This window comes from Burkholderia sp. NLJ2, from assembly GCF_049487195.1.
GTDB classification, from domain to species: Bacteria; Pseudomonadota; Gammaproteobacteria; order Burkholderiales; family Burkholderiaceae; genus Burkholderia; species Burkholderia pyrrocinia.
Genome location: NZ_CP137808.1, coordinates 1,989,318 through 2,045,738, shown reverse-complemented (window position 1 = coordinate 2,045,738; position 56,421 = coordinate 1,989,318). Strand labels below are relative to the sequence as shown.

52 protein-coding genes (2 of these 52 running past the window's edge) are annotated in these 56,421 nt (G+C 67.8%); 32 read left to right on the top strand and 20 right to left on the bottom strand.

Translation table 11 applies throughout. From position 1 onward, the window contains the following. The 7 genes from R9B84_RS09365 to R9B84_RS09335 all read left to right on the top strand — a co-directional run. Positions 1-180, top strand: partial view of a PAAR domain-containing protein gene (locus R9B84_RS09365; RefSeq protein WP_423757772.1) — the 3' portion only. 78 nt of this gene lie to the left of the window's left edge; 180 of the gene's 258 nt are visible here — the last part of the coding sequence; its start codon lies beyond the left edge, outside the window; the stop codon is at positions 178-180. A 93-nt stretch (positions 181-273) separates the two neighbouring features. Further along, positions 274-726 carry a hypothetical protein gene (locus tag R9B84_RS09360; RefSeq protein ID WP_423757771.1) on the top strand — a complete coding sequence of 151 codons (453 nt, stop codon included), beginning with the start codon at positions 274-276 and terminating at the stop codon, positions 724-726. 432 nt (positions 727-1,158) lie between these two features. Beyond that, positions 1,159-2,520, top strand: coding sequence for a 30S ribosomal protein S12 methylthiotransferase RimO (gene rimO, locus R9B84_RS09355; RefSeq protein ID WP_065499868.1), 1,362 nt, complete (start codon positions 1,159-1,161; stop codon positions 2,518-2,520). A 3-nt stretch (positions 2,521-2,523) separates the two neighbouring features. Continuing rightward, positions 2,524-3,450: a sugar kinase gene (locus R9B84_RS09350; protein WP_423757770.1), complete on the top strand. Its 927-nt coding sequence runs from the start codon at positions 2,524-2,526 to the stop codon at positions 3,448-3,450. Positions 3,451-3,518: 68 nt separating this feature from the next. Continuing rightward, positions 3,519-4,709, top strand: coding sequence for a beta-ketothiolase BktB (gene bktB / locus R9B84_RS09345; protein ID WP_423757769.1), 1,191 nt, complete (start codon positions 3,519-3,521; stop codon positions 4,707-4,709). A gap of 18 nt (positions 4,710-4,727) precedes the next feature. Beyond that, on the top strand, positions 4,728-5,270 hold the full coding sequence (locus R9B84_RS09340) for a hypothetical protein (protein WP_423757768.1): 543 nt from the start codon (positions 4,728-4,730) through the stop codon (positions 5,268-5,270). 113 nt (positions 5,271-5,383) lie between these two features. Further along, complete coding sequence (locus R9B84_RS09335) at positions 5,384-6,565, top strand: cystathionine beta-lyase (protein WP_423757767.1); 1,182 nt, start codon at positions 5,384-5,386, stop codon at positions 6,563-6,565. An 87-nt stretch (positions 6,566-6,652) separates the two neighbouring features. Here R9B84_RS09335 and serB read toward each other — a convergent pair whose 3' ends face one another. After that, positions 6,653-7,498: a phosphoserine phosphatase SerB gene (serB, locus tag R9B84_RS09330; protein ID WP_423757766.1), complete on the bottom strand. Its 846-nt coding sequence runs from the start codon at positions 7,496-7,498 to the stop codon at positions 6,653-6,655. A 201-nt stretch (positions 7,499-7,699) separates the two neighbouring features. Beyond that, positions 7,700-8,641 carry a LysR family transcriptional regulator gene (locus tag R9B84_RS09325; RefSeq protein WP_423757765.1) on the bottom strand — a complete coding sequence of 314 codons (942 nt, stop codon included), beginning with the start codon at positions 8,639-8,641 and terminating at the stop codon, positions 7,700-7,702. 124 nt (positions 8,642-8,765) lie between these two features. On the opposite strand from R9B84_RS09325, the gene R9B84_RS09320 reads away from it, so the two are divergent. From R9B84_RS09320 to R9B84_RS09310, 3 genes are all read left to right on the top strand, one after another. Continuing rightward, positions 8,766-9,782, top strand: a complete 1,017-nt coding sequence (locus R9B84_RS09320) for a zinc-binding alcohol dehydrogenase family protein (RefSeq protein WP_423757764.1) — start codon at positions 8,766-8,768, stop codon at positions 9,780-9,782. 159 nt (positions 9,783-9,941) lie between these two features. Then, positions 9,942-10,493: a DUF6013 family protein gene (locus R9B84_RS09315; protein ID WP_423757763.1), complete on the top strand. Its 552-nt coding sequence runs from the start codon at positions 9,942-9,944 to the stop codon at positions 10,491-10,493. Positions 10,494-10,732: 239 nt separating this feature from the next. After that, a complete protein-coding gene (locus R9B84_RS09310; protein WP_423757762.1) occupies positions 10,733-11,206 on the top strand; it encodes a PliI family lysozyme inhibitor of I-type lysozyme in 474 nt (157 codons plus the stop codon). Between the two features lie 40 nt (positions 11,207-11,246). On the opposite strand, the gene R9B84_RS09305 is transcribed toward R9B84_RS09310, so the two are convergent. Continuing rightward, positions 11,247-12,050, bottom strand: coding sequence for an ABC transporter permease (locus tag R9B84_RS09305; RefSeq protein ID WP_423757761.1), 804 nt, complete (start codon positions 12,048-12,050; stop codon positions 11,247-11,249). Further along, positions 12,047-12,748, bottom strand: a complete 702-nt coding sequence (locus R9B84_RS09300) for an ABC transporter ATP-binding protein (protein WP_423757760.1) — start codon at positions 12,746-12,748, stop codon at positions 12,047-12,049. Before R9B84_RS09300 ends, R9B84_RS09305 begins: the two co-directional genes overlap by 4 nt. 152 nt (positions 12,749-12,900) lie before the next feature. On the opposite strand from R9B84_RS09300, the gene R9B84_RS09295 reads away from it, so the two are divergent. Then, a complete protein-coding gene (locus R9B84_RS09295) occupies positions 12,901-15,183 on the top strand; it encodes an AsmA family protein (protein ID WP_423757759.1) in 2,283 nt (760 codons plus the stop codon). Between the two features lie 117 nt (positions 15,184-15,300). Here the strand turns inward: R9B84_RS09295 and R9B84_RS09290 are convergent, their stop codons facing one another. Then, the gene (locus R9B84_RS09290) at positions 15,301-15,753 is read right to left on the bottom strand and encodes a lipocalin-like domain-containing protein (RefSeq protein WP_423757758.1); all 453 of its coding nucleotides are present in this window, start codon (positions 15,751-15,753) and stop codon (positions 15,301-15,303) included. Positions 15,754-15,921: 168 nt separating this feature from the next. On the opposite strand from R9B84_RS09290, the gene R9B84_RS09285 reads away from it, so the two are divergent. The 6 genes from R9B84_RS09285 to R9B84_RS09260 all read left to right on the top strand — a co-directional run bounded on the left by R9B84_RS09285 (position 15,922) and on the right by R9B84_RS09260 (position 22,660). Further along, positions 15,922-17,514 carry an ABC-F family ATPase gene (locus R9B84_RS09285; RefSeq protein WP_423757757.1) on the top strand — a complete coding sequence of 531 codons (1,593 nt, stop codon included), beginning with the start codon at positions 15,922-15,924 and terminating at the stop codon, positions 17,512-17,514. Between the two features lie 243 nt (positions 17,515-17,757). After that, positions 17,758-18,507, top strand: coding sequence for an FkbM family methyltransferase (locus R9B84_RS09280; protein ID WP_423757756.1), 750 nt, complete (start codon positions 17,758-17,760; stop codon positions 18,505-18,507). Further along, positions 18,508-19,503, top strand: a complete 996-nt coding sequence (locus tag R9B84_RS09275) for a phosphotransferase enzyme family protein (RefSeq protein WP_423757755.1) — start codon at positions 18,508-18,510, stop codon at positions 19,501-19,503. A 1-nt stretch (position 19,504) separates the two neighbouring features. Next, entirely contained in the window at positions 19,505-20,383 is an 879-nt protein-coding gene (locus tag R9B84_RS09270) for a 4Fe-4S cluster-binding domain-containing protein (RefSeq protein WP_423757754.1), read from the top strand. Then, positions 20,380-21,447, top strand: a complete 1,068-nt coding sequence (locus tag R9B84_RS09265) for an asparagine synthase-related protein (protein ID WP_423757753.1) — start codon at positions 20,380-20,382, stop codon at positions 21,445-21,447. The genes R9B84_RS09270 and R9B84_RS09265 overlap by 4 nt, the downstream gene beginning before the upstream one ends. A gap of 7 nt (positions 21,448-21,454) precedes the next feature. Continuing rightward, a complete protein-coding gene (locus R9B84_RS09260) occupies positions 21,455-22,660 on the top strand; it encodes a glycosyltransferase (protein WP_047900800.1) in 1,206 nt (401 codons plus the stop codon). Here R9B84_RS09260 and R9B84_RS09255 read toward each other — a convergent pair. Then, positions 22,617-23,306, bottom strand: coding sequence for a cephalosporin hydroxylase family protein (locus R9B84_RS09255; protein ID WP_423757752.1), 690 nt, complete (start codon positions 23,304-23,306; stop codon positions 22,617-22,619). The genes R9B84_RS09260 and R9B84_RS09255 overlap by 44 nt on opposite strands. Between R9B84_RS09255 and R9B84_RS09250 the strand changes: the two genes are divergently transcribed. Beyond that, complete coding sequence (locus tag R9B84_RS09250) at positions 23,305-24,291, top strand: phosphotransferase (RefSeq protein ID WP_423757751.1); 987 nt, start codon at positions 23,305-23,307, stop codon at positions 24,289-24,291. The genes R9B84_RS09255 and R9B84_RS09250 overlap by 2 nt on opposite strands. An 18-nt stretch (positions 24,292-24,309) precedes the next feature. Here the strand turns inward: R9B84_RS09250 and R9B84_RS09245 are convergent, their stop codons facing one another. The 3 genes from R9B84_RS09245 to R9B84_RS09235 all read right to left on the bottom strand — a co-directional run bounded on the left by R9B84_RS09245 (position 24,310) and on the right by R9B84_RS09235 (position 26,107). Next, positions 24,310-24,885 carry a polysaccharide deacetylase family protein gene (locus R9B84_RS09245; RefSeq protein WP_423757750.1) on the bottom strand — a complete coding sequence of 192 codons (576 nt, stop codon included), beginning with the start codon at positions 24,883-24,885 and terminating at the stop codon, positions 24,310-24,312. 91 nt (positions 24,886-24,976) lie between these two features. Beyond that, entirely contained in the window at positions 24,977-25,534 is a 558-nt protein-coding gene (locus R9B84_RS09240) for a hypothetical protein (protein WP_423757749.1), read from the bottom strand. A 207-nt stretch (positions 25,535-25,741) separates the two neighbouring features. Continuing rightward, a complete protein-coding gene (locus R9B84_RS09235; RefSeq protein WP_047900785.1) occupies positions 25,742-26,107 on the bottom strand; it encodes a hypothetical protein in 366 nt (121 codons plus the stop codon). A 347-nt stretch (positions 26,108-26,454) separates the two neighbouring features. Between R9B84_RS09235 and R9B84_RS09230 the strand changes: the two genes are divergently transcribed. The 3 genes from R9B84_RS09230 to R9B84_RS09220 all read left to right on the top strand — a co-directional run bounded on the left by R9B84_RS09230 (position 26,455) and on the right by R9B84_RS09220 (position 29,912). Next, positions 26,455-27,891 (top strand): aldehyde dehydrogenase family protein, encoded by a 1,437-nt coding sequence (locus tag R9B84_RS09230; protein ID WP_423757748.1) that lies wholly within the window; start codon positions 26,455-26,457, stop codon positions 27,889-27,891. 123 nt (positions 27,892-28,014) lie between these two features. Continuing rightward, on the top strand, positions 28,015-29,205 hold the full coding sequence (locus R9B84_RS09225) for an NAD(P)H-dependent flavin oxidoreductase (RefSeq protein WP_065499908.1): 1,191 nt from the start codon (positions 28,015-28,017) through the stop codon (positions 29,203-29,205). A 65-nt stretch (positions 29,206-29,270) separates the two neighbouring features. Further along, the gene (locus tag R9B84_RS09220; RefSeq protein WP_423757747.1) at positions 29,271-29,912 is read left to right on the top strand and encodes an OmpW/AlkL family protein; all 642 of its coding nucleotides are present in this window, start codon (positions 29,271-29,273) and stop codon (positions 29,910-29,912) included. A gap of 75 nt (positions 29,913-29,987) precedes the next feature. Here R9B84_RS09220 and R9B84_RS09215 read toward each other — a convergent pair whose 3' ends face one another. Next, positions 29,988-30,191 (bottom strand): DUF1289 domain-containing protein, encoded by a 204-nt coding sequence (locus tag R9B84_RS09215; RefSeq protein ID WP_021159754.1) that lies wholly within the window; start codon positions 30,189-30,191, stop codon positions 29,988-29,990. Between the two features lie 517 nt (positions 30,192-30,708). Between R9B84_RS09215 and R9B84_RS09210 the strand changes: the two genes are divergently transcribed. The 4 genes from R9B84_RS09210 (at position 30,709) to R9B84_RS09195 (ending at position 34,792) form a co-directional block, all read left to right on the top strand. After that, the gene (locus tag R9B84_RS09210) at positions 30,709-31,803 is read left to right on the top strand and encodes a polyamine ABC transporter substrate-binding protein (RefSeq protein WP_423757746.1); all 1,095 of its coding nucleotides are present in this window, start codon (positions 30,709-30,711) and stop codon (positions 31,801-31,803) included. An 87-nt stretch (positions 31,804-31,890) separates the two neighbouring features. Next, on the top strand, positions 31,891-33,051 hold the full coding sequence (locus R9B84_RS09205; RefSeq protein WP_423757745.1) for an ABC transporter ATP-binding protein: 1,161 nt from the start codon (positions 31,891-31,893) through the stop codon (positions 33,049-33,051). Next, entirely contained in the window at positions 33,048-33,974 is a 927-nt protein-coding gene (locus R9B84_RS09200) for an ABC transporter permease subunit (RefSeq protein WP_262531875.1), read from the top strand. Before R9B84_RS09205 ends, R9B84_RS09200 begins: the two co-directional genes overlap by 4 nt. Further along, positions 33,971-34,792 (top strand): ABC transporter permease subunit, encoded by an 822-nt coding sequence (locus R9B84_RS09195; RefSeq protein WP_423757744.1) that lies wholly within the window; start codon positions 33,971-33,973, stop codon positions 34,790-34,792. Before R9B84_RS09200 ends, R9B84_RS09195 begins: the two co-directional genes overlap by 4 nt. Before the next feature lie 95 nt (positions 34,793-34,887). Here the strand turns inward: R9B84_RS09195 and R9B84_RS09190 are convergent, their stop codons facing one another. From R9B84_RS09190 to R9B84_RS09175, 4 genes are all read right to left on the bottom strand, one after another. Then, positions 34,888-36,501, bottom strand: coding sequence for a DUF3472 domain-containing protein (locus R9B84_RS09190; protein WP_423757743.1), 1,614 nt, complete (start codon positions 36,499-36,501; stop codon positions 34,888-34,890). A 154-nt stretch (positions 36,502-36,655) separates the two neighbouring features. After that, positions 36,656-37,462, bottom strand: a complete 807-nt coding sequence (locus tag R9B84_RS09185) for a sulfite exporter TauE/SafE family protein (RefSeq protein ID WP_423757742.1) — start codon at positions 37,460-37,462, stop codon at positions 36,656-36,658. 18 nt (positions 37,463-37,480) lie between these two features. Further along, a complete protein-coding gene (locus R9B84_RS09180; RefSeq protein WP_423757741.1) occupies positions 37,481-39,151 on the bottom strand; it encodes a TIGR01244 family sulfur transferase in 1,671 nt (556 codons plus the stop codon). 30 nt (positions 39,152-39,181) lie between these two features. Beyond that, positions 39,182-40,066, bottom strand: a complete 885-nt coding sequence (locus R9B84_RS09175; RefSeq protein WP_423757740.1) for an MBL fold metallo-hydrolase — start codon at positions 40,064-40,066, stop codon at positions 39,182-39,184. A 249-nt stretch (positions 40,067-40,315) separates the two neighbouring features. Between R9B84_RS09175 and R9B84_RS09170 the strand changes: the two genes are divergently transcribed. Both R9B84_RS09170 and R9B84_RS09165 read left to right on the top strand, forming a co-directional pair. Continuing rightward, positions 40,316-41,713, top strand: a complete 1,398-nt coding sequence (locus R9B84_RS09170; RefSeq protein ID WP_423757739.1) for a sigma-54 interaction domain-containing protein — start codon at positions 40,316-40,318, stop codon at positions 41,711-41,713. Positions 41,714-41,781: 68 nt separating this feature from the next. Then, on the top strand, positions 41,782-42,309 hold the full coding sequence (locus tag R9B84_RS09165; RefSeq protein WP_423757738.1) for a M949_RS01915 family surface polysaccharide biosynthesis protein: 528 nt from the start codon (positions 41,782-41,784) through the stop codon (positions 42,307-42,309). Between the two features lie 53 nt (positions 42,310-42,362). Here R9B84_RS09165 and R9B84_RS09160 read toward each other — a convergent pair whose 3' ends face one another. The 4 genes from R9B84_RS09160 to R9B84_RS09145 all read right to left on the bottom strand — a co-directional run bounded on the left by R9B84_RS09160 (position 42,363) and on the right by R9B84_RS09145 (position 49,354). After that, on the bottom strand, positions 42,363-43,391 hold the full coding sequence (locus R9B84_RS09160; RefSeq protein ID WP_423757737.1) for a MerR family transcriptional regulator: 1,029 nt from the start codon (positions 43,389-43,391) through the stop codon (positions 42,363-42,365). Between the two features lie 121 nt (positions 43,392-43,512). After that, positions 43,513-45,081: an efflux transporter outer membrane subunit gene (locus R9B84_RS09155; protein ID WP_423757736.1), complete on the bottom strand. Its 1,569-nt coding sequence runs from the start codon at positions 45,079-45,081 to the stop codon at positions 43,513-43,515. 2 nt (positions 45,082-45,083) lie between these two features. After that, positions 45,084-48,248, bottom strand: coding sequence for an efflux RND transporter permease subunit (locus R9B84_RS09150; RefSeq protein WP_423757735.1), 3,165 nt, complete (start codon positions 48,246-48,248; stop codon positions 45,084-45,086). Beyond that, the gene (locus R9B84_RS09145) at positions 48,245-49,354 is read right to left on the bottom strand and encodes an efflux RND transporter periplasmic adaptor subunit (RefSeq protein WP_423757734.1); all 1,110 of its coding nucleotides are present in this window, start codon (positions 49,352-49,354) and stop codon (positions 48,245-48,247) included. Before R9B84_RS09145 ends, R9B84_RS09150 begins: the two co-directional genes overlap by 4 nt. A gap of 179 nt (positions 49,355-49,533) precedes the next feature. On the opposite strand from R9B84_RS09145, the gene R9B84_RS09140 reads away from it, so the two are divergent. Continuing rightward, complete coding sequence (locus R9B84_RS09140; RefSeq protein ID WP_423757733.1) at positions 49,534-50,154, top strand: TetR/AcrR family transcriptional regulator; 621 nt, start codon at positions 49,534-49,536, stop codon at positions 50,152-50,154. A gap of 85 nt (positions 50,155-50,239) precedes the next feature. Here the strand turns inward: R9B84_RS09140 and R9B84_RS09135 are convergent, their stop codons facing one another. Both R9B84_RS09135 and R9B84_RS09130 read right to left on the bottom strand, forming a co-directional pair. Next, on the bottom strand, positions 50,240-51,973 hold the full coding sequence (locus R9B84_RS09135; RefSeq protein ID WP_423759984.1) for a ClcB-like voltage-gated chloride channel protein: 1,734 nt from the start codon (positions 51,971-51,973) through the stop codon (positions 50,240-50,242). Positions 51,974-52,076: 103 nt separating this feature from the next. Then, positions 52,077-53,144 carry a YeiH family protein gene (locus R9B84_RS09130; RefSeq protein ID WP_423757732.1) on the bottom strand — a complete coding sequence of 356 codons (1,068 nt, stop codon included), beginning with the start codon at positions 53,142-53,144 and terminating at the stop codon, positions 52,077-52,079. Positions 53,145-53,256: 112 nt separating this feature from the next. On the opposite strand from R9B84_RS09130, the gene R9B84_RS09125 reads away from it, so the two are divergent. From R9B84_RS09125 to R9B84_RS09110, 4 genes are all read left to right on the top strand, one after another. Beyond that, the gene (locus tag R9B84_RS09125) at positions 53,257-54,150 is read left to right on the top strand and encodes a LysR family transcriptional regulator (RefSeq protein WP_423757731.1); all 894 of its coding nucleotides are present in this window, start codon (positions 53,257-53,259) and stop codon (positions 54,148-54,150) included. A gap of 160 nt (positions 54,151-54,310) precedes the next feature. Then, positions 54,311-55,075 carry a sugar phosphate isomerase/epimerase gene (locus tag R9B84_RS09120; protein WP_423757730.1) on the top strand — a complete coding sequence of 255 codons (765 nt, stop codon included), beginning with the start codon at positions 54,311-54,313 and terminating at the stop codon, positions 55,073-55,075. Positions 55,076-55,103: 28 nt separating this feature from the next. Next, complete coding sequence (locus tag R9B84_RS09115) at positions 55,104-56,096, top strand: sugar kinase (RefSeq protein WP_423757729.1); 993 nt, start codon at positions 55,104-55,106, stop codon at positions 56,094-56,096. 158 nt (positions 56,097-56,254) lie between these two features. Beyond that, positions 56,255-56,421 carry the start of an MFS transporter gene (locus R9B84_RS09110; protein WP_423757728.1) on the top strand. 1,114 nt of this gene lie beyond the right edge of the window, so only the first 167 of its 1,281 coding nucleotides appear in the window; the start codon lies at positions 56,255-56,257; the stop codon falls past the right edge of the window.

Below are 56,421 nucleotides of genomic sequence, written 5' to 3'. Positions count from 1 at the left end.
TCCGCTGCCATCAACGGCCGAGCGATCGCGCGCGTCGGCGACCGCATCAGTTGCGGCGCGGAGATTCAAACCGGCTCGCCTGGCACGGAGATCGAAGGCCGGCCGGCGGCGCGTCAGGGCGATACCACCAGCCATGGCGGCACCCTGGTCGAGGGCGAGACTGGGTGGCTGGTGGAGTAACAGCAGCCGGTGCAAGCGGTCGCGACGGGGCGGTCGTCTGCGATGTCTGCCGGAGATGGATTACCGCCGCGATAGCGTAGGCAAGGAGTATGGATGAACGACGACAATCAGTCATCGACAGGTAAGGGTGCATCTCGAACCTCAGGTCCGAAGGACGCCAACGTTGACATCCCTGGCTACAGGCGTATTGATTTTCCGGACGGCAGCTACGTGATGGAAGGTCCGCATGGCGAGCACGTGCTTGTCTCGGAGTCGGGCAACATGAGTGTGAACGTCCCGGCGATCCGCCGTGTACAAATCGACGACTTGAGCCAAGTCATACGTCACGAGACAGTGCAACTCCATGATACGTTTTCGCATATCGTGCATTTCATGGGAAATGGGGTCTTGGGATACCTGCATTTGCGCGACGGAAGCGGCTTATCGATTGAGGGCCGAAACCTGGAATTTCGCATCTGTAAGGACGGCGTCATTCTCGTGCTCGGCTCGGCAACGAACAGCAAAGCGTCCAACCGGTCACCTCCGAGCTCCTCGTCTGCACGCTGATGCCTGATGTACGGAGCGCACACCGGCAGAACGGTGTTGCGTTCTTTCGCCGCGAGGCTGTCGCCGGCCGCGTTGACCGTAATCCCGGTATTCGCGATCGACGTGGGTTGCTGCGCCAACGACGAAACAAGTGTCGGCTCGACTCTGGCGGCTCAGGCCCCCGACAATCAGCGCAGGCCGTCCTGCACCTGACCATCCCCGATTCGCCTGCACGAACACGTCGAGTGCCCCTTCCAGACATCGCTGATGGTAAGCGGAAGACCCTTTGTCACGTAGTGAAAGGGTCGCATCAAGCTCGATCTTGCGCACGGCCGTCCGCCGCACGGCGTATCCGAGTTGAAAGCCTGCGCCGTCTCCAGCCGCTCGTTTTAGGCTGCTGACCCATAAATCGCTGTAAACTCACGCTTTTGCTGCCACGCCCCCACACTCCAGATGTCCCAATCCCCCAAAGTAGGATTCGTTTCGCTTGGTTGCCCGAAAGCGTTAGTCGATTCCGAACAAATCATCACGCAACTGCGCGCCGAAGGTTATGAAATCTCCGGCACCTACGACGGCGCCGACCTCGTCGTCGTGAACACCTGCGGCTTCATCGACGAAGCCGTGCAGGAAAGCCTCGACGCGATCGGCGAAGCGCTGACCGAGAACGGCAAGGTGATCGTCACCGGCTGCCTCGGCGCGAAGTCGAGCGCCAGCGGCTCGAACCTCATCGAGGAAGTCCATCCGAAGGTGCTCGCCGTCACCGGCCCGCACGCGGTGGGCGAAGTGATGCAGGCCGTGCATTCGCACCTGCCGAAGCCGCACGACCCGTTCGTCGACCTCGTGCCCGCGGCCGGCATCAAGCTCACGCCGCGCCACTACGCGTACCTGAAGATCTCCGAAGGCTGCAACCACCGCTGCACGTTCTGCATCATCCCGTCGATGCGCGGCGATCTCGTGTCGCGTCCGGTCGCCGAAGTGATGCTGGAAGCCGAGAACCTGTTCAAGTCGGGCGTGAAGGAACTGCTCGTGATCTCGCAGGACACGAGCGCGTACGGCGTCGACGTGAAGTACCGCACGGGCTTCTGGAACGGCAAGCCGATCAAGACGCGCATGACCGACCTGGTCGCCGCGCTCGGCGAACTCGCCGCGCAGTATGGCGCGTGGGTGCGCCTGCACTACGTGTATCCGTATCCGAGCGTCGACGAAGTGATTCCGTTGATGGCCGAAGGTCCGTTCAAGGGCCACGTGCTGCCGTATCTCGACGTGCCGTTCCAGCACGCGCACCCCGAAGTGCTGAAGCGCATGAAGCGTCCGGCGAACGCCGAGAAGGTGCTCGAGCGCGTGCAGAAGTGGCGCGAGATCTGTCCGGACCTGACGATCCGCAGCACGTTCATCGCGGGCTTCCCCGGCGAGACGGAAGAGCAGTTCGAAACGCTGCTCGACTTCATCCGCGAGGCGGAACTCGATCGCGTCGGCTGCTTCGCGTACTCGCCGGTCGAAGGTGCGACCGCGAACGAACTCGACGGCGCGCTGCCCGACGATGTCCGGGAAGAGCGCCGCGCGCGCTTCATGGAAGTCGCCGAGGAAGTATCGGCGAACCGCATCCAGCGCAAGGTCGGCAAGACCCTCAAGGTGCTGATCGACGAAGTCAGCGAAGAAGGCGGGATCGGCCGCACGGCAGCCGATGCGCCGGAGATCGACGGCGTCGTTTATGTCGAGCCGGCGACGAAGGCGTCGAAGCGCTACAAGGTCGGCGATTTCGTGTCCGTGAAGATCACGGGTGCCGACGGCCACGATCTGTGGGGCGAGGTGTAAGCGATGACCGCTGCGTCTCCGGAGATCCTCGCGCTCGGCGAGGCGATGATCGAATTCAACCAGTCGCAGCCGGGCCGTCCAGAATTCCTGCAGGGCTTCGGCGGCGACACGTCGAACTTCTGCATCGCGGCGGCACGCCAGGGTGCGTCGACGGGCTTCGTGTCGGCGATCGGCGACGACCCGTTCGGCCGCCTGCTGGCCGACATGTGGCGCGCCGAGCGCGTCGATACGACGTACGTGCGGATCGACCGCGCGGCGCCGACCGGCGTGTATTTCGTCACGCACGGCGCCGACGGCCACCAGTTCGACTATTTGCGCGCGGGCTCCGCGGCGAGCCGCTATGCGGCGGGCGACCTGCCGTTCGACGCGCTGGCGGCGGCGAAGGCCGTGCACCTGTCGGGCATCAGCCTCGCGATCAGCACGGCCGCGTGCGACGCCGCGTTCGCGGCGATCGACCATGCGCGCCGTAACGGTGCGAAAGTCAGCTTCGACACGAACCTGCGCCTGAAGCTGTGGCCGCTGCCGCGCGCTCGCGCGGTGATGCGCGAGGCACTGCGCCAGACGGACATCTGCCTGCCGAGCTGGGACGACGTCACGGCGCTCACGGGCGCGAACGATCGCGACGCGATCGTCGACGCGATGCTCGAACACGGGCCGGAGGTCGTCGCGCTGAAGCTCGGCAAGGAAGGCGCATATGTCGCGACGCCGAACGAGCGGCGCGTCGTGCCGGGCTTCGCGGTCGAGGCCGTCGACGCGACGGGCGCGGGCGACTGCTTCGGCGGCGTCTTCGTCGCCCGGATCGTCGCGGGCGACGATCCATTCGCTGCGGCGCGCTATGCGAACGCGGCGGCGGCACTGTCGACGACGGGCTACGGCGCGGTCGCGCCGATTCCGCACCGTGATGCGGTGGAGCGCCTGATGCAAGGCTGACGCGGCACACGCACGCCGGCCACGGCCCGCACGATCGATTCATTCGAAGAGCAGGATGAGGAGGCAACATGCAACGTGACGTGGTGGTGGTGAGCGGCGTGCGTACCGCGGTCGGCGATTTCGGCGGCAGCCTGAAGGACATCGCGCCGACCGAACTTGGCGCGCAAGTCGTGCGCGAAGTGCTGCAGCGTGCGCAGGTGTCGGGCGACGAGGTCGGCCATGTAGTGTTCGGCAACGTCGTGCACACGGAGCCGAAGGACATGTATCTCGCACGCGTCGCCGCGATCAACGGCGGCGTCGCGCAGCACGCGCCGGCGCTCACGGTCAACCGGCTGTGCGGTTCGGGATTGCAGGCGATCGTGTCGGCCGCGCAGGGCGTGCTGCTCGGCGATGCGGACATCGCGATCGCGGGCGGCGCGGAGAACATGAGCCGCGCGCCGTATTCGATCCCGGCCGCGCGCTTCGGGCAGCGCATGGGCGACATGCGCGCGGTCGACATGATGGTCGGCGCGCTGAACGATCCGTTCCAGACGATCCACATGGGCGTGACGGCCGAGAACGTCGCCGCGAAGTACGGCATTTCACGCGACGCGCAGGACGCGCTCGCGCTCGAATCGCATCGTCGCGCATCGCACGCGGCGAAGGCCGGCTACTTCAAGGACCAGATCCTGCCGGTCGAACTGATCGGCTCGAAGAAGGGCACGCCGGTCGTGTTCGATCACGACGAGCACGTGCGCCACGACGCGAGCCTGGACGACTTCTCGAAGCTGCGACCCGTGTTCGTGAAGGAGAACGGCACGGTGACGGCCGGCAATGCGTCGGGCATCAACGACGCGGCGGCCGCGGTGCTGCTGATGGAGCGCGGCGTCGCCGAGAGGCGCGGCGCAAAGCCGCTCGCGCGCCTCGTCGCGTATGCGCATGCGGGCGTCGATCCGGCCTACATGGGAATCGGTCCCGTACCGGCCACGCAGAAGGTGCTCGAGCGCGCGGGGCTGACGGTTGCGGACCTAGACGTGATCGAGGCGAACGAGGCATTTGCCGCGCAGGCATGCGCGGTGACGAAGGCGCTGGGTCTCGACCCGGCAAAGGTGAATCCGAACGGGTCCGGCATTTCGCTCGGCCACCCGATCGGCGCGACGGGCGCGCTGATCACCGTCAAGGCGCTGTACGAGTTGCAGCGCATCGGCGGCCGATACGCGCTCGTGACGATGTGCATCGGCGGCGGGCAGGGCATCGCCGCGATTTTCGAGCGAATCTGAAGCAAGGAGCAACGCAAGGTGGGTCGATATTCGGAATGGCAACGGGCGCTCGTCGTCGTATGCGCGCTGGCGGCGGGCATCGCGCTGCCGGGCGCGGTTGCGGCGCAGGCCGTCGCGCCGGGCGCGCAACAGGATGAAGCGGCACCCGCTCGGCCGCTGCGGCCGAATCCCGAATTCGCCCGCCTGCCGCGCTACGAAGGCACGCTCGGCGACCGGCCGATCGTCGTGCATCTCGGCCCGAAGAAGGACGAGGAAGGCGTGCACGGCGAATACCAGTTCGCCGATACGGGTGAGGTCGTCCTGCTCGCGGGCGATCGCGATGGCGATACGCTCGAAATCGAGGAATCGAACGACGGCACGAACATCACCGGCGTGTGGGTCGGCCGCTTCGACGCGACGGGCGACCTGAAGGCCGACCGGATGAACTCGGACGAATCGGATCCGCAGCCCGTCGTGCTGCGCCTGGCGCCGGGCAAACGTGCGGCGCTGCAGGTGCGCGACGGCCGCGTGCGGGAAATCGAGACGGTGAGCGGCGTCGTCAACCTGCGCACCGACGACTGAGCCCGCGCTGGCTCGGCGTGCGCGGCGCGCATTGTACCGGGCCAAATACGCCGATTTTGGCTAATCTAGCGACATCTTCCGCAACCGAACGGCCTTGTGCCCGGCTTCCTGTCATGACTGCATCCACTCCCAAGCGCGCGCTGCAAACCCGCATCGTTCAACCCGACGACGTCATCCCGGAAGGCTTCCGTTCGTTCGTGCCGCCGGTCGCGCGTGCGTCGACGGTCGTGTTCCCCGATCTCGCGACGATGCGCGCGCTCGTCTGGCACAACGACAACCAGTGGCGCTACGGGCTGCATGCGACGCCGACGTCGCTCGCGCTCGCGCAGCGGCTCGCCGAGATCGAGGGCGGCACGCACGCGCTGCTGCAGCCGTCGGGTCTCGCGGCGATCATGAACGTCTACTTCGGCATCGTGAAAGCCGGCGACGACGTGCTGATTCCGCACAACGTGTACGGGCCGAACGCCGATTTCGGCAACTGGCTCGCGAAGGATTTCGGGATCACCGTGCGCTTCTACGATCCGCTCGTCGGCGCCGGCATCGCCGATCTGATCCAGCCGAACACGCGGCTGATCTGGATCGAGGCGCCCGGCTCGGTGACGATGGAAGTGCCCGATGTGCAGGCGATCACGGCGGCCGCGAAGGCGCGCGGCATCGTCACCGCGATCGACAACACCTTCTCGGCCGGGCTCGCGTTCAAGCCGTTCGAGCACGGCGTCGATATCTCGGTGCAGGCGCTGACCAAGTACCAGTCGGGCGGCAGCGATGTGCTGATGGGCGCGACGATCACCGCGAACGCCGAACTGCACGCGAAGCTGAAGCTTGCGCGGATGCGCTGCGGGATCGGCGTGTCGGTCGACGATTGCTCGCTCGTGCTGCGCAGCCTGCCGAGCATGCAGGTGCGCTTCGATGCGCACAGCAAGAGCGCGCTCGCGCTCGCGCAATGGCTGAAGGCGCGCCCGGAGATCGCGGCGGTGCTGCACCCGCAGATTGCCGACTGCCCGGGGCACGCGTCATTCGTGCGCGACTTCACGGGCGCGGGCGGGCTGTTCTCGGTGGTGTTCGACGCGCGCTACAGCGCGGAGCAGATCGACCGCTTCGTCGAGTCGCTCGAACTGTTCGCGATCGGCTGGAGCTGGGGCGGCGCGTGCAGCCTCGCCATGCCTTACGACGTCGCGTCGATGCGCCCGGACTGGCCGCATCGCGGCACGCTGGTGCGTTTCTATGTCGGTCTCGAGGACGAAACCGACCTGCGCGCCGACATCGAGCGCGCGATGCAGGCCGTACTCGGCTGATCGCAGGCCGATAAGGTCCCGCGGAAAAACGAAACGCCGGCGCGATGCAACATCGCGCCGGCGTTTTTCATTCGAGGTCGCGCGGGATCAGAACAGCCGCAGCAGCCCGTCGAGGCCGACGTGATCAAACGCGACCGTCGCCGCGTCGCGCACGACGGGCTTTGCGTGGAATGCGACCGACAGCCCGGCTTCGGCCATCATCTTCAGGTCGTTCGACCCGTCGCCCATCGCGATCGCGCGGCTCGACTCGAGGCCGAGCGACGCGCACGTGTCGCGCAGCAGGCGCGCCTTCACGTCCGCGTTGACGATCTCGCCGAGCACCTTGCCGGTCAGCTTGCCGTCGACGATCTCGAGCGTGTTCGCATGCGCGTAGTCGAGGCCGAGGCGCGCCTTCAGCCGCTCGGTGAAGAACGTGAAGCCGCCCGACACGAGCAGCGTCTTCATGCCGGCCGCCTTCACGCCGGCCAGCATCGTCTCGGCGCCCGGCGACAGTTGCAGCCGTTCCTCGTACACGCGCTCGAGTGCCTGCGCGTCGAGCCCGGCCAGCAGCGCGACGCGGCGCGTGAGGCTTTCGTTGAAGTCGCGGATCTCGCCGCGCATCGACGCTTCGGTGATCTCGGCGACCTGCGTCTTGAGCCCGCAGAAATCGGCGATCTCGTCGATGCATTCGATCGTGATCAGCGTCGAATCCATGTCCATCACGACGAGCCCGAAATCGCCGAGCGTGCGGCCGGCCTCGACGAACGCGAAGTCGAGTGCGTGCGTGCCGCAGTACGCGTCGATGTCGAGACGCTGCGCCGGGTTCGCGTTTTCGATGCGCAGCGCGTGATCGTCGGTTTGCACGATGCGGGTGCCGCGCGACAACGCGAGCAGCGGTTTGTGATGGGCGTCCGACAGCGGCGCAAGACTCTGGATGACGAGGTTGTGGGTCATGGCGGGATGATTGGGATGCGAATGAAATGCATGCGCGGCCAATGGGCGGCCGCCTGCGGACGCGGGCCCCGTTCGGTGCGGGCCGTTGCGTCGCGAACGCGCCATTGTAGCCGGTTGGCCGGGCCGGGCGGTCGCGGCAGGTACGAATCCTGAGGCCGGACTCGAACCGGTACGCCCGCGGCGCGAGCCGAGCGCCGGCACCTATCGCTCGTCCGCGCGGTCCCAGTACGGCGGGTCGCCGAAATGCTCGGCCAGGAACGCGATGAACGCGAGCGTCTTCAGCGGCACGTGCGCGCGGCTCGGATAGACGGCCCAGATCGCGACGTCGTCGGCGAACGGATAGTCGTCGAGCACCGTGACGAGCGCGCCGCTCGCGAGCAGCGGGCCGACGTCCCAGGTCGACTTGATCGCGATCCCGAAGCCGTCGACGAGCGCTTCGCGGATCGCCTCGCCGTTGCTCGCGACGAGCCGGCCGCCGACCCGCACGGTCAGCGGGCCTTGCGGCGTGGCGAACGACCAGTCGCGCTGGTCGCCGAGGATCACGCACTCGTGCTGCGCGAGGTCGGCCGGATGGCGCGGCGTGCCGTGCTCGGCGAGATACGCGGGCGAGCAGCACAGCACGCGGCGGTTCACGGCGAGCTTGCGCGCGACGAGCGTCGAATCCTTCAGCGCGCCGAGGCGGATCGCGACGTCGTAGCCGTCGTCGACGAGATCGACGATCTCGTCGGACAGCCGCAAGTCGAGCGACACGGAGGGGTAGCGACGCAGGAACGCGGGAATCACCGGCGCAACATGCTGGCGGCCGAACGACGACGACATCGACACCTTCAGCCGCCCGTACGGCTCGCTGCGGCCGCGGCCGACCGACGCGCGCGCGGCGTCGGCGGCCGACAGCAGCGCGTCGGCGCGCGCCATGAAGATCTCGCCGTCCTGCGTGAGGCTGATGCGGCGCGTGGTGCGGTGCAACAGCCGCGCGCCGAGCTGGCGCTCGAGTTGCGCGATGCGCGCGCTCGCGACCGCGGCCGACACGCCGAATTCGCGCCCTGCCGCGGTGACGTTCGCGAGCAGCGCCGCACGCACGAACAGCGCGACGTCGAGCAGGTCGAGCGGCTTGTCGGGTGCCGGAATCGGATCGGACGCCATTATTCTGAAATTCCTGAAAATGTTTCAGGAAATATAGCGGTTTTCTCGAAGGATCGGGTTGCCTACCATGACGTTCATGGGGCTGCGCCGCGGCCCGTCCGGTTTCCCTGAAAGGAGTTTCGTGATGAAAGCCGTTGGACTGACCCGTTATCTGCCGATTGACGACCCGCAGGCCTTGCTCGACGTGGAACTGCCGCAGCCCGCGCCGGGGCCGCGCGACCTGCTCGTGAAGGTCGAGGCCGTTTCCGTGAACCCGGTGGACACCAAGGTGCGTGCACCGAAGCCGCAGGTCGAGGAGACGCCGCGCGTGCTCGGTTGGGATGCCGCCGGCACGGTCGTCGCGGTCGGCGCCGAGGTCACGCTGTTCCGGCCCGGCGACGAAGTGTTCTACGCGGGCAGCATCACGCGGCCCGGCGCGAACAGCGAATTCCATGCGGTCGACGAGCGGATCGCCGCGCTGAAGCCGCGCACGCTCGACTTTGCCGCGGCCGCCGCGCTGCCGCTCACCGCGCTGACCGCGTGGGAAGCGCTGTTCGACCGGCTGCGTGTGTCGCCGCAGGGCGCGGACGCCGGCAAGTCGGTGCTGGTCGTCGGCGGCGCGGGCGGCGTGGGCTCGATCGCGATCCAGCTCGCGAAGACGCTCGGCAAGCTGCACGTGATCGCGACCGCGTCGCGGCCGGCGTCGGCCGAATGGGTGCGCTCGCTCGGCGCGGATGCAGTGGTCGACCATTTCGGCGACCTGCCTGCGCAGTTGCGCGAGGCCGGGCATCCGAACGTCGACTACGTGCTGATCTTCAACGACACGGATCGCCATTTCCCAGCCGCCGCGGAAGTAATCCGGCCGCAGGGCGGTATTTGCACGATCGTCGAGAACGAGAAGCCGGTGCCGGTCGAACTGCTGAAGGCGAAGAGCGCCGCGTTTCACTGGGAATTCATGTTCACGCGCGCGATGTTCGAGACGCCGGACATGATCGAGCAGCACAAGATCCTCGGCGAGGTCGCGCGGCTCGTCGACAGCGGCACGCTGCGCACGACGCTCGGCGAACAGCTCGGCGCAATCAATGCCGCGAACGTGCGCCGCGCGCACCAGTTGCTCGAAGCCGGGCGTACGATCGGCAAGCTCGTGCTGAGCGGTTTCTGAGCCGGCAGCGCGCGTAGGGTTGCAGCGCCGCGAACGCAAGCGGGGTAACACCCGATGCGTTTGCGGCGCATTGCATGCCGCTTGGCGGTAGACTGGCAACGCATCATGCATCGAAAACCGCGCGGCACGCGCGTGCCGCCGCATTACAAGGAGGTCAGCATGAGCCAACGCAGCTTGTCAGTCGCCGCATCGTGGTCGGCCGTGTTCGCGGCCGCGTGCGTCAGCGCGAGCGTATTCGCGGCGCCGCCGGTCAAGGGCAGCCTGAAGGGCGGCGGTACGGGACAGCTCGAATACACCGTCAAGGTCGACTCGAAGACCTTCGGCAATACGCAGGAGACCCGCAAGATCCGCTCGGGCGAGACGGACGACTTCAACTGGAAGTCGGTGCCACCGAGCGGCGCGGTCGCGATGCCGGGCGGTTGCCCGAACGCAGACAATCTGCCGCGCGACGAGAACGGCGCGATGGTGCGCCAGACTCAGGTGCGGCTCGCGCCGTCGGTCGACGCGAAGGGGATCGCCAACGTGCAGTTGAGTTTCCAGGCGGCCGCACCGAAGGGCACGCGCAACGTGACGGCGGGCGGCAAGTCGCTGCAGTGCCCGGACGTCGTGTCGGTGAGCCAGGTGAAGTGGGTGTCGATTCCGACCAACGGCGGATCGAAGTCCGTGACGATGAGCGACGGCACGAAGGTGACGGTGTCGATCAAGCGTTGAGCGGCGCGCGCGGGCCGGCGTTTCGTCCGGTGCGCGCGCAACGGATTCGGCTGGCTGACGAGCAGGGCGGCACGTGAGCGTTTCGTGTCGCCGTCACGATGCTTTCCCGAGACCTGCTTCGCGGTACAGTGCCGCGGCGACGGCATTGCAACCGTTCGCCGTGCGTCGGCGCGGCGTGACGTCATGCGGATGTCACGTTATGCTCCGCCACATCATCACCTTCCCGTAACGACATCCCGATGAAATTCCGAATGCGCATGCTGCTGTCGGCCGCTGCGTTCGTCTGCGCGCATGCGCAGGCGGCCGACGATTGCAGTTTCGTGAAGAAGGTCGAGCTGCCGTCGCGGCAGCAGGTGGTGGTCGTGTCGAGCGGCGCGCTCGAACCGTGCTCGACCGGCAGCTATGCGGTGCGCGTGTATTCGACCGCGCATGCCGCACCCGGCTTCGAGACCGACGATTACGTGACCGGTGCGTTGCATGCGCGCGATGGCACGGTTACCGATGCGTACACGGCAGATCTCGGCATGCGGGCGCCGCAGGCGCTCGTCGTGACGACGCGCTCGGCCGGCAGCGGCGGTTATGTCGGCGCGCACGCCTATGTGACGACACCGCGTGCGGTGCGGCTCGTCGCGTCGGTCGACGGGCTCGCGCCCGACGCGGACATCGCGGCCGCGTTGCGGAAGGCGATCGGCAAGCGCCGCGGCGCGCGCTGACCGCGTACCGCGCGAATGCGCCGCGCGGCACAGCCGCGTGTCAGTGCGCGCGCTCTTCGAGCCGCGACGCGAGAAAGCGGTGATCGGCCGAGAACAGCCGGCGATAGGTCATCAGCACCGCGCCGACGGTGCCGAGCGCGGACGCCGCGGCAATCAGGAACATGATCACGATCTGGTAGCGCACGGCCTGCAGCGGCGACTGGCCGGCCAGCACCTGGCCCGTCATCATCCCCGGCAGGCTCACGACGCCGACGACGGCCATCTGGTTCAGTGTCGGCAGCATGCCCGCGCGCACGGCCTGGCGCGCAGCGTCCTGCGCGGCTTCCCAGCGTGTTCCGCCCAGCGCGAGCACGGTCTCGACTCGGTCGCGGCGTGCCGTGAGTTCCTCCATCATCCGCTCGACGCCGAGCGACACGCCCGTCAGCGTATTGCCGAGAATCATCCCGAGGATCGGGATCGCGTATTGCGGCGCGTACCACGGATGGATGCGGATCACGACGAACAGGCCGACCGCCGCGACGAACCAGCTGCTGAACCAGATCGACGCGATGCTGTCGATGCGCTGGCCGCTATACGTGCGCTTGCCGCGTCCCGCACCGGCGAAACCGGCGATCAACGTCATCAGCGCGGTGAGCGGCAGCACGACATACCAGTGCGGATGGCCGAACACCCAGCCGAGCACGTAGCCGATCGCGAGCAACTGCACGACGGTGCGCACCGCCGCGAGCGCGAGCTTGCGGCCGAGGCCGAGCGACAGTGCCGCCGAGATCCCGCCGTTGACGGCGACGAGCGCGGCGGCGATGCCGACGTCGACGAGGCTCAGGTCCTGCAGTGCCGGGCTCATTGCGCAGCCTCCGCCGGATTGGCAACGTGCAGCACGCCGGCCTGCATCACGAGCCGCATCGTGCCGATCCGCGCGGCCTGAGCCGGGTCGTGCGAGATCCACATGTACGCGCGTGCGTCGGACGCCGCATCGAACCACGCACCGACGAGCGCTTCGATCGCGCGCGCCGATTCGGGATCGAGCGCCGAGGTCGGTTCGTCGAGCAGCAGCACGTCGGGATCGAGCTGCAGCACGCGCAGCAGCGCGGCGATCTGCGCTTCGCCGCCAGACAGGTCGCTCGCGCGCTTGTCGAGAAAGTCGGGGCCGCGGCCGGCGCGCGCGGCGAGCGCTTCGGCGCGCGCGCGATCGAACGCGACGTCGCGATAGATCGCGAGCGAATACGGATAGCGCAGTTGCGATTCGACGGTGCCGTCCATCTGCGCGGGACGCTGGCGCACGTACGCGACGCTGCGCCGGTAGTGCGGAATCGCGCTGCGCCGGATCCGGCTGCCGCGCCACAGGATGTGGCCGCCGTCGATCGGATCGAGCAGCGCGAGCGCGCGCAGCAACACGCTCTTGCCCGACCCGGATGGTCCCGTGATGGCAATTCGCGATCCTGCTGCGAGGCTGAAATCGGTCGGGGCGAGCAGGGTCTTGCCGCTGCTGGCGTCGCGCCGCGTGATGCGCTGCGCATCGATGAGGCCGGTGGGGGCTGTCATGTCACAAATGAAAAAAAGCGTTAATGGCGCCAAAACGTCACTACGGCGTGCGTCATAATACCGATTGAAAAGCCGCGGGTGTCGTGCGCCGTTCGTCCACGCAAGCGGCCCGGCATGATGCGGCAACACTTCAGAACAACAACGGAACCGCCATGACGCTAACCCGAGCCATCGGCAAATCGGCTGCATGGATCGTCGGTATCGTCGCGGTGCTCATCGCGGCGGCCGGCGTCTTTCTTTTCACGTTCGACTGGAACCGCGCAAAGCCGTGGGTCAACGAACAGGTGAGTGCGGCACTCGGCCGCCCGTTCGCGATCAACGGTGACCTGAAGGTCGGCTGGCGTCGCCCCGACGGCGAGACCGGCTGGCGCGCCTGGGTGCCCTGGCCGAGCTTTTCGGCCACGCAGCTCGAGATCGGCAATCCCGACTGGGCGAAGGTGCCCAAGTTCGTCACGCTCGATGCCGCGCATTTCGATCTCGCGATCCTGCCGCTGCTCGCGCATGAAATCGTCATTCCGTCGATCGACGTCGTGAATCCCGCCGTCGACCTCGAGCGGCTCGCCGACGGCCGCAACACGTGGACCTTCCAGTTCAAGCAATCGTCGCAGCCGTCGCCGTGGAAGGTGCGGCTCGACAGCTTCGGCTTCGCGAAGGGCACCGTCACGTATCGCGACGCGATCACGAAGGCCGACCTGAGCGTCGCGATCGATACGCTCGGGCAGCCGATTCCGCTCGGCGACGTGCTGAAGGAACAGGAACAGACGTCGCGCGCGGCGTCCGCGCAGCGCGTCGGCAAGCATGGCGCCGCGCAGTTGAGCGCGAAAGCCAACGCGGAAGCCGCGTCAAGTGCGTCGAGCGCGTCGGTTGCGGAGGCGGCGAGTGCGGCGTCGGCGTCGGGCGCTTCGGCTGCGTCCGCGTCTTCTGCTTCTTCCTCCGCTTCCGCATCGGCTGCTGCCGCGTCCGGCGCAAGCGGCGCCGCGGCGCCCGCGAAGCCGTCCGGCCCGACCTATGCATTCGGGCTGAAGGTCGACGGCCGCTACAAGAACGTGCCGATCAGCGGTACCGGCAAGCTCGGCGGCGTGCTCGCGATCCAGGACGCGTCGCGGCCGTTCCCGCTGCAGGCCGACGTGAAGGCCGGCGACACGCGGCTCGCGATCGTCGGCACGCTGACCGATCCGATGCATCTCGCGGCGATCGACCTGCGGCTGTGGCTGCAGGGCACGTCGATGTCGCACCTTTACCAGCTCACCGGCATCACGCTGCCCGACACGCCGCCTTACGCGACCGAAGGGCGGCTGATCGGCAACTTCAAGCGGCGCGCGAGCACGTTCCGCTACGAGAACTTCAACGGCCGCGTTGGCGGCAGCGATCTCGGCGGCACGCTGGTGTACGAGCAGCGCGAGCCGCGGCCGAAGCTGTCGGGCGAGCTCGTGTCGAACCTGCTGCAGTTCTCCGATCTCGCGCCGGTGATCGGTGCGGATACGGCCGCAAGCAAGGCCAAGCGCGGCGACACGACGCGCCAGCCGCCGGGCCGCGTGCTGCCGGTCGAGACGTTCCGTACCGATCGCTGGCGCGAGATCGACGCGGACGTCAAGTTCACGGGCCGCAAGCTGATCAAGAGTTCGAACCTGCCGATCACGAACCTGTACACGCACATCGTGATGCAGGACGGCGTGCTGTCGCTCGAGCCGCTGCAGTTCGGCGTCGCCGGCGGCACGCTCGCGACGACCGCGCATCTCGACGGCAGCGGCGCGCCGCTGAAGGGCCGCTTCACGGTGGCCGCGCGGCACCTGAAGCTCAAGCAACTGTTCCCGACGCAGAAGGTCATGCAGTCGGCGCTCGGCGAGATCAACGGCGACGCGTCGCTGTCGGCGACCGGCAACTCGCCGGCCGCGCTGGCCGCGACGTCGACCGGCGAAGTGAAGGCGCTCGTCACGGACGGCCGCATCAGCCGCCTGCTGATGGAAGCGGCGGGGCTGAACGTTGCGAACGTCGTGTACGAGAAGCTGTTCGGCAACAACGACGTGAAGATCAACTGCGCGGCGATCGACTTCGTCGCGACCAACGGCACTCTCGACCCGAAGGTATTCGCGCTCGATACCGACGACGCGCTGATCAACGTCGACGGCCCGATCAGCCTGCGCGACGAGACGCTCGACCTGAAGATCCATCCGCATACGAAGGGTTTCCGGATCTTCTCGCTGCGCTCGCCGCTGTATGCGAAGGGCACGTTCAAGAACCCGAACGTCGGCGTCGATGCGGGTGCGCTCGCGCTGCGTGCCGGCGCGATGATCGGGCTCGGGCTGATCAACCCGTTCGCGGCGCTGATCCCGCTGATCGCGCCGAGCAACAACCGGGACGTGCCGTGCTCGGAACTGTTCGGGCAGATGAACGCGAAGGCGGCGCAGCGGGTGGCCGCGAAGGCCGGCAAGTGATGCGTGCGCTCGTCGCAAGGCGAGCGCTACGCAGCCTCGCCGCACGCCGCGCGTGCGCGCAACGGCCAGCCGTCCGGTCGCACCGATCCGGCGACCGTTGCGACCGGCAGCGGCGCGTCAGCGGCCCGCGCGCGCCCAGAGCAGCACGGCGTCGACTTCCCGGCCGTCGATCCGCGCCGGCGCGGCGGTGCCGAGTTGCAGGCGATCGCCGTCAAGCATGACGACCCGCTGCTGCACGTTGCCGATCCAGTTCGGGTACAGGCTGACGTCCATTTCGTGGGTCAGCGTGCCCTCGTCGTCGACGCGAAAGGGGCCGGAATAGGCGATGTAGCCGCGGGCGGCGCTCGCGCGCTCGTCGGCGGTGCCGCCGTGCAGGTCGCCGTCCGCGTAGGGCGGCCGACCGGCGGCCATCAGCTGGGCGGACATGTAGCCGTCCGGTGTGTAGAGAATCCAGCCGCGCACGTCGCGGCCGAGCGGATAGGCGACCGCGCTGCCGTCGCGCGGGCGCACTTCGTAGGACACGAGGCGCCATGCGCCGACGAGTTGTTCGCGAAGCTGGCTGGCAAGCATGCGGGATTCCGGTAAGACGGCAGTGGGGCGCGCGCCGTCGTGTTGGCGGGCCGCCGGGCGGCGGACCAGGGGTCGGAATGCGCTGCCGGAACGGCATGGTCGGCAGTTTCTCCGACACCTGCTAAAATACACGGTTTTCCGTCGATTTATCCTTTAACGGGACCTGCCGTGCTTTCTACTGCCAACATCACGATGCAATTCGGGCCAAAGCCCCTGTTCGAGAACATCTCGGTCAAATTCGGCGAGGGCAACCGCTATGGTCTGATCGGCGCGAACGGCTGTGGCAAGTCGACGTTCATGAAGATTCTCGGCAGCGACCTCGAGCCGAGCGCCGGCAACGTCGCGCTGGAGCCGAACGTCCGTCTCGGCAAGCTGCGCCAGGACCAGTTCGCGTACGAAGACGTGCGCGTGCTCGACGTCGTGATGATGGGCCACACCGAGATGTGGGCCGCAATGACCGAGCGCGACGCGATCTACGCGAACCCGGAAGCCACCGACGACGACTACATGCACGCGGCCGAGCTCGAGGGCAAGTTCGCCGAATACGGCGGCTACGACGCCGAGGCGCGCGCGGGCGCGCTGCTGCTCGGCATCGGCATCGAGGAGAAGTTCCATAGCGGCACGATGAGCGACGTCGCGCCGGGCTGGAAGCTGCGCGTGCTGCTCGCGCAGGCGCTGTTCTCGAAGCCCGACGTGCTGCTGCTCGACGAACCGACCAACAACCTCGACATCAACTCGATCCGTTGGCTCGAACAGACGCTCAACGAGTACAACTCGACGATGATCATCATTTCGCACGATCGTCACTTTTTGAACTCGGTGTGCACGCACATGGCCGACATGGACTTCGGCACGCTGAAGGTCTGGCCGGGCAACTACGACGACTACATGCTCGCATCGGCGCAGGCGCGCGAGCGCCAGGCCGCGGCGAACACGCGCGCGAAGGAGCGTGTGGCCGAACTGCAGGACTTCGTGCGCCGCTTCTCGGCGAACAAGTCGAAGGCCCGCCAGGCGACGAGCCGCGCGAAGCAGATCGACAAGATCAAGATCGAGGAATTCAAGCCGTCGTCGCGCCAGAACCCGTTCATCCGCTTCGAGTTCGAGAAGAAGCTGCACAACGTCGCGGTGGTCGCCGAGGACATCACGAAGAAGTACGAGCGCACGATCTTCCAGAACTTCAACCTGTCGGTGCAGCCGGGCGAGCGGATCGCGATCATCGGCGAGAACGGCGCGGGCAAGACGACGCTGCTGCGCTCGCTGCTCGGCGCGCTCGCGCTCGAACACGGCACGGTGAAGTGGTCCGAGAACGCGAACGTCGGCTACATGCCGCAGGACACGTACGAGGAGTTCCCGAACGACATCACGCTAATGGACTGGATCGACCAGTACCGCAAGGATGGCGACGACGAAACGATGGTGCGCGGCACGCTGGGCCGCCTGCTGTTCTCGTCGGACGACATCCGGAAGTCGGTGAAGGTGCTGTCGGGCGGCGAGAAGGGCCGCATGATCTGGGGCAAGCTGATGCTCGGCCGCCACAACGTGCTGCTGATGGACGAGCCGACCAACCACATGGACATGGAATCGATCGAGTCGCTGCAGATCGCGCTCGAGCAGTTCGAAGGCACGCTGATCTTCGTGTCGCACGACCGCGAATTCGTGAGCGGGCTGGCGAACCGGATCATCGAAGTGCGGACGGACAGTACGCTGTTCGACTTCGGCGGCAATTACGAGGAATTCCTGACGAGTCAGGGGCAGGAGTAATTGTCCTGAGGCTTCCGTTCATGTGTCGCGGCTAGACAATATGAAGCCAGGCACATAGAGCGAAGCCGTGAGAAACGCATCAGGCCCGCATCGACAGCAATGTCGATGCGGGCTTTTTCATTTCCGCCCCCGGCCAGCCCGACAGCGTCGCGCATTCCAGTTTCCTCCGATCAATCGACTTCGGGTAAATTACCCTCCGAACACCAATCCCCATACCCGATCCCGACCCGGAGCCGCCCCTCGATGCAGGACCATCCTCTCCCGCTCGACCTGTCCGGCCTTGCGCCAAGCCTGTACGCGCAGGGCACCGAGGAAAGCATCCTCGCGAGGCTGATGGAGCGGATCGCGCCCACGAATCGCTTCTGCGTCGACATCGGCGCGAGCGACGGCCTGCGCAACAGCAACACCGCGCGGCTGTTGCGCGAACAGGATTGGGCGGGCGTGCTGGTGGAAGGCAGCGCATACCGGTTCGGCAAGCTTGCCGCGCACTACGCAGGTGCAGAGCGCGTCCGGCTGCATCACGACCGCGCCCAGCCCGACACGATCGACGAGTTGCTCGCCGATGCGAACACGCCGGCCGACTTCGATCTGCTGTCGATCGATATCGACGGAAACGACTATTGGGTCTGGCGCGGCCTGCAAGCGTTCAATCCGCGCATCGTCGTGATCGAATACAACCCGTACTACACGCCGCCCGAACGCTGGGTCATGTGCTTCAATCCGGACCACGAATGGGACGGATCGACCTATTACGGCGCGAGCCTCGAATCGCTCGTTCATCTCGGCAGGCAGAAGGGCTATGAGCTCGTCTGCTGCGACGACATGGGCAACAACGCATTCTTCGTGCGGCAGGACCTGTACCCGCAGCTCGGCATTGAGAACAACGATCCGTCGGTGTTGTTTCGGCCGGCGATGTACAAGCTGCGCTACGTCGGGCACAACACGTTCCTGAGCGGCCATCCGTATCGGCACGGGCCGGCCGAGCACATCTGAATGGACGAGCGCGCCGTCACCTTCGACGCAATCCGCGACGCCTACGCGCTCGGCCAAAGCGGGCCGCCGCGGCAGGTCGGCGAGCGCGTGTGGCATCTGCCGACCGGCGACGGCGGCGTGGCGGTCAAGCTCTATGCGCCGGAGCATCATGCGCGCGCGGCCAAGGAAGCTGCCGTACTCGCGCATTTCGAAACGCACGGCGATGCCCGCTTCCGTGTCCAGACGCTGGAACGCACGACGGCCGGCGAACCGCTGTGGACGGGCACCGGCGCGCACGCGATGCTGACGCGCTGGGAAGCGGGGCAGTTCAGAACCTACGATACGTTTTCGCCGGCGGAATGGGATGCACTCGGCGCGAGTCTGGCGGCGTTGCACCTGAGCCTCGAGCGGCTTCATCTGCCGTCGCTCGACACGATCCGCGCGCGGCTGACCGAGATCGACGCGGACGCGGTGCGCCGCAACCTGCACGATGCGCTGGATCGCGCGCGTTCGCACGACGGCGCCGCGAACCTGCGCCGCTATGTCGAGCTCGCGCTGCGCATGATCGACCGCTACTATCCGGGCAGCGTCGAAGCGTTTCCCGCCGACGATCCGCAGCACCCGATCCACAACGACTACAACCAGTTCAACTACCTGTTCGCGGATGCGGGCACGCCGCCGCTCATCCTCGACTGGGAAGCGTCGATCGGCGCGCCGCGCGAATACGAGCTGGTGCGTTGCCTGAATCATCTGCCGCTGGAGGCACCCCCGCTTGCGGAAGCATTCGTACGCGCATATCGGCAGGTCCGGCCGGTGAATCCCGCGCGCATCGCATGGGCCGTCGATGCCGCGTGTCTGCAGCACGCGCTCAAGCTGTGGGTCGTGCAAGGCTGGTTCGACGATCAGGCGCGCTTCGCCGCGCACCTGAACGGGGCGGTGACGATGGCGTCCGCGATGGTGGACGCGCGCGGCCGTCTCGTCGATTTCTTTTCCCGTTGCGTGGAAGCAGGAAACTGATGTGAATGCGAATCTGAACCGGGCCACGAACCCGCTGCCATCCGGCGAGCGGAAACATGTCTTCCCGCCGCCGCTGGATCGCGACTATCGCGTCGAAGACGGGCGCGTCCGGACGCGTTCGCTGGAAGCGCATATCGTCGATCACTGCAACCTGACCTGCGCGGAATGCTGCTCGCTGTCGCCGCTCCTGCCCGAGTGGCATGCGAGCCCCGATTCGCTCGAAGCCGACCTGCGCACGGCTGCGAAGGTGCTGAGCCCGCGCATGTTCAAGCTGGTCGGCGGCGAACCGCTGCTGCATCCGGCGCTCGTCGAGCTGATCGAACGCGTGCGCGCCACGGGCATCGCACCCGTGATATCGGTCACGACAAACGGGCTGAAGCTCGGCGAGATGCCGGACGCGTTCTGGCAGGCGGTCGATGCGCTGACGATCTCGCGCTACCCGAAGCCGTCGCTTTCGCCGGACCTGATCGCGCATGTCGAGCACCAGGCGGCGCGCTTCGATGTCCGCCTGAACTGGAAGGTGCAGGACGTGTTCACGACGATGAATCGCGCACAGCCCGGCACGGACCGCGACGACGCGCAGCGCCTCTATCGCGATTGCTGGATCCGCGAGCGCTGCCATATGATTCGCGACGGCATGTTCTACACGTGTACGCGTCCCGCGCATTTCCATACGCTGTACAAGGGCGAGAAGGATTTTCAATCCGACGGCCTGCCGTTGCGCGACGACGCAGGCATGCTCGACGCGATGCTCGCCTATCTGCAACGCGAGGCGCCGCTCGAAGCGTGCCTGCATTGCCAGGGCGGCAGCGCGCCGGTGGCGCCGCATCGCATCCTCAAACGTATTGAAGTGGACACCTTGAAGGCTCGTTATCCATGATCGTCGGCACGCGCGACCCGTTCGGTTTCGATCGTCTGCACTACCATCCGCGCAGCGGCGTGTCGGCGTCCGGCATCCGGGCCGTACTGCATGCGTCGGGGCAACCGGCCGGCGCGCCGGATACGGTCGCCATCGCGGGCTACCTGAGCGGCGAGCGTCCCGTCGGTCGCACCGTGCTGCGCGACGTGCTGGCGGTGCCGCCCGGCCATGCGCTGATCCGGTCGCCGCAAGGGTTCGCGGTGCAGCCTGCGCCGGAACGGCCGCAGCGCGGCGATCTGGAAACCGTGCTGCGCGCGTCGCTGCAACGCGCGCTCGACAGCGGCAAGCGCGTCGCGCTGGCGCTGAGCGGCGGGCTCGATTCGGCGCTGCTGCTCGCGTTGCTGCGCGAACTCGGCGCGCAGCGGCACGTGACGTCCTACATCCTCGCGACCGACATGCCGGACTATTGCGAACGCGATGCGGCACTCGAACTGGCCGCGCAGATGCAGGCGACGGTGAAGATCGTGCGCGCGAACGAGGCCGATTTCGTGGCCGCGCTGCCGAGAACGACCCATGCGGTCGAGGAGCCGATGTTCAACCTGCATCCGGTCGCGAAGCTGCTCCTGGCCGAGGCGATGGCCGCCGACGGCGTCGAGGTGGCCATCACCGGCGACGGCGCAGACCAGGTGCTGCGCCGCGACCGGTCGGCCAACTACCTGCCGCTGTGCCATGCGTTGTTCGATGCGGCGTCGGTCGATCTGCATCCGCCGTTTGTCGACGCCGCCGTCGTCGCGCATCTGACGAGCATCGAACCCGACCTGAACAAACAATGCCTGCGCGATCTCGGTGCGCGTCTGAACCTGCCGGACCGTCTCGTGCATGGCCCCAAGCGCGGGCGGCTCGCGCCGGCGATGGACCTCGCGACACTGCTCGATCGCGACCGCACGCGCGCGCTCGCCGACACGCTCGGTCTTGCCGCGCCCACGCTGCAGGCGGATACCGAACGCGTGCTGTGGGCGACGCTGACGCTGCTCCTCGATCATCTCGACCACTTCCACTTCGATGCCGCGCATCGCCCAACCTGAGCCGCTCATGAAACGCATCCTGTTCTGCGTGGTGCCCGAAAAAGGGCACGTCAATCCGTGCATCGGCCCGGCCCAGCATCTGCGCGCCGCCGGCTGCGACGTCGCGTTCTACGCGCCGGCCGACATCAGCGCGCAACTCGACGGCGCCGGCGACTTCGCGTTCGTCGGGCCGCGCGAGACGCCCGAACGCCACGACCTGTCGCGCGGCGCGAGCTTCGCCGCGAACATTCGCGACGCCGACTGGCTGCGACACTGGATCCGCACGCTGCTGATCGACCTCGCACCCGCGCAGGTGGACGGCATCCGCGCGGTGCTGCGCGAATGGCAGCCCGACGTGGTCGTGATCGATCCGCTGCTCTATGCGGCGGCGATTGCCGCCGAGCTGGAAGGGCTGCCGTGGGTGTCGATGTCCAATTCGCTGAATCCGGTGCTGCCGGACGATCTCGATTCGGAACTGTTGCGCACGGTGCGCTGGCTTGCGCCGGAACGCACGCGCCTGTTCGCGCGCTACGGTCTCGACGCGCGCTTTCGCGGTTGCGACATCCTGTCGCCGCATCTGACGCTCGCGTTCACGACCGACGCGCTGGTCGGCGCGCCGCCGCCGGGTGTCGAGCTGGTCGGCCCCGCGCTGCCGTCCGGCCCGCGCGGCGACGAGACGCCGTTCCCGTGGGAACGCCTCGACGCGGATCGCCCGCTCGTCTACATGTCGCTCGGCAGCCAGCTTTACTACCACCCGGACGTGTTCGCGAAGGTCATCGACGCGACGCGCGCGACGTCGGCGCAACTGGTGCTGTCGGTGGGCGAACTGGTCGATTCGGATCTGCTGCCGGCCGATGACGAGCGCGTCGTCGCGGTGCGTTATGTGCCACAACTGGCGCTGCTGCGGCGCACGCACGCGTTCGTCAGCCACGGCGGCGCGAATTCGGTGATGGAGTCGCTCGCGTGCGGCGTGCCGATGCTGCTGTCGCCGTTCTGCAACGACCAGTTCCATTCGGCGCACTTCGTCGAGCGGGCCGGCGCCGGGTGCGTGCTGGATCTGCAGCAGGCCGGCGTCGCTGGCATTACCGCTGCGCTCGAACGCCTGTTGCGTCCCGGCCCGCTGCGCGAGCACGCGGCGCGAATCCGTGCGAGCTACACGCTCGATGGCTCGGCGCAGGCCGCCCGCCTGATCAGCGAACTCGCTTCAGGAAGCCGCCTGGCGACAGCGTCATGAGCACGCGATCCTCGATGTCCTCGTCGACGTCGAACCGGTCGTCGCGGGCGAGAAATTCGCGCGCGGCCGTTGCCGGGTTGTTGCCTTTGCCGTACGGCTTGCCGTCGAACATCGATGCCGGCAGATACTCCATGATGGTGTCCATCACGATTACGTAGCTTCCGGGCGTGACGAGGGACGCATAGCATTCGAGTTCGCGCAGCACGTGTGCGTGCGTATGCGTGAGATCGAGGATCGCCATCACGCGCGCGCCGTCGCCGATCTGTGCGCGCACCGACGCGAGCGTGTCGGCCGCGCACGATTCGCCTTCGATCAGCACCATGCGATGGGCAAGCCGGTGCGATTGCAGACGCTGCCTGACTGCGTCGCGCAGGCGCGGATCGATCGCGACGACGCGGCCGCGATCGCCCGCCAATTCCAGCATCGACGCGGAGAACACGACGCCACCGCCCGCCGCGATGCCGGTCTGCACGATGCAGTCGGGGCGCTCGCGCCAGATCAGTTCCTGGAGCGCGAGCATGTCGCCGGGCAGATGGAAGAAGCGCTCGCCGAGCCAGCGCGTCTGGAACAGATGGTCGAATTCGGCAGCGCGCGTCAGCCATTCGATGTTGATGTCCCGCATGCGGGCCGAAGGACGCTCTGACATGGTCAATGCAACGAGTAGGAGTGACGTGAAAACGCTGGAACCCTGGCTTCGCCGGCACTGGAACCTCGGGCCGGCGCGCCTGCAGGCGCTGTCGTCGGGCCATACTAACAAAACGTATCTCGTCGAGTGCGATTCGGAGCGCGTGGTGCTGCGCGTGTCGTGGTCCGGCAAGCTGGTCGAGCAGGTGCATCGCGAGGCGTCGATACTCGGCGATCTCGGCCGTTCGCGCACGGCGCCGATGCTGCCCGCGCTGCCGCGACTGCGGCCGACAGTAGATGCGCAATCCGGTGTGCAGGTGCCCGATGGAAGCTGGCTGCACCTGTTCGAGCATATCGACGGCAGCCCCGGCCTGCCCGACGATGCGCAAGCGGGCGCGATCGATGCGATGCGCGCGCTCGCGCATCTGCATGCGGCGCTGGCGGCGATCCCCGTGAGCGAATCCGCGCCGATGGCCTGGTTGGCGGCGCGCCATGCGCGTGTGTCGGCGCGCGCGATGCCGTCGTTGCCGGGCGACTTGAATAGCCATTACGACACGGTGATCCGGCGGATCGGCATGCATCTCGCCGCCGCGGCACGCTGGTTGACGGGGCCGGTGCATTGGCTGCACGGCGACTATCACGCGGGCAACCTGCTGTACGTGGGGCGTGCGGTGAGCGGTGTGCTCGATTTCGACGATGTCGGGCAGGGTGCGCAGTGGCTCGAGGCGGCCTTTGCGCTGTTCGCGCTGTCGCGCGATGCGGGCAGGGACGATCGCTTCGTCTTCGACGCGCCGCGCTGGGAGGCCGGCCTGCAAGCCTATGCAGCGACGCGACCCGATGCTGCGCCGGACTGGATGCGCGCGAATCGCGATGCGTTGATGGCGCTGTTCTGCGTGGACCAGACGCTGATCCATCTCGAAGCCGCGCAGCGCGGCCTGTGGATGCCGGGGCCCGGCATCGGATTTCTCGGTGGCTGGCGGCAATTGCTGGACGGCGCGGCGCCCTGAAGCTGGCCGGCCGCCGCGTCAGTTCTGTCGATTCAGGAACAGGCGCACGGCTTCGACCGTATTGGGCCGCGCGTCTCCATGCCGCGATCCGTCGTGCATGCAGAACAGCACGTCCTGGTGCCGTGCCGCGCTGTCGGCGACATGCGCGCGCATCGCGTCGAACAGTACCTCGGGCGCCGGCGCCGGCCGCTGCCAGTCGTCCAGTATCGCGGTCCAGCCCGTGTGTTCGCGCTGCAGGCGCGCGAGCACGCCGGCGCGATTGTCCTGCGGTACCAGCCCGTAAGGCAGGCGCAGCGGGATCGCGTCGGGCGCGGGCATGCCGGCCCGGCGATACGCGTCGCGAATCAGCGCGTCGGTCGCATCGATTTCGGCGATCAGCACGTCGTCCGCCAGTGCGCCCGGCCTCGCATGCGAATGCGTGTGATTGCCGAGTCGATGGCCTTCGCGCGCCATTCGCGTCGCGATGTCGAGCGCGCCCGCCAGGTTCTTGCCGAGCAGGAAGAACGTCGCTGCGCACGACGCGGCACGCAGGACATCGAGCAAGGCTGGCGTCGACGGGCCGGGTCCGTCGTCGAAACTGAGGTGAATTGACATCGCGGGTGGGCGCGTCGTTGAAGGTATACAGGACAGGAGAAACGATAGCGCAAGTTGCGCTGGGCGGCTGCCAGCGAATCGACCGCGCCGGTTACTGACGCGGCTCGATGGCCAGCGGACAGGTGCCGACCGGACGCAGCCGCGTGCCGGTCCATTCGTAGAAGAACCGGGCCGCCTTTGCGTTGTGGTCGTCGCAATCGTCGTTGAAGCAGCCCGCGACGATCAGCAGCCTGCTGCCGGTGCGGAAATCGACGCGTTCGTCGTCGTTGCCCATCACGCCCGCGACGGCGTTCACGCCGGGCATCGTGTACGTCGCGCCCGTGTACTTGTCGACGATCGTGAAGTTCCGGCAATCCGTTCCGCAGCCCCAGATCGCGACGCGATAGTGGCCGGCAAAATTGGCCGGTTGCGTGAACGCGTCGCGAATGACGGTGCGGTACAGGCGGGATTCCCTGGTGGTCAGCCTGGGCGATGTGGCCGGCTTGGGCGGCGCACTCGCGGCGCGTGCCGGGTAGCGGTCGAACGACGGCGACGGACACGCGGCGGCAGTGGTTGCTGCGGGCGGGGGCGCCGCATGGGCCGCGCCAAAACCGGCAATCAGTGCGGCCGATGCGCCGGCGATCAGCGGAAATCGATGGGCGAGCGCCACGCGAGCATCCTTCAGGTTCGAGGTGAGTTCGGGCCGGATGATCCGAACGGTCGGCGACGACGATTCTATGACGCTTCGCGCGTGCCGGCGCAGGGAGCGGTGCTGATGCACCGTACCCCGCCAGCCCGTCCGGCTGTTACCTCCGCATCGACGAAAAGATCGTCGCGCAAAGCGGTGCCGCGACCCGCGCGCGGTTCGATATGCGGCTCAATCGGCCAGCCGCTTGTCCGCGAGCGCCTTGCAGCAGTCTTCGTACACCCATTGCACGAGTTTCGCGCGATAGTCGAGATCGTCGGTATCGACGATTTCCTCGACCGCGTCGCGTGCCCACGACGCGTCGACGAACCCGGCGTGGCGCTTCGCGATGTCCTGCGCGAGCGCCGCGAGCTTGGCGACCGCGAGCCAGTCGGCCTGACGGTGATGGCGGTCGAGCCAGCGGTGCGCGGCCTGGACCTGGAACGTGGCGTCCGGCCACGATTCGTTGAGGTAAAACGCGCCGAGATTGCCGCAGGTAAGCCAGCAAAGCAGCTCCAGGCGGTCTTGCGAGCCGAGGGTATGGGAGGCGTCGGACATGGCAGGGCTCACGAAATGCATCGATTCCGGGCGGCGCCGGTCGCAATGGGCCGGTGCCGATAATAAAAACATAGCACGATGCGGGCCCGACCGCGCACCCGGGCGGATGCTGACATGGCGGCGGCGAAACGGACGTGGCACCGGCGTTCGCGGTCGACCGCGGAGCGCGGATGCGGCAGAGGCCGGAGTCCTTTCGAATGGCTGTCAATCGTCACACCAGTCGACCGCAACGCTCGTTAGAATGTCGGCTTCCCGCGAAGCATCGGGCTGGAGCAGGTGCTGAAGCAGCGACTCCAGCGGACCTGAGCGTCAAGGCGCCAACCCGGATCAACAGGAGACGGAACACGATGAAAATCTACGACCAGTTCTATATCGACGGCGCGTGGCGCAAACCGGCCGGAACCGGCACGATCGACGTGATCGACTCGGGCACCGAGGCCGTGATCGGCCGGATTCCGGAGGGCATCGCATCCGACGCGCAGGATGCGATCCGCGCGGCGCGCGCGGCCTTCGACGCATGGGCAGCGACGCCGGCCGCGACGCGCGCGGGTTACCTGCGCAAGATCGTCGAGCGTCTGCAGGCGCGCAGCGAGGAACTCGCGCAGTCGATCACGGGCGAAGTCGGGATGCCGATCAAGCTGTCGCGCGCGATCCAGGTCGGCGGCCCGATCTACAACTGGAAGGCGTACGCGAAGCTCGCCGAGTCGTTCGAATTCGAGGCACAGGTCGGCAACTCGCTCGTGGTGCGCGAGCCGGTCGGCGTCGTTGCGGCAATCACGCCGTGGAACTACCCGCTCAACCAGGTCACGCTGAAGGTCGCGCCGGCGCTCGCGGCCGGCTGCACGGTCGTCCTGAAGCCGTCCGAAGTCGCGCCGCTCAACGCGTTCATGCTCGCCGAAGCGATTCACGAAGCCGGCCTGCCGGCCGGCGTGTTCAACCTCGTGTGCGGCTACGGCCCGGTCGTCGGCGAGGTGCTGGCCACCGATCCGGACGTCGACATGGTGTCGTTCACGGGCTCGACGCGTGCCGGCAAGCGCGTGGCCGAGCTGGCGGCCGCGGGCGTCAAGCGCGTCGCGCTCGAGCTGGGCGGCAAGTCGGCATCGGTGATCCTCGACGATGCCGATTTCGCAACGGCGGTGAAGGGCACGGTCAACGCGTGCTACCTGAACGCGGGGCAGACCTGCTCGGCGCACACGCGGATGCTGGTGCCGGAAGCGCGCTACGAAGAAGCGCGCGAGATCGCGAAGGCCGCGGCCGAAACGTACGTCGCGGGCGATCCGCGGCAGGACGCAACGCGACTCGGCGCGCTCGCGTCGGCCGTGCAGCAGCAGCGCGTGCAGGCGTACATCCAGCGCGGGATCGATGAAGGCGCGGAACTCGTGACGGGCGGCACGGGCCTGCCGGAAGGGCTCGCGAAGGGCTTCTTCGTGAAGCCGACCGTGTTCGGCCGGGTCGATCCGAAATCGACGATCGCGCAGGAAGAGATCTTCGGGCCGGTGCTGTCGATCATCACGTATCGCGACGAAGACGAAGCCGTGCGGATCGCGAACGATTCGCCGTACGGGCTCGGCGGCGCGGTATGGGCCGGCAGCGACGAACGCGCGATGAGCGTCGCGCGCCGCATCCGCACGGGGCAGGTCGACATCAACGGCGGCACGTGGAACGGCGCCGCGCCGTTCGGCGGCTACAAGCAGTCGGGGCACGGCCGCGAGAACGGCGTGTACGGGCTCGAAGAGTATCTCGAGTACAAGTCGATGCAGTTGAAGCCAGCGAAACCGGCCTGAGCGCTTCGCGCCGCATGAACCGGAAACGGCACGCTCGCGTGCCGTTTTTTTATTGACGGCCGTCAAGGTGCGCGGCGGTGGATCGTCGATCATCGCGGTTCCGATGTTCCGACGAGGTATCCGATGACCGTATGCACTTCCTTTCCGCCGCTGACGATTCGCGGCCGCACCTTGCTGCCTGTCGTGCAGGGCGGCATGGGCGTCGGTATTTCCGCGCACCGGCTGGCGGGCAGCGTCGCCCGCGAAGGCGCGGTCGGCACGATCGCGAGCATCGACCTGCGTCACCATCATGCGGACCTGCTCGCGCGTTGCCGCGCGCAACCCGATCGCGCGACGCTCGAGGCCGCGAACCTCGACGCATTGGCACGCGAGATCCGCCTTGCGAAGACCTACAGCGAAGGGCGCGGGATGATCGCGGTCAACGTGATGAAGGCGGTGAGCGCGCATGCGGACTACGTGCGTGTCGCATGCGACGAAGGCGCCGATGCGATCGTGATGGGTGCGGGCCTGCCGCTCGATCTGCCCGATCTCACGCAAGGACACGACATCGCGCTGATCCCGATCCTGTCGGACAGCCGCGGGATCGCGCTCGTGCTGAAGAAGTGGATGAAGAAGGGGCGCCTGCCCGATGCGATCGTGATCGAGCATCCGGCGCACGCGGGCGGCCACCTCGGCGTCACGCAGATCGACGACATGCACGATCACCGTTTCGATTTTGCGCGCGTGCTCGACGAGACCGCGCAGGTGATGGCGTCGCTTGGCCTCGCGCGCGACTCGATCCCGCTGATCGTTGCGGGCGGGATCAACAGTCACGACATGGTGCGCGCGGCGCTCGCGGCCGGTGCAAACGGCGTGCAGGTCGGGACGCCGTTCGCGGTGACGGAAGAAGGCGACGCGCATCCGGACTTCAAGCGCGTGCTCGCCGATGCGGCGCCCGACGACATCGTCGAATTCGTCAGCGTGACGGGGCTGCCCGCGCGCGCAGTGAAGACGCCGTGGCTCGATCGTTACCTGCGCAACGAGACGCGCATTCGCAACAAGCTCGGCGCATTCAAGCAGCGCTGCCCGACCGCGCTCGAGTGCCTGAGCGTATGCGGCTTGCGCGACGGCATCGAGAAGTTCGGCCATTTCTGCATCGACACGCGGCTGGCGGCCGCGCTGCGCGGCGACGTCGCGAACGGGCTGTTCTTCCGCGGCCGCGAAGCGTTGCCGTTCGGCCGCGCGATCCGCAGCGTGCGCGATTTGCTCGACTTGCTGCTGACGGGCTGTGCGACCGAGCCTGCGGCAAACCGTCCCACGTTTACGCTGGCTTGACGGATATCAAGATGCTGAAAAGACCCTACATGGAGAATGGAAACCATTCTTTGGGGGTCCGTACCATGCATAAAACGATTCGAACTTGTGTCACCGCTGCCGCCGTCGCGGCAAGCCTCGTCGCGATGCCGTCGCTGTCGCACGCAGCGTCGCCGGGCGACGGCATCAACCAGGGTGACGTACTGGTTCGCCTGCGCGCGATCAGCATCCAGCCGAACGAGCGCGCGAGCGACACGCTGGGCGCGCTCAACGTCGGCGTGAACAACGCGATCGTGCCCGAGCTCGACTTCACGTACATGATCCGCGACTACCTCGGCGTCGAACTGATCCTCGGCACGTCGCGGCACCAGTTGACGTCGAGCCTCGGCAATCTCGGCGGCGTGGGCGTGCTGCCGCCGACGCTGCTGCTGCAGTACCACTTCAACCATGCCGGCAAGGTGCGTCCGTACGTCGGCGCCGGGTTGAACTACACGTACTTCTACAACAACGGGCTCAACGTCGGCGGGCAGGGCGTGTCGGTCAACAAGAGCAGCTTCGGCCCCGCACTGCAGTTCGGTATCGACGTGCAGGTGACGAAGAAGGTGTTCATGAACGTCGACGTGAAGAAGATCTGGATGAGCACCGATGCGACGCTCGGCGACAAAGGCATCGGCACGCTGCACATCGATCCGCTGATCGTCGGCGTGGGCGTCGGGATGAAGTTCTAGACGCGGCAGGAAAAGAACAGAGTTGGGGTTGGCGGCATGGCGGTCGGCATGCCGCTTTTTTTTTGCGCGGCGGATTTACAGCTTGTCGTACTGGAAGCGCATCGCGGTGCCTTCGCGCTGGATGCGCTCCCACACGGCGCGCTTTTCGTCGTCGCTCAGGAACACCCAGTTCGACACTTCGGCGGCCGTGCGGCCGCAGCCCTTGCAGACTTCGTCGAAGAGGGTCGAGCACACGCCGATGCAGGGGCTGTCGGGCAGGTCGTGGAGATTGGAGGCCATCGGAAGAGTTCGCGCAGTTGAATCGTCAGCCGGCATTTTAATGCATCGCGGCCGGTCGGCCCGGCGGGTGCGGCCGGCATGCCGTCCCGGCGCACCGTCATGACAGTACGGCCGGCCGCACCCGCCGGGAGCACGGCAACGGCTGGCCGACAGGATTGCCCGACAGGCACCGGTGCGCGAAGCGCGCCGCGATGTCACCGGTGATACGCCGGCGCACACAACCATGGGGTGCGTGATCCGTCCGGCCGGCGAACGCGGTTTCGCCGCTGCCTGTTTTTCCCGGTGGACAGCCGCCGATTACCCGATAGAATTCCCTCCGGAACACCCCGCCGCACGGGCGGCCTGACTGGCCGACGGCGGCGATCTGTTCCGTTTGCGCGACACCGGCATGATTTTTTTGTGACGGAGCGCGAATGGTGGTAGTTTTCGGGGTTTTCGAGGGGCGGAGCACCAGATTGCGCCGCCGTGACGAGGCAGACGGCAGCCGGACAAACGGTCCGGCCGGAGGGAGAACGGGATGAAAGCAAAGGTAGTGGGCCGGTTCGCAGCGCTCGCGCTGTGCGTGGGTGCATCGGCGGCAGCGGCGAAGGATACGCAGCTCAATGTCTATAACTGGTCGGACTACATTGCGAAGGACACGATCCCGAACTTCGAGAAGCAGGCGGGCGTCAAGGTCCGCTACGACAACTACGACAGCGACGACACGCTGCAGGCGAAGCTGCTGACGGGCAGCTCGGGCTACGACATCGTCGTGCCGACCAGCAACTACGCGGGCAAGCAGATCGCCGCCGGCATCTTCGCGCCGCTCGACAAGTCGAAGCTGCCGAACCTCAAGTACCTCGATCCGCAACTGATGGCGCTCGTCGCGGGCGCGGACCCGGGCAACAAGTACTCGGTGCCCTGGGCGTACGGCACGACCGGTCTCGCGTACAACCTGACCAAGGCGCAGCAGGCGCTCGGCAAGGTGCCGCTCGACAACTGGGACATCCTGTTCAAGCCGGAAAACATCTCGAAGCTGAAGACCTGCGGCGTGTCGGTGCTCGACGCGCCCGACCAGATGTTCGCGGCTGCGCTGCACTACATCGGCAAGGATCCGATGAGCACGAACCCGGCCGACTACAAGGCCGCGATGGAAGTGCTGAAGAAGATCCGCCCGTACATCACGCAATTCAACTCGTCCGGCTACATCAACGACCTGGTCGGCGGCGACATCTGCTTCGCGTTCGGCTGGTCGGGCGACGTCGTGATCGCAAAGCATCGCGCGATCGAAGCGAAGAAGCCGTACAAGGTCGAGTACTACATTCCGAAGGGCGGCGCACCGGTGTGGTTCGACGTGATGGCGATCCCGAAGGACGCGAAGAACAAGGATGCCGCGCTGCAGTGGATCAACTACATCGAGGATCCGAAGGTGCACGCCGCGATCACGAACGCGGTGTACTACCCGAGCGCCAACGCCGAGGCCCGCAAGTACGTGAAGCCTGACGTCGCGAACGACCCGGCCGTCTACCCGCCGGCCGACGTCGTGAAGACGCTGTTCCTGCTCAAGCCGCTGCCGCCTGAAATCCAGCGTCTGCAGACGCGTCTGTGGACCGAGCTGAAATCGGGCCGCTGACGCGAGCCGGTGTTCCCCAGCAGTCATGAAGCCCCTGGTGCCCCCGGGGGCTTTGTTCGTCAAAACGCAGGAGAGAAGCAGCACATCATGAATAGCCAGTCGGGTGCGCCGGTCGCGGGCGCACCGTCCTCCGTTTCCTCCTCCGGCGCCAGTGCGCGCGCCGAGAACTTTGTCCAGATCGTCGACGTCGTCAAGAAATTCGGCGACACCGAAGCCGTGCGCAGCGTCAACCTGACCGTGCGCCAGGGCGAGCTGTTCGCGCTGCTCGGCAGCTCGGGCTGCGGCAAGTCGACGTTGCTGCGGATGCTCGCGGGTCTCGAGACGGTCACGTCGGGCAAGATCCTGATCGACGGCGAGGACCTCGCGCAGATGCCGCCGTACAAGCGGCCCGTGAACATGATGTTCCAGTCGTACGCGCTGTTCCCCCACATGTCGGTCGAGTCGAACGTCGCATTCGGCCTGAAGCAGGAAGGCGTACCGAAGGCCGAGCTGAAGGAGCGCGTGCATGCGGCGCTCGAACTCGTGCAGATGAGCAAGTACGCGAAGCGCAAGCCGCATCAGCTCTCTGGCGGCCAGCAGCAGCGCGTCGCGCTCGCGCGTTCGCTGGTCAAGCGCCCGAAGCTGCTGCTGCTCGACGAGCCGATGTCGGCGCTCGACAAGCAGATCCGCCAGCGCACGCAGATCGAGCTCGTCAACATCCTGAACAAGGTCGGCGTCACCTGCATGATGGTCACGCACGACCAGGAAGAGGCGATGACGATGGCGAATCGCCTCGCGGTGATGAGCGAAGGCCAGATCGTGCAGATCGGCTCGCCGAACGAAGTGTACGAATATCCGAACAGCCGCTTCTCGGCCGAGTTCATCGGCTCGACGAACCTGTTCGACGGCTTGACCGTCGAGGACGAACCCGACCACGTGTACATCGAATCGCCGGAGCTGCCGAGCCGGCTGTACGTGAGCCACGGGATCTCGGGCCCGCTCGGGATGCCGGTCACGGTGTCGGTGCGCCCGGAACGGATCGCGCTCACGCGCAAGCCGCCCGAAGGCGCGTTCAACTGGGCGCGCGGCAGGATCAGCAACGTTGCGTACATGGGCGGCTATTCGCTGTATCACGTGAAGCTCGACGCGGGCAAGACGGTGATCGCGAACGTATCGAGCCTCGCGATTTCCGAGCTCGACACGCCGGCGCTCGGCGACGAGATCTACGTGCGCTGGAGCGCGACTGCGGGCGTGGTGCTGACGTCATGAACGCGTTCAAGTCCCTGCTCGATTGGCCGGTGCGGCGCTTCAACCTGACGGGCGCCTCGGCGGTCGTCGCCGGGCCGTTTACGTGGCTCGTGCTGTTCTTCCTCGTGCCGTTCGTGCTGGTCGTCAAGATCAGCTTCGCGGAGCTGCAGCTCGGCATTCCGCCGTATACGGAACTCGCGTCGTACGCGGATGGCGTCGTGCACGTCGCGCTGAACCTGTCGCATTACGCGTTTCTGTTCACCGACAGCCTGTATTTCGCGACCTACGTGAACTCGGTGTGGGTGGCCGCGGTCACGACGCTGCTGTGTCTGCTGATCGGTTATCCGATGGCGTACTACATCGCGCGCTCGAACCCGGCGACCCGCAACCTGCTGATGATGGGCGTGATGCTGCCGTTCTGGACGTCGTTCCTGATCCGCGTATATGCATGGATCGGCATCCTGAAGAACAACGGGCTGCTCAACAACTTCCTGATGTGGATCGGCCTGACCCATACGCCGATCGAGCTGTACCGCACGAACTACGCGGTGTACATCGGTATGGTGTATTCGTACCTGCCGTTCCTCGTGATGCCGCTCTACGCGCACCTCGTGAAGATGGACCTGCGCCTGCTGGAAGCGGCGTACGACCTCGGCGCGAAACCGTGGAAGGCGTTCGTGCAGATCACGCTGCCGCTGTCGAGGAACGGGATCATCGCGGGCTGCCTGCTCGTGTTCATCCCGGCGGTCGGCGAGTACGTGATTCCGGAGCTGCTCGGCGGCGCGAACACGCTGATGATCGGCCGCGTGATGTGGAATGAGTTCTTCAACAACGCAGACTGGCCGATGGCGTCGGCGGTGACCTGCGCGATGGTGCTGCTGCTGCTCGTGCCGATGGCGATGTTCCAGCACTTCCAGGCGAAGGAGCAGGAGGCCCGTCGATGAAGCCGAATCGTTACCTGCAGTTCGCGGCGCTGTTTGCCGGCTTCGCGTTCCTGTACATCCCGATCATCAGCCTGATCGTCTATTCGTTCAACGAGTCGAAGCTCGTCACCGTGTGGTCGGGTTTCTCGTTCCGCTGGTACTCGGCGCTCGTCGAGGACGACGAGCTGCTGACGGCCGCGTGGCTGTCGCTGAAGATCGGCGTGCTGACCGCGTTCGCGTCGGTGTTCATCGGCACGTGGGCCGGCTTCGTGCTCGCGCGGATGGGGCGCTTTCGCGGTTTCGCGCTGTTCAGCGGGATGATCAACGCGCCGCTCGTGATTCCCGAGGTGATCCAGGGGATCTCGCTGCTGCTGCTGTTCATCGAACTCGCGAAGTGGATCGGCTGGCCGGCCGAGCGCGGCATTTTCACGATCTGGCTCGGCCACGTGATGCTGTGCATCTCGTACGTCGCGATCATCGTGCAGTCGCGCGTGCGCGAGCTGAACCCGTCGCTGGAAGAAGCCGCGCTCGATCTCGGCGCGACGCCGCTGAAGGTGTTCTTCACGATCACGCTGCCGCTGATCTCGCAGGCGCTGATCGCGGGCTGGCTGCTGTCGTTCACGCTGTCGATCGACGACCTCGTGCTGTCGGCGTTCCTGTCGGGCCCCGGCTCGACGACGCTGCCGCTCGTCGTGTTCTCGCGCGTGCGCCTCGGGCTGAATCCGGAAATGAACGCGCTCGCGACGCTGTTCATCGTCGCGGTGACGGCCGGCGTCGTGATCGCGAACTTCGTGATGCTGCGTCAGGAGCGCAAGCGGATGGCAGGGTTCGCGGCCTGACGCGCAGGTTGCGGTGGCATTGAAAAACGCCCGGTGCCGACGACGAGTCGGGCCGGGCGTTTTGTATTGGCGCGCCGCGTGCGTTGCCGTGCCGGTCAGTACGCGAAGCTCTTGCCTGGTGTCGTCCAGACTGCCGTGGCAGCCGTGCACGGCTGGAGGCTCAGCGTGCCGCCGGCCGCGGGCGCGAGGCAGCGGCCCGTCGGCTGCGACACGAGCTGTGCCGAGCCGGGCGCCGTGCCGGCCTTCACGCGCCATTGCTGATCGGCCTCGCCGGCGACGCAAGTGCGCAGCAGCGCGCCGTTGCCCGCGCTCGGTGCCTGTGCGGTGAGGCAGTAGCTGTACTTGGTCTGCAGCGTGCCGTCGCCCGCGGCGACCCACAGTTGCGGATTGAAATGGGTGCCGCCGGACGTGCGCACCGACGCGGGCGTCGGGCACGCGCCGAGCACCGCGGGATGGCCGTCGACGAGACCGCCCGACGCGGACAGGCATGCGCCGTTTGCTTTCACGAGGCCGGACGCCGATTGCTGCGGGCCGCCGACCAGCGTCGCGACGCCGTTCGAGACGGACGCATTCGCATCGCTGGCCGGACAGGTCTTGTTGACGGTGACCGACGGCGCCGGTACGGCCACCGCGTTGCCGATCGCGTCATAGGCGCGAATGCCGAACTGCGCGTCGGTGTACGCGATCGACGTGCAACTCGTGCGGCTCGAGTTCCAGTCGAAATACTCGACCCACTGGCTGATCGACGAGACCGGCACCTGCGTCTGCGTCGTGCCGACGTAGATGCTGCCGATGTCGAAGCTGTCGCCGGTCGAGCCGGGCGTCACGTCGGTGACGTTGCTCTTGAACCAGCCGGGCCCCTGGTTCGTGTCCGGGGTAATGCGGAACCGGTACGTGTGGCCGGCCTGCCAGTCGTAGCGGTAGCGGCACTGCGCGCCCGCGCTGCCGTCGGTCGCCGAGCCGCTGACCGTGCAGTAGCTGCCCGCGCCGATGCCGGCGCTGGCGGGCGTGCCGGGTTTGGCGGCCGTCGCGCCCCACAGGCTGAACAGGAATTGCCGGCCGGTGCCTTCGCTGGCCGATACGAGCTCGGTCGACTGCAGGCCGGTGTAGCCGTTCAACGAATTGATCTGATTCGACCAGAACACGTTCGAGTTCGGGCCGGGATCCGTCTTCGGCGTGATGAACAGATCGAGCGTGCCGACGCTGCGCACGGTCGACGGGAACCACGTGTTGCTGTACAGACCGGGCGTGGCGCCGAGGAAGCCGGATAACGTCGGCGCGGTGCTGGCGGAAAGCGTCGCGAGACCGGGTGCCGGGGTGCCCGTGACGGTGAAGCTGCGCGCACCTGCAGGCGGCAGCGATGCAACGGGCGGCACGTCGAGCGTGAAGCTGAACGTGCAGGTGCCGCCGGCCGGCACCGTCGCGCCCGACAGCGCGACTTGCGTCGTTCCGTCGCTGGCCAGCGTGCCGCCGCATGCGTTCGTGAACCCGCTGGCGGTGAAGCCGGCCGGCATGCCGATGGAGAGGCCCGCGGCGGCTGGATCGGTGCCGGTGTTGGTGAGTTTCAGCGTCGCCTTGTCGGTTCCGCCGACCGACGGCGAGAGACTGGCGAGCGTCAATGCCGCCGTGTAGGCGGGCGTGGCGAGCGCGGTGAGCGGAGCGAGCATCAACGCGGCGAGTGCCGCACGGCTGACGGACGGGACGAGCATGGCCGGACTCCTGAGTAATTATTCGTATCCAACGCGCGACGGACGGGCGTCGCGGCGGCGAGTCTAGCATGCGGTCCTGACAAATTCGCGACGGCTGGGGCGGCGTCGCGCGCCGGGCGCGGGTTCGATTCTCGCGCCCCGATCCTGCGCCGGCTCACGCGTCGAACGCCGCCTTCGCCAGCAACCCGAGCGCGACGCACACGAGCACCGCCGCGAAGCCGGCCTGCACGTGTCGCGCGCCAAGGTAGCGCGACGCACCGCGGCCGGCGGCCATGCCGAGTGCGGTCGCGACGGTGAACCACAGCGTCACGTCGAGCGGCGCACGCGTGCCCGATACGAGCGTCGCGAACACGCCGCCGGTGCCGACCAGCGCAATCACCATCAGCGACGTCGCGACGACGCCGTGCATCGACACGTTGGTGAACTTGCGCAGCATCGGCACGATCACGAAGCCGCCGCCGACGCCGAGCAGCCCCGTCATCAGGCCCGTCATCGCGCCGGTCGACGCAAGCGCGAAGCCGACCGGCCAGGACCACACGAGACGGCCCGTATCGGGATTCACGCGGCCGACGCACAACGGCGACGCATCCGCGTCGACGCGCGCGTGTCGCAGCGCCTGCCGCAGCAGGCGGCCGGCGACGACCAGCATCGTCAGCGCGAACAACGCGAGCAGCAGGCGCTGCGGCAGCACGTGCGCGAGCCGCACGCCGAGCGTGGTCAGCGGCACGCCGGCCACGGCCATCAGCAGTGCTGCGCGATAGCGCACGAGCCCGCGGCGGAAGCCTTCGAGCGCGCCGAGCGCGGCGCTGCCGGCCACCGCGACGAGTGCGACCGGCGTGGCCTGCTGCATCGGCCAGCTCATGCCGACGACGAGCGCGGGCACCGCGAGAATGCCGCCGCCGGCGCCGGTCAGGCCGAGCACGGCGCCGACGAAGCCGCCGAGTACGAGGGAAATCAGCATGACGTCATCGGGCTCCGTTCAACGCGCGATCGCGGGCTTCGCGAGCCATTCGCGGCCCTTGAGCATCGCTTTCCAGTAGAGCGGCGGCAGCACGCGCTCCTTGAGCAGCCACGCGAGCCGCGACGGGCGCTTGCCGTCGATCAGCCATGCGGGGAAGGTCGGCGCGACCTTGCCGCCGTACAGGAATTCGGCGAGCACGATCCTGCCGCGCTCGACGGTGAGCGGGCACGAGCCGTAGCCGTCGTACGCGGCATCGCCGTGCGCGCGGCCGAGCGATGCAAGCAGGTTGTGCGCGACGACGGGCGCCTGCTTGCGGGCGGCCGCGGCCGTCTTCGCATTGGTCGTGTTGGTGGCGTCGCCGAGCGCGTAGATGTCCGGAAAGTGCTTGTGCCGCAGCGTCGCCGGATCGACGTCGATCCAGCCGGCCGCGTCGGCGAGCGGGCTCGAACGCACGAAGTCGGGCGCTTTCTGCGGCGGCACGACGTGGATCATGTCGAACGAACGCACGACGGTTTCGGTGCCGCCGTCCGGCAGCGCGCGTGCGAACGTCGCGCGGCGCGCGGGCCCGTCGATCGCGACGAGGTTGTGGCCGAACGACAGCGCGATGTCGTAGCTTTTTACGTACTCCATCAGCGCGGGCACGTAGTCGGCAACGCCGAACAGCGCGCCGCCCGCATTCAGGAATTCGACGTTCGCAGCCTCGAGGCGCCCCGCGTGCCGCCAGTGGTCGCACGACAGGTACATCGCCTTCTGCGGCGCACCCGCGCACTTGATCGGCATCGGCGGCTGCGTGAAGAGCGCATTGCCGCCGCGGAATGTGCGGACGAGTTCCCACGTATACGGCGCGAGATCGTAGCGGTAATTCGACGTGACGCCGTTGCGGCCGAGCGTGTCGGCGAGGCCTTCGATCGCATGCCAGTCGAGCTTGAGCCCCGGGCACACGACGAGCTTGCGGTAGCCGATGCGCCGGCAGCCGTCGAGCACGACCGTGTGCGCGTCGGGCTCGAAGCCCGCGACGGCGGCCTGGATCCGGTGCACGCCGCGCGGCAGTACGTCAGTCATCCGGCGCGCGGTCGTCTCGGGCCGGAATACGCCTGCGCCGACCATCGTCCAGCCCGGCTGGTAGTAGTGGACGTCGGCCGGATCGATCACCGCGATGTCGAGCGACGCGTCGCGCGCGAGCAGGCTCGATGCGACCGCGATACCGGCCGCGCCCGCGCCGACGATCACGATGTCGTGCCGCGCGTCGACGGCCGGCGCCGCCTGCCGGCCGCCTTGCGTGACGCGCGATGCGAGCGCGCGCAGGTCGTAGCCGGCCGCGCCGGCCGTCGCGACGATGTCGTTCAGCGGGCGCAGGCCCGCTTGCGACAGCGCCCACAGCGTGGCCGAGCGCGTGCCGCTGCGGCAATACGCGAGCACCGGGCCGTCGAGCGATGCGACGAGCGCGCCGAACTGCGCGGCCTGGTCGTCGGTCACCTTGCCCGTATCGACCGGCAGGTAATGCACGTCGATGCCGAGCGGCGCGGCGGCCGCGCGGATCTCGGTCACGGTCGGCTGGTCGGGGCCTTCGCCGTCGGGTCGGTTGCAGACGATCGCGCGGACGCCCGCCGCGTGAAGCGCGGGCAGGTCGGCCGCCGTGATCTGCGGCGAGACCGACAGCGCGTCGGTCAGCTTGCGGAGGGTGGTCATGTCGGGGTTCTCGGTCGGGGGCGGCGGCGCTCAGATCGCGTCGAGCGGGATCTTCAGGTAGCGCACGCCATTGTTTTCGGGCTCGGGCAGGTGGCCGGCGCGCATGTTGACCTGCACGGACGGCAGCATCAGGACCGGCATCGCGAGCGTCGCATCGCGCGCGGTGCGCATCGCGACGAAATCGTCCTCGGTCACACCATCCTTCACGTGCACGTTTGCGCGGCGCTGCTCGGCGACGGTCGTCACGAACTGCACGTCGCGGCCGCCCGGCTGGTAGTCATGGCACAGGTACAGGTTCGTATCGGGCGGCAGCGCGAGTACGCGGGCGATCGAGCGGTACAGCGTGCGCGCGTCGCCGCCCGGGAAGTCGCAGCGGGCCGTACCGTAGTCGGGCATGAACAGCGTGTCGCCGACGAACGCCGCGCGTTGCGTCGCGTCGTCGACGCAGTAGGTCATGCACGCGGGCGTGTGGCCCGGCGTATGCAGTGCGCGGATCGTCAGCGCGCCGAGCGCGAGCGTGTCGCCGTCGTCGACGAGCCGGTCGAACTGGCGGCCGTCCTCGGCGAAGCCGGGGCCCGCGTTGAACAGCGTGCCGAAGACGTGCTGCACGCGGCGCACGTGCGAACCGATCGCGATTTGGCCGCCGACCCGCGCCTTCAGGTACGGCGCGGCCGACAGGTGGTCGGCGTGTACGTGCGTTTCCAGCAGCCAGTGCACGGTCGCGCCGAGTTCGGCGACGCGGGCGATCAGCCGGTCGGCGCTGGCGGTGTGCGTGCGGCCGGATTTCGGGTCGTAGTCGAGCACGCTGTCGACCAGCGCGCACGCGCGGCTCGCCGTATCGAGCAGGAGATAGCTGACGGTGTGGGTCGCCGGGTCGAAAAAGCCTTCGACCGACAGCGTGGGGGCGTTGCTCACGGGGTGTCCTCGATCGGGTTCTGCATTTGCAATCGGGATCTCTATCTCAAGAAGCGTGCCAACCGGTCCCGCGGCGCCGACCGATATGCCAGAGACTTGATTCGGCTCGGGTTTTCGGCGCGGCCGTGGCGATGCGCGGGCGTTGGCGGTAGCCGGTGAAGCATGCGGACTGCCATATCTGGCAGTGTCGTGGCAGAATTGGCAGCCTGTCTGGCAGTCCGTCCGGCAGAACCGTCACCGAGCGTCCGCATGCATCCGCACGACACCATCCCGATCGTTCCCGCACCGCGCCGCGATGTCACGCCCGACGTACGCGCGCTCGTCGCGTATCTCGAGCAGGACCCGCAGCCGATGATCGTCGTCGATCCCGACTACCGCATCCTCGCGGCGAACGATGCGTACCGGCGCCAGTTCGGCGTGGCGGGCGTCGAGCACGTGGGCCGCCACTGCTTCCAGGTCTCGCATCACTACGACGTGCCGTGCGACCAGGCCGGCGAGCATTGCCCGATGAAGCAGGCGCTCGAATCGCGCGGGCTGAACCGCGTGCTGCACATCCACCACACGCCGCGCGGCCCCGAGCACGTCGACGTCGAGCTGCGGCCGATCTTCGATGCGGACGGCAACGTGATCGCGTATGTCGAGCGGCTGACGACGGTGCGCAGCGCGTCCGCGCAGCCGAGTGCGGAAGGGCTCGTCGGCGGCGCCGACGCGTTCAACGCGGCGCTCGGCGCGCTGCAGCGCGTCGCACCGTCGATGTTGCCGGTGCTGTTGCTCGGCGAATCGGGCACCGGCAAGGAGCTGTTCGCCCGCGCGCTGCACGAGGCGAGCGATCGCGCGATGGGGCCGTTCGTCGTCGTCGATTGCTCGGGGATCGCCGAGACGCTGTTCGAGAGCGAACTGTTCGGTTACGAGAAGGGCGCGTTCACGGGCGCGAACCAGCGCAAGCCGGGCCTTGTCGAGACGGCGCAAGGCGGCACGCTGTTCCTCGACGAGATCGGCGACGTGCCGCTGCCGATGCAGGTGAAGCTGCTCAGGCTGATCGAGTCGGGCACGTTCCGGCGCGTCGGCGGCGTCGAGGCGCTGCGCGCCGATTTCCGGCTTGTCGCGGCCACCCACAAGCCGCTGCGCGAGATGATCGAAGACGGCCGGTTCCGGCAGGACCTCTACTACCGGATCAACGCGTTTCCGATCCCGTTGCCGGCGCTGCGCGAACGGCAGGGCGACGTTGCGCTGCTGGCCGAATCGATCCTGCAGCGGATCGCAAACGCGCGCGCGAACGCGGGCGATGCGGGCGCGCGGCCGTTCGCGGCCCGACCGTTCGTGCTGACCGAGCGTGCGCGCGCGTGCCTCGATGCGTATGCGTGGCCGGGCAACATCCGCGAACTGCGCAACGTGCTCGAACGCGCATGCCTGTTCGCGGACGACGGGACGATCCGGGTCGAGCACCTGCCGGCCGAACTCGTGGCGGCGTCGGCGGCGTCGCAGACGCGGGCGGCGGATGCTCGCGGCGTGTCGGACGCGGAGCTGGTGCGCCTTGCGCGTACGTTCGACGGTACGCGCAAGGCGCTTGCCGAGCAGGTGGGGATGAGCGAACGGACGTTGTACCGGCGAATGAAGGCACTCGGGCTCGGATCGCGCGACGAGTGAGTGCGCGTGACTGGCTGCGGCACGCGGCTTTGCCGATAATGGCGCGTTCGATCAACCCGTCATCGCCGATGAAGAGACGCCTTCTTTTGCCTTACCTGTTTGCCGCAGCCGCTGTGCCGGCCTACCCGGCACAGGCGGCCGATTACACATGGATCGATGCGGCCGGCACGCATGCGGTGACGCTTGCCAGAACCGCATCCGGCGACGACGTTCAGCTCAAGGTGTCGGCAACGCTCGACGGCCGGCCCGACTGGACGGTGCGCGACTACGTGAAGGAATGTCCGGTCGACGTGATCCTCGACGTCGTGCCCACCGCGATCGAAATGACCGACCTGCTCGGCAACGGTCGCAAGCAGTTCCTGTTCGCGTACAAGCTCGGCTGTCGCGGCGACGTCAGCGCCGACCAGGTCAAGTACTTCCTGATCGACCAGGGTACGAAGTACGTGCTGCGCGGCGAAGAGACCGTCACGGTCAAGGGCAAGTTCATGGACGGCGGCGCGGCGCCGGTGCCGAATGCCGAGCTGAAGTCCCATCCGGTGTTTCTGCGCTACATGACGAGGCATTGGCGCGGGATCAGCATGCGCGACTACGAGTAGGTCGCTGCGCGGGCGGCGCGCGGAAAACGCATGCCGCCCGCACGATCACGCGATCAGCGTGCAACCGCCAACTGCGCCATCGCCTCGCGGATGAAACCGAGCAGCGTTTCGTCGACCCATGCGTCCTTCGTCAGCGCCGGCTCGTTCATCATCGCGTGACGGAATTTCGCATGCGTGGCCGGATCGTGGCCCGCATAGCTGTAGAACAGCTCGAGCCAGCGCTGCGCGAGCGCACGACCTTCCGGCGCATCGGGCTTCGCGCCCGCATCGATGGCGTCGCGCACGTCGCCCATCAGTTGCGGCCATTCCATCGCGCGTTCGCCGTAGTGCGCCCGCATGAAGCGGATCTCGTCCGGCGCGAGATATTTCTCGAAGATCCGCATCTTCGTTTCGGAAGCCGCGCGCAGCACATAGTCGCGCAGCGCGGTCGAAATGCCGATCTTCGACTGCATCGCCGGTTCGTGTTCGTGCATCAGGTTCAGCTTCGCGAGCAGCCGCGGGTCGTTGTTCGTGTCGCGCACGAGCATCGTCATCCAGCGGCCGGCGAGCGCACGGGCGCGCTCGTCCTCGGGCGGCACGCCCGCGTCGTGCAGCGCACGGACCTCGCCGACGAGCGCGATCCATTCTGCGTCGCCCGCCTGGCTCTTGCGGTACATCGGCATGCGTGCGAGTTCTTCCTCGGAAAAGTATTTGTCGTACACGGTCATCAACTCCAGTGTGGTGAGCCAATCGGCCAGTTCCGGCTCCGTGCCCGCGGCGAGCTGCGCGTGCAGGCTCACGAGCCGCTCGCGCAGCTGCGCGGTTTGCGCGAGCTGGCGGTCGAGCAACGCGATCTGCTTCGCGACGAGATCGACGAGCGGGGTGCCGGGCTGGTTCAGGTAGTCGCCGATTTCGGTGAGCGACAGTCCGAAGCGACGCAGCGCCTGGATCTGGTGGAGCCGGGCAATGTCGTGGCGGTCGTACAGCCGGTAGCCGTTGTCGGCGCGCGCCGAAGGCGTCAGCAGACCGATCGCGTGATAGTGATGAAGCGTGCGGACGGTCAGTCCGCTGCGTTTCGCCAGTTCTCCCACTTTCAGCTGCATTCGTTCCTCCGTTCGGTACGCACACTGGAGTCTGGAACGTTACGCTACGTGAGGGTCAAGCGGAAGATCGGAAATCGGGCGCGCACCGGGGTGCCCGCGCGCGCCCGATCGAAAGGCCGGCTTATTGCGGCGAAGGCTGGGTGTCGGGCGTGGCGGCGCGCGCTTCCTTGCCGGTTGCGCTGTCGCCGGCCGCCTTCTCGGCGGTTTTGCCGGCTTTATCGGCCTTGCTGGCCGGCGGCGTGCCCATCGCCTGATAGAGCCGCGCGGTATCCGCGAACCGTGCGCCGGTCGCGCGGATCTCGTCGAGCCGCGCATTGCGGTACTGCAGCTCGCTGGCGCGCGCGGCCGACGGCGGCAGCGCGCCGAGCCGCACGCGGGCGGCCGCGTCGTCGTACGCGCCGCGTGCGGACAGCGCGGCGCGGGACGACGCGTCGAGCGCCTCCGCATCGTGCTCGAGCGCCGCGAGCGAATCGGCGACGTTCTGGAACGCGCCGAGCACGGCCTGCTTGTACTGGTCGACCGCGGCCTCGTAGGTCGCCTTCGCCGCGCGGCGCTGCGCGAGCAGCGCGCCGCCGTGGAAGATCGGCTGGCTCAGCGACGCGCCGACGTTCCAGATCGCGCCGGCGCCCGACAGCATGGTCGGCCAGCTGAAGCCGCCTTTGCCCATTGCCGCCGACAGCGACAGTTGCGGGAACATCTGCGCGGTCGCGAGGCCCACTTCGGCGGCGGCCGCCTTCAACCCCGCGTCGGCCGCCTGGATGTCCGGGCGGCTTTGCAGCAGGTCCGACGGCACGACGACGGGCACCTGTTCGGGCAGGTGCAGATCGGCGAGCGTGAGATCGGCCGGCGGCCGGTCGGGCGTGCGGCCGACCAGCACCGCGAGCGCGTGGCGCGCCGAGTCGCGCTGCTGGCGCAGCGTGGGCAGGCCTGCCGCGAACGTGTCGGCGCTTAGCCGTGCGTTCAGCGCGTCGCTGCGCGACGCCGAGCCGAGCGCGTAGCGGCGTTCGGCGTCGTGTGCCTGGTCGTTTGCGAGCGCGACGAGCCGCTCGGTCGTGTCGATCTGCGCGTTGAGCACCGACACGGTGATCGACGCGGTGACGATGTTCGCGGCCAGCGCGCGCCGCGCGGATTCGAGCTGGAACGCGCTGACATCGACGCGTTTCGCGAGCGCGCGGTTCGCGAAGCGCGAGACGCCGAACAGGTCGACCGTGTAGCTCGCCTGCAGTTGCCCGACGAACGTGTCGTACAACAGCGTCGGTGCGCCGAGCGCCGGAATCGGCACGCCGAGCGCCCGCTGGCGCGTGGCCTGGCCGACCGCTTCGATCGACGGCAGCATCGAGCTGCCGATCTGCCCGCGCAGTTGCTCGCGCGCGGCATCCAGCGAATGCGACGCCGCGCCGAGCGTCGGGCTGTTGCGCAACCCTTCGTCGACGAGCGCGTTCAGCGCATCGGAGCGGTACTGCTTCCACCAGTCGGGCACCGGCTGCGCGCCGACTTCGAACTGCTGCGAGACGCCTTGCGCGGGCACGGTCTGCTGGACTTGCGGCGCGACGCCGTAATGCGCGGGCGACGGCATCGCGGGCGGCTCGCCGCTCGGCGCGAACCACGCGCAGCCGGCCAGCGGGCCGGCGAGGCTCGCGGCTGCGAGCGCGCGCACGGCATGGGTTTTCAGGTTCATCGACACATCCATGGTCAGGCTCCCGACGGCGCGGCCGGCGTGCTGCCGTCATGCGGCGGGCCGTCCTGCGGGTCGCGTTCGTCGCGCTTCACGCGGAACCACGTCGCGTACAGCGCAGGCAGGTAGAACAGCGTCAGCACGGTTGCGCTCGTGATACCGCCCATCAGCGCGGTCGCCATCGGCCCGAAGAAGTTCGAGCGCAGCAGCGGGATCAGTGCGAGCACGGCGGCCGCGGCCGTCAGTGTGATCGGGCGGAAGCGCCGCACGGTCGCGCCGATGATCGCGTCGACGCGGCCGTGGCCGACCGCGATGTCCTGCTCGATCTGGTCGACGAGGATCACCGAGTTGCGCATGATGATCCCGAACATCGCGATCACGCCGAGCATCGCGACGAAGCCGAACGGCTGCCCGAACAGCAGCAGCGTGGCGACCACGCCGATCAGCCCGAGCGGTGCGGTCAGCACGACCATCAGCACGCGCGAGAAACTCTGCAACTGGATCATCAGCAGCGTGAACACGGCGATCGCCATCAACGGCATCTGCGCGTTGATCGAGTTCTGCGCCTTCGCGCTTTCCTCGACCGAGCCGCCGATGTTGATCTGATAGCCGACCGGCAACTGCGCGCGCAGCGCGTTCAGCTTCGCGTCGACCGCATGCGTGACGTCGATGCCCTGCGCACCGGCGCGCACGTCCGACTGCACGGTGATGGTCGGCTGGCGATCACGCTCCCACACGACGCCGTATTCGAGCGTCGGCTCGAAGCGGCCGAGCGAGCCGAGCGGCACCGGGCCGTTCGGCGTCGGCAGCGCGAGGCCCGCGAGCTTCGCCGGATCGACGCGGTCCGCCTGCGGCGCGCGCAGGTCGACCGCGATCAGCTTGTCGCGCTCGCGGTACTGCGTGACGGTCGTGCCGGACAGCGTCATCGCGAGGAAGCTCGACACGTCCTGCGACGTGACGTTCAGCTCGCGCGCCTTCTTTTGGTCGATCTCGAAGCGCACCGAGCGCTCGGCCGGCTCGTCCCAGTCGAACTGCACGTTGACCGTGCGCGCATCGCCGCGCATCGTCGCCGCGACCTTCTCGGCGATCGAGCGGACCGTCGCGATGGTGTCGCCGCTCACGCGGAACTGCACCGGATAGCCGACCGGCGGGCCGTTCTCGAGCCGCGACAGCCGCCAGCGCACGGCCGGGAACCGGTCGCGCAGCGTGGTTTCGAGCCAGGTCGCGAGCTTTTCGCGATCCTCGACCGATTTCGCGGTGATCACGAACTGCGCGAAGTTCGGCAGTTGCAGCTGCTGGTCGAGCGGCAGGTAGAAGCGCGGCGCGCCGCTGCCGACGAAGTTCACCGAATGATCGATCTCGGGGCGCTTGTCGATCACCTTCTCGAGGCGCTCGGTTTCGCGCAGCGTCGCCGCGAACGACGCGCCCTCGGGCAGCCGCAGGTCGACCAGCAGCTCGGGCCGGTCGGAGCTCGGGAAGAACTGCTGCGGTACCAGCGAGAAGCCCATCAGCGACACGACGAAGAGGGCGCCCGTGATCAGCAGCACGACGAAGCGCCGCTCGATGCACCAGTCGACCCAGCCGCGCAGCCGCCGGTAGAAGCGCGTGTCGTAGATGTCGTGCTCGTGGTCGTCGGGCAGATGCGCCTCGTGCGCCTGCCGCTTGCGCTCGGGCAGCATGTGGAAGCCGAGCAGCGGGATCAGCACGACGGCCGCGAACCACGACGCGATCAGTGCGATCGCCGACACCTCGAAGATCGAGCGCGTGTATTCGCCGGTGCTCGATTTCGCGAGCGCGATCGGCAGGAAGCCCGACACCGTGACGAGCGTGCCCGTCAGCATCGGGAACGCGGTGCTCGTGTATGCGAACGCGGCGGCGCGCGCGCGGGTGTAGCCCTGTTCGAGCTTCACGGCCATCATCTCGACCGCGATGATCGCGTCGTCGACGAGCAGCCCGAGCGCGAGCACGAGCGTGCCGAGCGACACCTTGTGCAGCCCGATGTCGAACAGGTACATGAACAGGGCCGTCACCGCGAGCACGACCGGAATCGAGATCACGACGACCATCCCGGTGCGCAGGCCGAGCGACACGAGGCTCACGACCAGCACGATCGCGATGGCTTCGGCGACCGCCTCGAGGAAGTCATCGACCGAATGCGCGACCGCATGCGGCATGCTCGACACCTCGACCAGCTTGAGGCCGGCCGGCAACTGCGCCTGCAGGTTCTTCGATTCGGCGTCGAGCGCCTTGCCGAGCCGGATCACGTCGCCGCCGGGCTGCATCGTCACGCCGATGCCGAGCACGGCTTTTCCGCTCGCACCTGAGCCGGCCGCGCGCATTTGCGTGACCGTTGGATCGTCGTAGCCGCGCTTGACCGTCGCGAGATCGCCGAGCCGGAACGTGCGGCCGTTGATGCGGATCAGGGTATCGGCGATCGTGTTGACGTTGTCGAACTGGCCGCTCGGCCGCACGAACACGCGATCGTCGGCGGTCGTCAGCACGCCGGCCGACGAGATGCCGTTCTGCGCGTTGATCGCCTGCCCGAGCTGCTGCGGCGAGATGCCGAGGCGCGTGAGCTGCGCGTTGTTCACCTCGATGAAGATCCGCTGGTCCGGGTCGCCGAAATAGTCGACCTTGCCGACGCCCGGCACGCGCAGCAGCACGGTGCGCAACTGGTCCGCGTAGTCGTGGAGTTGCGCGGGCGTGAAGCCGTCGCCTTCGAGCGTCCAGATGTTGGTGTAGACGTCGCCGAATTCGTCGTTGAAGAACGGGCCCTGAACGCCGGGCGGCAGCGTATAGCCGATGTCGCCGACCTTCTTGCGGATCTGGTACCAGGTCTCGGGCACGTCCTTCACCGGCGCCGAATCCTTCATCGTGAAGAAGATCAGCGATTCGCCGGGGCGCGAATAACTGCGCAGGAAGTCGATGGCCGGCGTTTCCTGCAGCTTGCGGCCGATCCGGTCGGTCACCTGTTCCTGCACCTGCCGCGCGGTCGCGCCGGGCCAGAACGTGCGGATCACCATCACGCGGAACGTGAACGGCGGGTCTTCGGACTGCGCGAGCCGCGTGTACGCGAGGATGCCCGCAAGCGTCGCGAGCGCGATCAGGTAGACGACGAGCGCCTGGTGGCGCAGCGCCCACGCCGACAGGTTGAACCGGCCTTCTTCGCGGGGAGTGCTCACGATGCGAAGTCCTCCGGGTGCAGCGGCGCGATCGGGCGCACCTTCTCGCCCGCGCTGACCGTATGCACGCCCTGCAGCACGACGCGCTCGCCCGGCTGCAGCCCGTGCGACACGGTGACGGTGCGCTCGTTGAAGCGCGCGACGTCGACGCGGCGCAATTCGAGCGTGTCGTCCTTCGTGCGCACGACCCACACGGCCGGATGCGGGCCGTCGTGGAACAGCGCGGTCGCGGGCAGCGTGATCGGCTGCGCGTCGCCGGTGGCCGGTGCGCCGTCGAACGCGACGTTTGCGGTCATCCCGAGCCGGATCGCCGGATCGGGCGCGGCGAGCGTGAGCTTCACGCGATACGTGCGGCTTTGCGGATCGGCGGCCGGCGCGATTTCGCGCACCTTCGCGGCGAACTGGCGGCCGGGCAGCGACGGCAGCGTGATGGCCGCCGCATGGCCCGGCGCAAGCGACGCGAGCGCGGCCTCGGGCACGTCGCTGACGACGTCGACGTCGCCGGACCACGCGAGCTGGTAGACGGCCTGGCCGGCCGACACGTTCTGGCCGGTGTCGGCCTGTTCGGCGGTGATATAGCCCGCATGATCGGCGACGAGCGTCGCATAGCGGAGCTGGTTCTTCGCGAGCGCGAGCTGCTGCTGTGCCTGGTCGCGCTGCGCGAGCGCCGACGTGTAGCTGTTCTGGGTCTGCTCGAGCTGCGCGGTCGCGATCAGGTTTTCGTGCGCCTGCGCGCGATCGCGGTCGAGCTGCTGCTTCGCGAACGCAAGGCTGTGCGTCGCGGCATCGAGCTGCGCCTGCGCGCTTGCGGCGTTTTTCTCGACGTCGGACGGATCGAGCAGCGCGACGACCTGGCCGACCTTGACCGTATCGCCGAGCCGCACCTTGCGCTCGACGATCTTGCCGGCGATGCGGAACGACAGCGGCGTCGCGTAACGCGGCTGGATCTCGCCGGGCAGCGTGCGCGCGACCGCGGCGTCGTCGGCATGCGCGGGCAGCGCGACGACGGGACGCGGCGCGGGCGGCGCGGATTCTTTCGGATGACAGGCGGCGACGAAGAGCGCGACGCCGATCAGCAGCGCGACGCGGGAACCGGAGCGATTCACGAAACCCCCAGGTGAGGTGGAGCGGAACGAAGCCGGCAAGCGCGGCGGGCGCTTGCCCCAAGCGGCGCCGACACAGGCGCGCGGACAACATCTTTCGGAAACTGTGGCGAATTCTAATACACACCTGTATCCGAGTGCAAAGATGAATCCGAAAGGGGAATGGTGCTAGACTGCGCGCCATGAAACCACAGCGCTTAACCCGCGAGCAGAGCAGGGACCAGACGCGCGAACGTCTGCTGAATGCCGCGCATCGTATTTTTCTGAAGAAAGGCTATGTGGCCGCGAGCGTCGAGGACGTCGCGGCCGCGGCCGGCTTTACGCGCGGCGCGTTCTACTCGAATTTCCGCAGCAAGTCGGAACTGCTGCTGGAGTTGCTGGAGCGCAACCATGAGGCGGTGCGGGCCGATTTCGAGGCGATCTTCGACGAGGGCGGGACGCGCGAACAGATGGAGGCGATGACGCTCGCGCATTACCGGACGCTGTTCCGCGACGACGAATTCTCGCTGCTGTGGGGCGAGGCGAAGCTGCAGGCCGCGCGCGACGCGAAATTCCGCGTGCGCTTCAACCAGTTCCTGCACGGCAAGCGCCTGCAGATGGCCGAATTCATCCAGCGCTTCGCCGATCGCTCGGGCACGCCGCTGCTGCTGCCGGCCGAGACGCTCGCGTTCGGGCTGATGTGCCTGTGCGACGGCGTACAGTCGTACTACACGGCTGATCCGCAGCACGTGCCGGCCGACGTGGCCGAATCGGTGCTCGCGGGGTTCTTCGCGCGGGTCGTGCTGGGGCGTGCGCCGGACTGACGGGGAAGCGGGTTCGCGGGCGTCGTGCCCGCCCGCGGCAGGCTGGATGCGATGAAGCGATGCGGCGCGAGCCGCACCGTGTGTGTCAGCGCTCGCCGGTCATCCGCCGGTACGCGTCGAGCAGCGACGTCTTGTAGACGACGCCCGCGAGCGTCGGCTCGGCTTCGCTTTCGATCACCGGCAGTCGTTCGCCCTGGAACGCCATGAAGCGTTCGAGCGCGGTCGCGAGCGGCATGTCGGGCGTGAGGAGCGGAAACGGCGTATGCGCGTAGTGCGCGGCCGTCTTGTCGGTCGTGTCGCGCTTGTCGAGCAGGTCTGACGTGATGTCCTTCAGCGCGACCGCGCCGCGGAAGCGCCCGGCGTCATCGGTCACGTACAGGTACTTCACCGGATATTCGAGAAACACGCGCGTCATGTCGGCGACGCTGGCGGTGAGCGACACGACCGTCTGCGCGGGCTGGATCAGTTCGCGCATCTGCGTGGTGCGCAGCCGCAGCCGTTCCTGCGCGTCCTGGTAATGGTGCAGCGTGATCTCGTACATCGACGTCGTGCCCGTCGCGCGTGCGACGAAATACGCGAACACGCACGACACCAGCAGCGGCAGCACGACCTGGTAGCTCAGCGTCATCTCGAAGATCATCAGGATCGCCATCAGCGGCGCCTGCGTGGCGCCCGCCATGAACGCGCCCATCCCGACGATCGCGTACGCGAAATACGCCGACGTATGGCCGGGCCACACGGCTTCCATCACGAGCCCGAACAGCGAACCGAACACCGCGCCGACGAACAGCGTCGGCGTGAAGACGCCGCCGATCGCGCCCGAGCCGACCGTCGCGGAGGTTGCGATCACCTTGAACACGAGCACCGCGATGAGTGCCTGCCAGGTCCACGGCGAATGCAGGATGTGGTTCACGACGCTATAGCCGTTGCCCCACACGTCCGGAATCCACACCGAGATCACGCCGACGACGAGGCCGCCGAGCGCAAGCCGCACGGGCAGCGGCACGGGCAGCCGCTTGAACTGGTTCTTCGACGCGTCGAGCAGGTGCAGGAACTGTGGCGCGAGCACGCCGCACAGCGCGCCGAGCACGACGAACGGCAGCACCTCGGGGCCGGTGACGGCCGGAAACACCGGCATCTCGTACGGCGGCCGGTAGCCGGCGAATTCGCGCATCACGATGTTCGCGACGACCGACGCGACGACCATCGGCCCGAAGCTCTCCATCGCGATCGTGCCGAGCACGATCTCCGACACGAAGAACGCGCCGGCGATCGGCGCGTTGTACGCGGACGTGATGCCGGCAGCTGCCCCGCACGCGACCAGCAGGCGCAGGCGCGGCGGGTCGAAGTGCACGAAGCGGCCGACGAGCGACGCGGCGAGCGCCGCGAGCTGCACCATCGGGCCTTCGCGGCCGATCGAGCCGCCGCTGCCGATCGTCAGCAGCGACGACACGCTGCGCCACAGGCTCTGCCGCACGGGCACGATGCCGTTGCCGAGCGCGACGGATTCCATGTAGTCGGTCTTGCCGGATTTCTTGTCGCCGCGTGTCGCGAGCAGCAGCACGCAGCCGGCGAGGAAGCCGCCCGCGGCCGGCATCCAGAACCGCACGTACCACGGCAGGCTCTTCGCCATCTGCACGAAGCTGCCGCTGTGCCCGGAGATCAGGCGCTGCATCACGTCGATGCCTTCGCGGAACGCCATGGTGGCAAAGGCGCCGCCGACGCCGACGATGGCCGACCAGATCAGCATCGTATGGGCGTCCGACAGACGGAACAGCGTTTGGGCGCGAGTGCGCAGCTTCAGCAGGAACGAGAGCACGGCTGAAAGAGGGCGATGGAAAACGACGCGAAGCATAGCACTGCGCCGCGCCCGCGGGACCATCCCGTCGGGCGCGGCGCGCGAAGTGTTGCGGACAGACGGCTCAGCCAAGCCAGTGCTGCACGGCCCAGGTGATCCCGTAACCGCCGGCGATCAGCCACACGTACAGGATCAGGCCGGTCACCAGGGCGCGGGGGCCGGCTGCGCGGATCTGCGACACGCGCGTCTCGATGCCGAGCGCAGTCATCGCCATCGTCAGCGCGAAGGTGTCGAGCACGTTCAGCGTATGCGTGACGTCGGCGGGCAGCACGTTCAGCGAATTGACGATCACGAAACCGAGGAAGCCGAGCGCGAACCAGGGCACGGCCACCTTGCGCGTGCCTTGCGCGCCGCCGGCCGTGGCGCGGGCCGAGCGGGCGAGCCACCAGCCGAGCACGAGCAGCACCGGGACCAGCAGCATCACGCGCGTCATCTTGACGATCGTCGCGATGTGCGCGACCTGCGGGCTGATGTCGCTGGCTGCGCCGACCACCTGTGCGACCTCGTGAATCGTGCCGCCGAAGAACAGGCCGAGGCCGGCCGGATCGAGATTCAGCAGCCCGGCGTGATACGCGATCGGGTACAGGAACATCGACAGCGTGCCGAACAGCACGACGCTGCCCACGGCCATCGCGCTCTGGTGCGGCTTCGACTGCAGCGTCGACTCGAACGCGAGCACGGCGGCCGCGCCGCAGATCGCGCTGCCGGCGGCGGTCAGCAGTGCCGCGTCGCGGTCGAGCTTCATCAGCTTCATGCCGGCCCAGGTGCCGATCACGAGCGTGCTGACGACGACCAGCACCGACACCGTCAGGCCCGGCAGGCCGACCTGCGCGATTTCCTGCAGGCTCACGCGCAACCCGAAGAACGCGACCGCGATGCGCAGCAGCTTGCGCGCGGAGAAGTTGACGCCGGCCGCCCAACTGGCCGGCATGCCGTCGCGCAGCGCATTGCCGTACAGCGCACCGGCGACGATGCCGACGATCAGCGGCGACAGGCCGAGCCCCGCGATCGCGGGGAGCTGGGACAGGCTCGTGACGGCGGCGGCAAACAGCGCAACGAACAGCACGCCGTTCAACTGGCCGCGCATCGACGGCGCGGCGTGGCTGAGAGGGGGAGTCGGGGCAGTGGACATGGAAGCACCGTGATGGAGCGTGTTGCGATGGTGTAATCCTAGTTTCGTTATATCGATATGAAAAATTGTGATTTGTGACGTAAACTATCAGGCAAGCCGATAATTCATCCCCATGACCCCGGATCAACTGATAACGTTCGCCGCCGTCGCCGAACACCTGAACATCAGCCGTGCCGCCGTGGCGCTGCATCTGTCGCAGCCGGCCGTGTCCGGCCAGTTGCGGCTGCTGCAGGACGAATTCGGCGAGCCGCTGTACCAGCGCGACGGCCGCGGCATCCGGCTGACGCCGGTCGGCGAACAGCTCGCGCAATACGCGAAGGCGCAGCGCGACACGTTCGCGCAGGCGCGCGCGTTTCGCGACGCGGTGCGCGGCCTCGAGGCCGGCACGCTGCGGATCGGCGCGAGCACGACGCCCGCGAGCTACCTGCTGCCGTACCTGATCGCGGCGTTCCAGCCGCGTGCGCCGCGCGTGACGATCCATACGATGAGCGGCAATACGGCCGACGTGGTCGCCGCGCTGCCGTCGCTTGACATCGCGATGATCGAAGGGCCGCCCGGCGAGGCGCTGCCGCCCGGCACGACGGTGCATGCGTGGCACGAGGACGAGATCGTCGCGATCGTGCCGGCCGGCCATCCGCTGGCCGCGCCCGGCTACGATGCGGGCGTGACACTCGACGCGCTCGCCGCCCATCCGCTCGTGTTGCGCGAGGAGGGCTCCGGCGTGCGGCAGCTCGTCGAGCGCGCGTTCGCGCACGGCGGCGCGCCGATGCGCGTCGCATTCGAGATCGCGGGCGTCGAGGCGGTGAAGGAGGCCGTGCGTGCCGGGATGGGCGTCGGGTTCGTGTCCGCGATGTCGCTGCGTCACCAGGAGGCGGCGCTCGTGCTGCGTTCGCTGGCGCCCGCGCCGCTCACGCGCCATTTTTCCATCCTCGTGCCGCATGGCGGCGCGCCGTCGCGGGTCGCCTCGCAGTTCCTCGAAATGAGTCTCGCGCAGGACCTCGCGTAAGCGGCCGAAGCCCGGCCGGGAACGCGCGATGTGCGCCGTCGGGCGCGCATTCGCGTGGCGCCCGGCCTTAGGGATTTCCTCTATGGCGTGCGTTCGACGCGAAGCGCACCATCCGTCTCAAGCAAATGGAACCGGTTCCATTCCGGTGAAAAAGGGCAAAATGGCAGACATCGTGATCGTGGCGAGCGCATTCGGGATGGACCGCGTGCGCCAGGAGGGCCACAGCGCATTCGTCGCGACCGCGGCGGCATCCGGTGCGACCGGTTTCGAGGTGCGGCGCGAGCTGTTCGCGTCGGACGACGACGCGACGCCCGGCGCGCTGGCCGCGCTCGGCGCGCAACTGGCCGGGCACGGGCTTTGGTCGGTTTATTCGACGCCGGCCGCGCTGTACACGGAAACGGGTGCGCTCGACGCCGACGCATTGCGCGACGCGCTCGCGGAAGCCGACGCGCTCGGCGCGCGCTTCGTGAAATTCCAGCTCGGCGGTTTCGCCAGCGATGCCCATGCGACCGACATCGTCGCGCTGTCGCGCGGCGCGCGTGCCCGTGTGGTGGTCGAGAACGGCCAGCTTCCGGTCGGCGGCGCGCTCGCGCAGTTCCGCGGGCTGTTCGACGCGCTGGCCGCGGCGGGCCTGCCCGATGCGCTCGGGATGACGTTCGACATCGGCAACTGGCAGTGGCCGGGCGAAGCGCCGCTCGACTGCGCGCAGATGCTCGCGCCGCATGTGGAATACATTCATTGCAAGGCCGTCGAGGGCGAGGGAGCGCGCCGTTTCGCGGTCGCGCCGGCGCCGAACGACCCGCTCGTGACCGGCGTGCTCGCGGTGTTGCCGCAGCATGCGCCGCGCGGCATCGAGTTTCCGTTCGACGCGGCCGACCTGACGGGCGATGCATGCCGGCGCGTCGCGTGGCTCGCGACCGCGTGACGGCAGAAGGATCCGGAGGAGTTCACTCATGAAAGCAGCACTCGATGTCGTGACCTACGGCGAGGCGATGGCGATGTTCGTCGCGACCGAGCCCGGCCATCTCGCGCATGCGGCGCAATTCACGAAGCGGATCGCGGGCGCCGACCTGAACGTTGCGATCGGCCTGTCGCGGCTCGGCTTCCGGGTCGGCTGGATGAGCCGCGTCGGCCGCGATTCGTTCGGCGGCTACGTGCTCGACACGCTCGCACGCGAAGGCATCGACGCGTCGTGCGTGACCGTCGATCCGCGTTACCCGACCGGTTTCCAGTTGAAGTCGCGCAACGACGACGGCAGTGACCCGACCGTCGAATATTTCCGCAAGGGCTCGGCCGCGAGCCACCTGTCGTGCGACGACTACGTGGCCGACTACGTGCTCGGCGCGCGCCACCTGCACCTGACGGGTGTCGCGCCGGCGATCTCCGCAACGTCGTGCGAGCTCGCGTTCCGGCTCGCGCGCGAGATGCGTGCGGCCGGCAAGACGATCTCGTTCGACCCGAACCTGCGCCCGACGCTGTGGCCGTCCGCCGATGTGATGGCGAAGACGCTGAACGCGCTCGCGACGCTCGCCGACTGGGTGCTGCCGGGCCTCGCCGAAGGGCGGCAACTGACCGGGCACGACACGCCGGCCGACATCGCGGGCTTCTATCTCGCGCAGGGCGCGCGCGTCGTCGTGATCAAGCTCGGTGCTGAGGGTGCGTACTTCCGGACGGCCGACGGCCGCGAGGGCACGGTTGCGGGCGAGCGTGTCGAACGTGTCGTCGATACGGTCGGCGCCGGCGACGGCTTCGCGGTCGGCGTGGTCAGCGCGCTGCTGGAAGGCCGGAGCGTCGAGCAGGCCGTCGCGCGCGGCAACCGGATCGGCGCGCTCGCGATCCAGGTGATCGGCGATTCGGAAGGCTTGCCGACGCGCGACGCACTCGACCGGATCGAAAATGTCAGCAATCGCGCCGATCGCTTAGAGGAAACCGTCACCGCGCAATGAGAGGCCGGACACGGCACAATCCGCGGTTCCATTTCGTGCATCAAGTACCGCTTTGCGTGAGACCGGACGGCAAAGCAGGCGACCGGAGCGGTGCTGACGCACCGGTTCCGGCCGCGAAGCGCTGCAGCGTCAGCCCGGTCAACAAAGGAGACAATCTGATGGCAACCAATCTCGCAGCCCGACGCTGGTGGACGATCATGCCGATCGTGTTCATCACCTACAGCCTCGCCTACCTCGACCGCGCGAACTACGGGTTCGCGGCGGCAGCCGGCATCAACCAGGATCTCGGGATCAGCAAGGGCCTGTCGTCGCTGATCGGCGCGCT

What these genes read in the sequence shown, in the direction of transcription:
- R9B84_RS09360 (WP_423757771.1), top strand. Translation starts at nt 274, where the DNA reads ATGAACGACGACAATCAGTCATCGACAGGTAAGGGTGCATCTCGAACC.
- rimO (WP_065499868.1), top strand. Translation starts at nt 1,159, where the DNA reads ATGTCCCAATCCCCCAAAGTAGGATTCGTTTCGCTTGGTTGCCCGAAA.
- R9B84_RS09350 (WP_423757770.1), top strand. Translation starts at nt 2,524, where the DNA reads ATGACCGCTGCGTCTCCGGAGATCCTCGCGCTCGGCGAGGCGATGATC.
- bktB (WP_423757769.1), top strand. Translation starts at nt 3,519, where the DNA reads ATGCAACGTGACGTGGTGGTGGTGAGCGGCGTGCGTACCGCGGTCGGC.
- R9B84_RS09335 (WP_423757767.1), top strand. Translation starts at nt 5,384, where the DNA reads ATGACTGCATCCACTCCCAAGCGCGCGCTGCAAACCCGCATCGTTCAA.
- serB (WP_423757766.1), bottom strand. Translation starts at nt 7,498, where the DNA reads ATGACCCACAACCTCGTCATCCAGAGTCTTGCGCCGCTGTCGGACGCC.
- R9B84_RS09325 (WP_423757765.1), bottom strand. Translation starts at nt 8,641, where the DNA reads ATGGCGTCCGATCCGATTCCGGCACCCGACAAGCCGCTCGACCTGCTC.
- R9B84_RS09320 (WP_423757764.1), top strand. Translation starts at nt 8,766, where the DNA reads ATGAAAGCCGTTGGACTGACCCGTTATCTGCCGATTGACGACCCGCAG.
- R9B84_RS09315 (WP_423757763.1), top strand. Translation starts at nt 9,942, where the DNA reads ATGAGCCAACGCAGCTTGTCAGTCGCCGCATCGTGGTCGGCCGTGTTC.
- R9B84_RS09310 (WP_423757762.1), top strand. Translation starts at nt 10,733, where the DNA reads ATGAAATTCCGAATGCGCATGCTGCTGTCGGCCGCTGCGTTCGTCTGC.
- R9B84_RS09305 (WP_423757761.1), bottom strand. Translation starts at nt 12,050, where the DNA reads ATGAGCCCGGCACTGCAGGACCTGAGCCTCGTCGACGTCGGCATCGCC.
- R9B84_RS09300 (WP_423757760.1), bottom strand. Translation starts at nt 12,748, where the DNA reads ATGACAGCCCCCACCGGCCTCATCGATGCGCAGCGCATCACGCGGCGC.
- R9B84_RS09295 (WP_423757759.1), top strand. Translation starts at nt 12,901, where the DNA reads ATGACGCTAACCCGAGCCATCGGCAAATCGGCTGCATGGATCGTCGGT.
- R9B84_RS09290 (WP_423757758.1), bottom strand. Translation starts at nt 15,753, where the DNA reads ATGCTTGCCAGCCAGCTTCGCGAACAACTCGTCGGCGCATGGCGCCTC.
- R9B84_RS09280 (WP_423757756.1), top strand. Translation starts at nt 17,758, where the DNA reads ATGCAGGACCATCCTCTCCCGCTCGACCTGTCCGGCCTTGCGCCAAGC.
- R9B84_RS09275 (WP_423757755.1), top strand. Translation starts at nt 18,508, where the DNA reads ATGGACGAGCGCGCCGTCACCTTCGACGCAATCCGCGACGCCTACGCG.
- R9B84_RS09265 (WP_423757753.1), top strand. Translation starts at nt 20,380, where the DNA reads ATGATCGTCGGCACGCGCGACCCGTTCGGTTTCGATCGTCTGCACTAC.
- R9B84_RS09260 (WP_047900800.1), top strand. Translation starts at nt 21,455, where the DNA reads ATGAAACGCATCCTGTTCTGCGTGGTGCCCGAAAAAGGGCACGTCAAT.
- R9B84_RS09250 (WP_423757751.1), top strand. Translation starts at nt 23,305, where the DNA reads ATGGTCAATGCAACGAGTAGGAGTGACGTGAAAACGCTGGAACCCTGG.
- R9B84_RS09255 (WP_423757752.1), bottom strand. Translation starts at nt 23,306, where the DNA reads ATGTCAGAGCGTCCTTCGGCCCGCATGCGGGACATCAACATCGAATGG.
- R9B84_RS09245 (WP_423757750.1), bottom strand. Translation starts at nt 24,885, where the DNA reads ATGTCAATTCACCTCAGTTTCGACGACGGACCCGGCCCGTCGACGCCA.
- R9B84_RS09235 (WP_047900785.1), bottom strand. Translation starts at nt 26,107, where the DNA reads ATGTCCGACGCCTCCCATACCCTCGGCTCGCAAGACCGCCTGGAGCTG.
- R9B84_RS09230 (WP_423757748.1), top strand. Translation starts at nt 26,455, where the DNA reads ATGAAAATCTACGACCAGTTCTATATCGACGGCGCGTGGCGCAAACCG.
- R9B84_RS09225 (WP_065499908.1), top strand. Translation starts at nt 28,015, where the DNA reads ATGACCGTATGCACTTCCTTTCCGCCGCTGACGATTCGCGGCCGCACC.
- R9B84_RS09220 (WP_423757747.1), top strand. Translation starts at nt 29,271, where the DNA reads ATGCATAAAACGATTCGAACTTGTGTCACCGCTGCCGCCGTCGCGGCA.
- R9B84_RS09215 (WP_021159754.1), bottom strand. Translation starts at nt 30,191, where the DNA reads ATGGCCTCCAATCTCCACGACCTGCCCGACAGCCCCTGCATCGGCGTG.
- R9B84_RS09210 (WP_423757746.1), top strand. Translation starts at nt 30,709, where the DNA reads ATGAAAGCAAAGGTAGTGGGCCGGTTCGCAGCGCTCGCGCTGTGCGTG.
- R9B84_RS09205 (WP_423757745.1), top strand. Translation starts at nt 31,891, where the DNA reads ATGAATAGCCAGTCGGGTGCGCCGGTCGCGGGCGCACCGTCCTCCGTT.
- R9B84_RS09200 (WP_262531875.1), top strand. Translation starts at nt 33,048, where the DNA reads ATGAACGCGTTCAAGTCCCTGCTCGATTGGCCGGTGCGGCGCTTCAAC.
- R9B84_RS09195 (WP_423757744.1), top strand. Translation starts at nt 33,971, where the DNA reads ATGAAGCCGAATCGTTACCTGCAGTTCGCGGCGCTGTTTGCCGGCTTC.
- R9B84_RS09190 (WP_423757743.1), bottom strand. Translation starts at nt 36,501, where the DNA reads ATGCTCGTCCCGTCCGTCAGCCGTGCGGCACTCGCCGCGTTGATGCTC.
- R9B84_RS09185 (WP_423757742.1), bottom strand. Translation starts at nt 37,462, where the DNA reads ATGCTGATTTCCCTCGTACTCGGCGGCTTCGTCGGCGCCGTGCTCGGC.
- R9B84_RS09180 (WP_423757741.1), bottom strand. Translation starts at nt 39,151, where the DNA reads ATGACCACCCTCCGCAAGCTGACCGACGCGCTGTCGGTCTCGCCGCAG.
- R9B84_RS09170 (WP_423757739.1), top strand. Translation starts at nt 40,316, where the DNA reads ATGCATCCGCACGACACCATCCCGATCGTTCCCGCACCGCGCCGCGAT.
- R9B84_RS09165 (WP_423757738.1), top strand. Translation starts at nt 41,782, where the DNA reads ATGAAGAGACGCCTTCTTTTGCCTTACCTGTTTGCCGCAGCCGCTGTG.
- R9B84_RS09160 (WP_423757737.1), bottom strand. Translation starts at nt 43,391, where the DNA reads ATGCAGCTGAAAGTGGGAGAACTGGCGAAACGCAGCGGACTGACCGTC.
- R9B84_RS09155 (WP_423757736.1), bottom strand. Translation starts at nt 45,081, where the DNA reads ATGGATGTGTCGATGAACCTGAAAACCCATGCCGTGCGCGCGCTCGCA.
- R9B84_RS09140 (WP_423757733.1), top strand. Translation starts at nt 49,534, where the DNA reads ATGAAACCACAGCGCTTAACCCGCGAGCAGAGCAGGGACCAGACGCGC.
- R9B84_RS09130 (WP_423757732.1), bottom strand. Translation starts at nt 53,144, where the DNA reads ATGTCCACTGCCCCGACTCCCCCTCTCAGCCACGCCGCGCCGTCGATG.
- R9B84_RS09125 (WP_423757731.1), top strand. Translation starts at nt 53,257, where the DNA reads ATGACCCCGGATCAACTGATAACGTTCGCCGCCGTCGCCGAACACCTG.
- R9B84_RS09120 (WP_423757730.1), top strand. Translation starts at nt 54,311, where the DNA reads ATGGCAGACATCGTGATCGTGGCGAGCGCATTCGGGATGGACCGCGTG.
- R9B84_RS09115 (WP_423757729.1), top strand. Translation starts at nt 55,104, where the DNA reads ATGAAAGCAGCACTCGATGTCGTGACCTACGGCGAGGCGATGGCGATG.